The following is a 57,671-nucleotide window of genomic DNA, read 5'->3' as shown; positions in this document are numbered from 1 at the left end:
GACGCCATGCGCTCCTTCCTTCAGACGGTCCACTTCAACGGCGTTGTGGTCATCGGCGAAGGCGAAAAAGACGAAGCCCCCATGCTGTTCAACGGCGAACGCGTCGGCGACGGCACAGGCCCCGAATGTGATGTGGCCGTAGACCCCATCGACGGCACCCGCCTGACCGCCCTGGGCATCAACAACGCCCTCGCCGTCCTGGCCGTGGCCGAACGCGGCTCCATGTTCGACCCCTCCGCTGTGTTCTACATGGAAAAGCTCGTCACCGGCCCCGAGGCCGCTGACATGGTGGACCTCCGCCTGCCCGTCAAGCAGAACCTGCACCTGATCGCCAAGGCCAAGGGCGTCAAGGTCAACCAGCTCAACGTCATGATCCTTGACCGCGACCGCCACCGCCCGCTGGTGGAGGAAATCCGCGAGGCAGGCGCCCGCACCAAATTCATCATGGACGGCGACGTTGCCGGCGCCATCGCAGCCGCCCGCTCCGGTACCGGCGTGGACGCCCTGATGGGTATCGGTGGAACTCCCGAAGGCATCGTTGCGGCCTGTGCCATCAAGTCCCTCGGTGGTGTCATCCAGGGCCGCCTGTGGCCTACCAGCGACGAGGAAAAGCAGAAGGCCATCGACGCCGGACACGACCTTGAGCGCGTCCTGTCCACCAACGACCTCGTCTCCAGCGACAACTGCTACTTTGCCGCCACCGGCATCACCGACGGCGACCTGCTCAAGGGCGTCCGGTACTCCAAGGACAAGGTCCTCACCCAGTCCATCGTGATGCGGTCCAAGTCCGGCACCATCCGTTTTGTGGAGGGTGAGCACCAGGCCAGCAAGTGGGAAGGGTACGCCCGCAAGAGCTGATCCCCTTCCTGCCCGACACAGATCCCCGGAGCGCCGCAGCGTGCTCCGGGGATCTGCCGTTTCAGGCCTTGGTATAGGGTTGAAGCCATGATTCCTGCTGTTGTGCCCTGTACTGACCGCGCCCTCTGGGACGAATATGTTGACCGGTTCCAGGGACATCCGCAGCAGCTGTGGGGCTGGGGCGAGACCAAGGCAATGCACGGCTGGTCCGTGGACCGGGTGCTGGTCAATCACGGCGACAAGACCGTGGGCTGCGCCCAGTTGCTGGTCCGGAGGCTGCCGTTCCCCTTCCGCGCCCTGGCGTACGTCCCCCGCGGCCCGATGTGTTCGGTGGAGGACGCCCCGGCCGTACTGGCCAGCCTGGCTGACCATGCAGCCGCGGGCCACCAGGCAGTGGCGTTGAGCATCGAACCCGACTGGGATCAGGACTCCGCCTTCGCCGGCGCGGTAGCCTCCGCCGGCTTCCGGCCCACCACCAACACCGTGCTGATCCCGCGGACGCTGATCCTGGATCTCTCAAGGACAGACGACGAACTGATGGCGGAGATGTCCAAGTCCACCCGGGCCAACATCCGCAAGGCCATGCGCAGCGACGTCGAGTTCCGCAAGGTCAAGAACGAGGCCGAGCTTGAACAGGTCCTCGCGATCTACCACGAGACGGCCGAGCGCGCCGGCTTCGGCATCCATGAGGATCAGTACTACCGCGACATCTTCAAGAACATGGGGGATGGGTCCCCGGTCATCGCCGCGTTCGAAGGCGAGCAGATGCTGGCCTTTGTCTGGCTGGCCAGGAGCGGGTCCACGGCTTTCGAGCTGTACGGCGGGGTCTCTGCCGAGGGCCAGAAGCAGCGCGTGAACTACGGCGTGAAATGGGCCGCCCTGCAGGCCATGCGTGAAGACGGGTGCTCCCGCTACGACTTCAACGGCCTCCTCAACGACGGTATCTCCGACTTCAAGAAGCAGTTCGCCAAGCACGAAAACATGCTCCTGGGTACGTGGGAAAAGCCGCTCTCACCGCTCTACCCGGCCTACGCCCAGGCCATGCCGCTGGCCCGCCGAGGCGTGCAGCAGGGGAGACGGCTCCTGAAGACCGCGGCCGGCCGCATCCGGCCACTGATCCAGCGCCTGCGCCCGGGCAACTGACGAAGCAGGCCAGAAAAAGGGCGACGGCGGCACCCGCGTGGGGTGCCGCCGTCGCCCTTTGCTCTTTGCTGGCCTGGCAGCCGCCGGTTGCTGAGCAGGCTGCTAAAGGCCAGTGGTGACTGCGAACGCCAGGGCAGGTTCGGTGCTGCCGGCTACCGGGTGGACGTTAACGGGCGCCTCGGCGGCCGGCAGGAAGGCGCTGCCGCCGCGCGAGAGCTGCAGATCGCCCTTGGGGGAGTCCAGGTAGATGTCCCCGGCCACCACAATCACCACGGCGGCGCCGGACTGGGCCAGCGGAACGGGGCCCGCGTCCGGCGCGAGCTCGATACGCTGGAGCTGGAATTCCTCGAAGGGCGGCCGGAAAAGCTCCTGGTCCATGACGGTCCGCTCGGCCTGAAGCATTGGCACGGCGACTGGCTGGAAGTCGATGGTCCGCAGCAATTCCGGGACGTCGACGAACTTCGGTGTGAGCCCGCCGCGCAGCACGTTGTCGGAGGACGCCATGACTTCGACGCCAAGCCCGTGCAGGTACGCGTGCACGTTCCCCGCCGGCAGGTAGACGGCCTCGCCCGGCTCCAGCGATATCCGGTTGAGCAGCAGTGAGATCAGCACGCCGGGGTCACCCGGGTACTTTTCATTGAGGCTGATGACCGTGGCCAGTTCGGTTTCGTAGGGTGCCAGCGGAGCTCCGGCCAGCAGCGCGGCAACCACCTGGGCAGTGTCGTCAGCTACTGACTGGCCGCCGGTGATCAGCCGCTCGAAAGCGGCCCGCAGGCCGGCCCCTTCATCACCCGCCCGGAGATCCTCGAGCAGGGTACCGATCAGCGCGGGTGGCTCGCCTTCCACCTGATCAAAGGCTGCCGCAACATGCTGCAGGATTTCGCGGGTCCGGGCTGCCGGGCGGAAACCGCAAAGCGCCTCGAACGGCGTCAGGGCAAAAATCATCTCCGGTTTGTGGTTGTCATCCCGGTAATTCCGGTTGGGGGCGTCAGGGGCGAGGCCCTGCGCGTTTTCCCGCGCAAAACCGGCCCTCGCCTGGTCAAGGCTGGGATGGACCTGCAGGGACAGCGGCTGTGCGGCAGCCAGGACCTTGGCCAGGAAGGGGAGGCGTGGGCCGAAACGCGCCACCGAGTCGGAGCCGAGGAAATGCTCGGGGTCGCGCGAGATCAGCGCGTCCAGGGCAGTGGCGGAGCCGTCCTCCGGAACGCGGGCCACGGAGGGCGAGTCCGGGTGCGCGCCGATCCACAGCTCAGCTTCGGGACGGCCGGACTCGGGGCGCCCCAGCAGGGCCGCGATGGCCGTTGTTGATCCCCAGGCGTAATCCCGGAGGACGTTCTCAATCTCGTACAAGTTGGTGTCCGTTCCTAGGTCTGGAGGGAAAGTGGGCTTACAAGGGGGCGCACTGGCCGTTGGTCGCCACCAGTTCACGGATGGCTTGTTCGTCGCCCTGGCGCTTGAGCCCGTTGAGCAGGGACTCGGTGATGGGTTCACCGTCCGGAGTGGTGGTCACCGGCGTGAAGTCCGCCGAGGGAGGAGACTGCTGGGTCCGGATTCCGCCCCCTGCAGCCGGCGCTCCAGCGGCGGGCGCTGCGGGAGCGGGCGCCGCGGGAGCGGGCGCCGCCTGCAGGTGCCCGGAGGCGGCCGCCGGAACCACCAGCATGTCATCGGCGGTTCCTGCAGACTGGGCATCCGAGGCCGAGGCCAGCAGCTGGTCCACACGCTCGTGGATGATGTCGAAGTCCGGAACCGTGGAGAAGGAGGCGTCAAAGTCCGGCGGGCCGATGGTGAGCCGCTTGGCTTCCTTGCCCTTTGCCTTGATGGCCAGGTCCAGGAAGCTGCCCAGCTGCGAGGAGGAGATATTGGAGTCCACAACCTTGGTTCCGGCGTTGGCGATGTCCTCGAACTTGGCCAGCAGGGTGGCCGGGTCCAGCTGTTTGAGCATGGCCTGCTGGACGCACTGCTGGCGCGCGATCCTGGCGTAATCGTCCACGAATTCCCGCGAGCGGCCGTACCACAGGGCGTGGTAGCCGTCCAGGGTGTTGTCGCCGGCCGGGATCCAGCCCAGCGGCATGCCGTGAATGCCGTTGGCCTCGTCGATGGTTTCCCCGCTGATGGGCACCCAGCCGCCGGCCTTGATCCGGATGCCGCCCATGGCGTCAATGAGCTTGGAGAAGCCGTCCATGTCCACCAGCACGTAGGCCTGGATGTCCATGCCCAAGGTTCCGGAGACGGCTTCCAGGGTTGCCTGCGCACCGGGGTCCGCCACGCCGGGGTAGAGGTCCGCGTGTTCGTTGGTGACCTCAGTGTTGATGGCGTTGATCAGGCACGCGTCGCCGCAGTCGTACCCGTCGGGGTAGATGGCGCGCATGGGGGAGTCCGCGCTGAACTGGGCGTTCTGGAAGTTCCGGGGGATGGAGATGATTGCCGTCTGGCCGGTCTCGGCATCGACACTCAGCACGGACAGGCTGTCCGGGCGCCTGCCGGTCCGGTCATCCCCGGCGTCGCCGCCCATCATCAGGAAGTTGTACCGGCCGTCCACCGGTTCCATGGCGGGGCCGGCCGAGAAGATGCTGCCGATGGCGTTCCGGCCAACGTTTAGCAAGTAGGCGGCGTAGCCCAGCGAGCCGCTTCCCAGCACCATCGCCAGCACCAGGGCAATCACGACGGCGGGACGGGCGGGCGGCGCCAGCAGTACCGGGCGGATGAGCCTCAGGGTGTTGATAAAGAGGATGGCCCAGCCAACGGCCAGCGCCGCCATCACGATGATGATGGCCAGGGAGGCGAGGGGGTTGGTGATGATGCTGATCAGCAGGCTCCGGTTGACCAGCAGCAGGATGACGGCCAGTACCAGGGCTGCCCAGGCGCAGAGGGTTACGCGCAGCGCAGCCCGGCCGAGTTTGCGGTCGCCCGCTACGAGTTGGGCACTGCCGGGCACCAGGAGCGTCATCAGGACCAGCACAAAGCCGCGTTTAGTCCGGACCTGGGGTGAGGCGCTCACCGGGTAGCGGACGGGGTCGGTCATGGCAGTGTCCGAGGGGGACTGCTGGATCTTGCTGCTGGACATGGCCGCCTCCCTAACGGCTGCCCCGGAGCGTTCCGTTTCCCTCTGCGAAGACCTCACTGACCTTCTGCCGGAGGTTTGCCCCCTTGCGGGTGGCCACGGCATTGAGGTCGGCGGCGAATTCGATAAGGTCGGCGCGCAGCGAGGCGGCAAGCTCATCAGTGCCTGCTGCCAGCATCCGGACTGCGAGGAGTCCGGCATTGCGGGCTCCCGCGATGGAAACCGTGGCTACCGGAACACCGGCAGGCATCTGCACGATGGAGAGCAGGGAGTCCATACCGTCCAGGGTCTTCAAGGGAACGGGCACTCCGATCACGGGGAGCGGTGTGACACTGGCCAGCATGCCTGGAAGGTGGGCGGCGCCACCGGCGCCGGCAATGATGACCCTCAAACCGCGCTCGTGCGCTGTCTGGCCGTAACGGATCATTTCCATCGGCATCCGGTGTGCCGAGACAACGTCGGCTTCGAAGGGAATGCCGAACTCCGCCAGGGCGTCCGCTGCCGCTTCCATTACCGGCCAGTCGGAGTCCGAACCCATCACCAGGCCTACCAGAGGGCTGGCTGCGGTGCCTCGGGCCGGGGTAGCTTCGGCGCTCATGCGTTCTCCTCAAGAATTGCTGGCGGTTCTTCTGCCGGCACCCGCCCGTCCCGGATGATGCCTGCCACCACGGCGGCCCGGCGTCGAACGGAGTCAACGTCCGCCGTCGACGTGCCTGCCAGGTTGACGTGGCCGATCTTGCGGCCGGGGCGCACGGATTTGCCGTAGCAGTGCACCTTGGCGGCCGGTTCGCTGGCCAGGGCCAGCGGGTAAGCGGAAAACAGGTCCTGGTTGTCTCCGCCCAGGAAGTTCTTCATCACCACAACCGGTGCCAGGGCATCTGTGGCACCCAAGGGCAGATTCAGGACCGCCCGGAGGTGCTGCTCGAACTGGCTCGTCACCGCACCGTCCTGGGTCCAGTGCCCGGTGTTGTGCGGCCGCATCGCCAGTTCGTTGATCAGGAAGCCGGCACCTGTTCCGGGCGTTTCGAAGAGTTCCACCGCCAGGACGCCAGTCACTCCGAGTTCATTGGCAATCCTCAGCGCGGCGTCCTCGGCCGCGGCGGCAACTTCCACGGGGATGTCGAGGGCGGGGGCGATGACTTCGTCGCATACGCCATCCACCTGGACAGTGTGTACTACCGGCCACGCCCGGGCTTCCCCGTCCGGTGTGCGCGCAACCAGCGCAGACAGTTCCCGGGTGAATTCGACTTTTGCTTCGGCGAGGAGGGGGCTCATGGACTCGAACCAGTCACTGGTTTCGGCAGCCTCCGCGGCGGAGGAGATGATCCGTACACCCTTGCCGTCGTAGCCGCCGCGCGGCGTCTTCAGGACTACCGGCCAGCCGGTCTCCTCGCCGAATGCGACCAGTGCGGCAACATCGGCGACGGAAGCCCAGACCGGATTCGGCAGTTCGAGGCGGTCGATGGCAGCGCGCATGACGAGTTTGTCCTGGGCGTGGACCAGGGCGTCCGGGCCGGGCTGGACGTTGACGCCGGCTTCCTGCAGGGCCCTGAGATGGGCCGTGGGAACATGTTCGTGGTCGAACGTCATCACGTCCAGGCCCTTGGAGAATTCCAGCAGGGTCTGGAAGTCCTTGTAGTCGCCCACCGGCGAGGAGGACACTGCAGACACGGCTGAAACGTCGTCACTTTCGGCAAGGACGCGCAGTTCGAAGCCGAGTGCTGTTGCCGCTGGGGCCATCATTCGCGCAAGCTGGCCGCCGCCAACCACACCTATTACTGGAAAAGTCACATGGGCCAGCCTACCGAAAACCGCCGGGTATCCCGCCTTCGGGTCGGGGCGGCGGTTGAGTTTTTCGGCGCACGCGGCGCCGGATGGAGCAAGTTTGGGGGGCTTCCATCCAGCTTTGGGGGCTAAAATAGGCCTCTGGCCGTGTGGCCCATAGTTTCAACGGCCATGGAGGGTCATGTTTAGCGCACTTTCAGATCGCATCCGGGGGCTCGCCTCGCTTTTCTGGCGTGAGGTGGCCAAGTTTGGTGCCGTCGGCGGTGTGGCATTCGTCATCGACAACGGCCTCACGTATTTCCTGATGCACGGAGCGATGTCGGACAGCGAGGCCAAGGCCCGCTTTGTGGGCGCTTCGGTGGCCACGATCTTTTCCTGGATCGCGAACCGCCTCTGGACCTTCCGGCACCGCCGGCAGGCCAACGTGCTGCGCGAGTTCCTGATGTTCATCCTCATCAACGGCATCGGGATCGGGATTTCCACCGGATTTACCGCCCTGGCCAAGTACGGGCTGGGCGTCACGGACAAGAACCTGCTCTTCCTTGCCGGCGTTGTGGGCATCCTGGTAGCAACAGTGGTCCGGTTCTTCGCCTACCGGTTCCTGGTGTTCAACCAGGAACTGGACCAGGAGCCCGAGTTCTCGCACGACCACGAGCTCATCGAACTCCACCATGCCAAAGGTGCGCACGCCCATGCGGATGTGGCGGAGCCCGAGCCTTTTGCCGGGGACCCCGCCCAGCCCCAAAAGTAGGGGCGCCGCCCGGGCCAGCCTTCAGCTGCCGTGGATGCGTTCCGCGGCGAGCAGCTTCCCGGTATCCGCAACGTCAGGGTGCGTGAGCACCACTGAGCCTCCGCGGCGCCAGGCGCCGAGTGCATCGGCCAGCGCCGCTTCAAGCCCGCCGCCGCCCGCCACGTGAAGCCGGACGCCTTCTTCATGGGGCACCGCGAAGCCGTCCAGCAGGTCCTGGTGGAGGTGCCGGCGCCCGTCAGATGTCACGATGGCGCAGGCGGCTGGATCCGGATCGACATGCTGCATAAAAACATCCCCGTGGGAGCGCACCTCGGCCGCGTAGTCGAGGAAGCCGGCCGGAAGTCCGCCGTCCCACCGCATGGCAAGGGCCGGCAGCGCCACTGCCACCACGGCGTCGTACTTTCCGTTCACCGCATCCGGCGCGGCGGTTGCCAGGAAGTCGGCCTCCTCCCCGTTCAGCACGGTCTCAAGGCCGAGCTGCCAGGCGGCCAACGCCCACACCATGGACTTCCAATGCGCCGGAAGGTCCAGGGCCAGCCGCATGCCGGGCCCGGCGTCCAGTTCGTCCTGCAGCAGGTTGCTGGTTTTGGCCACCCAGTTGTCCAGCACCTTTCCGGACAATTCCACGCGCTCGGAGTCCGGGCCGTACCAGGTGAGCCGCGGGGCCGTGGAATTGCCGGAGCGAAGGCTGGTCATCAGATCGATTGCGGGGGTATTCATGGCTCAATCCTGCCACCCGCCGCTCGGCGGGTCATCCGGTCGTCCGAGCCTGGTTCCATCGCACCAGTGCCGCTGTGATCTTTATCACTTCCGATGCTAAGCGTGCTTGCTATTTTGATGAAAAGCGGCTATTTTCCGCACCAACTGGGACCTTTTGGCATTCCGGCGCCTACTTTTCGCCCCCTCGGCCCCGCTGTGGCGCCGGAGCCGCAGAAAATCCCGGGCGTGGCGTGCGAAACTTCGCAGGATTTACTGATTATTATCCGGGCAGCGGCTTGACTCACCCTAGTTACACGCGTGTAATTAGATAACTAAAGGCAACTGCGTAAATACCGGCACACAACCGAGTGTCCATGTATCCAGGCAGTCGCTGCAACATCAGGAGGGTCGCCGTGGGGCAAGCAGAGCGTATCCAGGAAGATGCCGTCGTCGCCGGTCAGGCAACGGCGAAATACCGTTCGCGGGGGGTGCCGAGCGATTGGTACGTTGACCCTGCCGACCCTGATGCGGCGGAGCGGTACAACACGAACAACAAGGACTTTCTCCAGGACCAGGCCACGGCATTCCTTGCCGCCCATGAGGCCCTCCTGGATGGCGGCGGGGACCCTGAGGACGAGCTGGACCCGCCCATGGAACTGGCGGCGGCCGGAACGGCGCAGCCGGTCTGGATCGGCCTGCCCTTCCAGCAGGACTTTGATGACGAAGGCGAGCTTGGCTGGCAGACGGACGCCTTGTGCGCCCAAACGGACCCGGAGGCATTCTTCCCCGAAAAGGGCGGTTCCACGCGCGACGCGAAAAAAGTATGCGGTGCCTGCAACGTGCGGTCGCAATGCCTTGAGTACGCGCTGGCGAACGACGAACGGTTCGGCATCTGGGGAGGCCTGTCCGAGCGTGAGCGCCGGCGGCTGAGGAAGCGAGCAATCTAATTCATCAGGATGTTCACGTCACTGCCGTTGTGGTTGCCCACAACGGCAGTGCCTATCTCCCCAGGACCCTGGCAGCACTGGCGGACCAGACCCGGCCCGCGGACTATGTCATCGGGGTCGATACCGGCTCCCGCGACGATTCCGAGGTCCTCCTCCAGCAGGCTCTGGGCGGGGCGCACGTCGTCAGCCACCGCGGGAAGAGCGGTATGGGCGCTGCCGTCTCCGCCGGCCTCGCCCGGCTCGCCCCCTGGCGCGGCGAGCCAGGCGCGGGCGGGCCGGAGTGGATTTGGCTGCTCCACGACGATGCCGCACCCGCCCCGGAAGCCCTCGCTGAGCTTCTCACCGCTGTTGAACGCGCACCGTCTGTCACTGTCGCCGGCTGCAAGCAGCTGGATTGGCACGCTGAACGCCATCTGATAGACGTCGGCCTGTCAACGAGCCGCTGGGCCGAACGGCTCACACTGATCGACGCCGACGAACTGGACCAGGGGCAATACGACGGCCGCACGGACACGTTCGCCGTTAACTCGGCGGGCATGCTGGTCCGCCGCGACGTCTGGGAGCAGTTGGGCGGCTTCGACCCCGCGTTGCCCGGCAGCGGCGATGACGTCGACTTCTGCTGGCGCAACCGGCTGGCCGGACACCGGGTGGTGGTAGTTCCCGCAGCCACGATGTTCCACGTTGCCCACCGGCCCCATGCGCTGGGGAATGCTGCTGCAGCCCGGAAAGCACAGGTCCATCTGCGCCTGAAGCATGCACCGCTGTGGATGGTTCCTGTCCACGCTGCAGCCGCCCTGCTGGGAAGCATCTTCAAATTTGTGCTGAGCATTGCCGTTAAGGATCCCGGGCACGGCATCACGCAGCTCGTTGCGACGTTCGCTGCGCTGGCCAGGCCGGGCGCTGTTCTGAAGGCCAGGCGGACCGCCCGGAGGACACGCCGGATCAGGCGCTCCGTCATCCGCAAGCTCCAGACACCGAGGCGGGAGGTCTGGAGCCACAGGCGTTCGCTGATGGAAGCCCTGGGGTCGGACGCCACTGCAGTCGACCACCTAGAACACGACCCCCTGGCGCATCAGCCCACCGGTGACGCTTCGGACGACTTCGCGGCGCTGGCCACGAGTAAACGCGGCTGGGTGGGCAACGGGGCGCTGGCCGCAATTATCATCGCCTCAGTCACGTCGCTGCTGGGCCTGACCGGACTGTTCGGAGCCCCTGCAGTATCAGGCGGTGCCCTGATCCCCGTGTCCGCCGGGCTGGGCGAGATCTGGCACCACGCGTCCAGCTGGTGGATCTCCCTGGGCGCCGGACTCCCGGGGCGCGGCGACCCCTTCGGCTATGTCCTCTGGGTCCTCGGCGTACTCGGTGGCGGCGACGCCAATGCGGCCATGGCCTGGCTGCTGCTGCTCAGCACGCCGCTGTCCGGCCTGACCGCCTGGTTTGCTGCCGGTGGACTGACGGTCCGCCGCCGGCTGCGCCTGGTGGCGGCACTTTTCTGGGCCGGTGCTCCCGCCCTGCAGGTGGCACTGAACCAGGGCCGGGCAGGGGCCCTCATTGCCCACATCATGGTTCCCCTCCTGGCGCTTGCCCTGCTGCGCGCTACCGGTTCAGCCGTGGGCCAAGGCCGCTTTGAGGCCCCGGCTCCCGGCGACCAGCGCTTCGCCGACAGGCCGCCAATTAAACCCGGGATCAACGGGATGCCGTCCTGGACCGCGGCGGCAGCTGCAGGCCTGGCCATGGCGGTGGTGACAGCTTCCGCGCCTTCCCTGCTCCTTCCCGCCACCGCGGCAGTAGTGCTCTGCGGGCTCCTCCTTGGACGCCGCGGGCGCACGGTCTGGTGGGCACTGCTGCCCACGGCCGCCCTGTTCATTCCCTTCGGACTTTCCACGCTCGACCGGCCCCGGGCCTTACTGGCAGACCCCGGCGTGCCGCTGGCCTTTGACGCCGCACCGTTGTGGCAGCAGCTCCTCGGACAGCCGCTCGAGTTCGGCCCCGGTGGCGGCCTCTCCGGGCTCCCGTTCTTCGCCGACGGCGCCCTGCCGTGGGCATCACTGCTGGCGTTCCTGGTGGCCGTGCCGGTCCTGCTCCTGGCTGTAGCCGGACTTTGCCTGCCGGGCCAGCGGACCGGAATTGCCCGGTTGTTGTGGGTTATTGCCATCATCGCCCTGGCCGGTGGATGGCTTGCAGGCAACGTGGCCGCCGGCATCAATGCCAACACCATGGTGACTGCCTTCCCCGGGCCGGCGGTTTCTGCCGCGGCCTTTGCCTTCCTGGGTGCCGCCCTGCTGGGGGCGGAACAGCTCCTTGGCCGTGCAGACAGGGCTGCAGTCACGGGCACGAAGCACAAGCTGACGCTGCGGTCCGCCACAGCGTTGGGCACGGTGCTCCTTGTTGCAGGACCGCTGGCCGGCATGACGGCCTGGTCGGCGCAAAACCTTCTTCGAACGTCCGCCGTGACGTCCCAGGCGCCCGCCGGCGCCGGTGCACCGCTGGGCACACCCCGCCTGGTGGAAGCCGCGGGCCGGCGTATCCTCCCGGCAACGGCCATCGACAGGGGGACCGGCCCCGAACAGACACGCACCCTGTTGATCAGCACCCGTGACGACGGCACCTATGACGCCTCGTTGATGCGTGGTGCGGGCACCACGCTGGACAGCCTCTCCGCCATCGCCTCCGCGCGGAACATCCTGGGCGCCCCGGGCTCCGAAGCAGTCCGGGACGACGACGAGGTCACCGCCGCAGTCCGCCGTGTGGTGGCCACCCTGGTTGCAGGCCAGGGCGTGGATCCCCGGACCGACCTCGAACAACTGGGCGCCGGCTTTGTGGTGCTGCGGGCCGCCGATACCGCCGCGCAACTGACCGCCAGCAGGATGGATGCGGTGCCGGGGCTTATTGCCGTAGGACAGACCGACGTCGGCTGGCTCTGGCGCATCGCTCCGCTGAACCAGCCGGCGCTGCAGCCGGCAGACATCACCCAGCGCGTAAGGATTGTTGATGGCAAGGGCGCCGCGATCGGCCTGGTACCTTCAGGCCACGACGACGTCGACGCCCCCATTCCCGAGGGTCCTGAGGGCCGCCTGGTGGTGCTCGCAGAGCGGGCAGATCCGGGGTGGACTGCGTGGCTGGATGGCCGGAAGCTCACAGCCACCACGTCCGGATGGTCACAGGCTTTCACACTGCCGCCCACGGCGGGACACCTGAGCGTGCGGTACGAAAACCCGGCCGCCCTGTGGGCCGGGATCGCCCAGGCCGCCGTCATCGGACTGACGGTGATGCTGGCCATCCCCATGCCGGCCCGGCGCCAGCGGACCGGCCTGTCCCGGGATGAAGGCTCGCTGCGTAAGGAACGCCAGAATGCATAACAACCCTGTTCACCCTGCAGCACCGCACGCGCTGCCTGCCGGCGGGGAAGCGGAAACCGAGGAAACCGAGGGGAGCCCGGACCCGGCGAAGCGCACCGGCAGCGGACGCAAAGCGCTCGTGACCGGGCTGCTGTCGGCTGCGGTCATCATGGCCGGTGCGGGAGCAGTGGTTGCGGCCGGATCCTTCCTTCCGCAGCCCGGCTCCAGCCGCAGCGTGCCCGCGGGGGTGTCCGCGGTTCCGGCCGGGACAAGCGTCGGGGTCTGCCCGGGACCCGCCCGCCTGCTGGAAGGCACGGAAGCGGGCACGGACCCGCAATTCAGTCCCGAGTCGGAGACTGCTGCCAGTACAGTCACCGGCGCCGTCCTCAGTGCCGGCGGCGTGCTGCCGGCAAGCCGCCTGTCGGAACTCAGCGGCCGGACCGCCGTCGAAATCGCCAAAGGGCCCGGCCCGTCCGCTGCCGCCGGCGCTCCGCAGGAGCTCCTGGCCGGGGTTGTTGCAGGGCGGCAGGTGAACCAGGTGAGTGTGCTCAGCGCCGATGCCACCACCAACCAGAAGGCCTCAGCTGCGGCCGGCATGAAGTTCACGGCAACCGACGGCGACCTGCAGGGGACGGCAGCCGCGAACTGCCAGCAGCCCTCGAACGACCAATGGCTCGCCGGTGCCAGTACTACGGTGGGCCGCACGTCCGTGCTGATGCTCACCAACGCTTCATCCACACCGGCCACCGTGAGCCTGGAGCTGTTTGGGTCCAACGGACAGATCCAGGCGCCGGGAAGCCGCGGCCTGCTCGTGGCGCCCGGTACTTCACGGGCTGTAGTTCTCGCCGGGCTCGCCCCGGGTGAAGCCCAGTTGAGCGTGCATATCCGCAGCGCCGGCGGGCCGGTCGCTGCCGTCATCCAGCAGAGCGTCCTGCGGGGACTGACCCCGGGAGGTGTGGACTTCATAGCCCCCGGTGCAGCACCGGCTGTGCGGCAGGTGATGACCGGCGTCGACATCCAGGAGGCGGGCCAGGTTGCTTCGCTCACGGCGAAGTCCGGATATGAGGACGCCGGACCGGCCCTGCAGCTCACCGTTCCCGGACCGTCGGACGCCGTAGTGGAGGTCAAGCTGTACGGGCGGGACGGCCAGAAGGCCCTGCCGTCCGGCGGCGTGATCACCGCGAAAGCGGGTGCAGTCACGGAAATTCCACTCGCCGGGGTCCCGGCCGGCCACTACACGGTGGCTGCATCGTCGGACGTCACTTTCGTGGCCAGTACGCGGATTACGCGCGGACTCCAGGACAGTAAAGCGGTAGATGTCGCCTGGGCGGCATCCGGAGTCAGGCTCGGCAGCCAGCACGTGGTCCCGGTTCCGCCGGGCGGCCAGCGCACCCTGGTTTTTGGTGCCCTGGAGAACCGGGCCACCATCACGTATTCGGCCATCACCGCAGACGGCAAAGTACGGGCGCCGGCCACGGCGGACATTGCCGGCGGAACAACGGCTTCCATCGCGGTGCCTGGGAAGGCTGACGATTCGGACGTCGTCGGCTACGTGGTCTCGGCGTCAGGAGACGCTGCCTATGGTTCCTTGCTGCTGCAGCAGGACGGCCGCGACGACATCTCGTCACTGGCATTCCTCCCGGCCGCTGCCGGGCAGGAAACGGTACCCGTGACCCTCAGCTACTAACGACGCCTCTTCAGCCGGCCCTTAGTACAGGCCCTCAGTACCGGCGCCGGTAAACGGGGTCCAGCGTTTCGGGGGCAACACCCAGCATTTCAGCCGTGTGTTCCACTACCACGTCATGGACCAGGTCCTGGAGATCGTCGACGCCCCCGCACGCCTGCTCCACCACGCGCCGGTACACCGTGATCATGGGGCCGTCCTGGTCCGTTGCAGGGATGTAGGCGCCCATGGGTGCCGGGGCCGAATTCGCTGCCAGCTGTTCGAGGTCCGGAGGGATCTCATCCACGCCGAACCGCACGCCGTCGAGGGTCTTGCCCCAGATATCGTGGAGCCGCTGGGCGGAGTCCAGGACCATGTCATCGAACCGGTCAGAGCGCGTGCGGTAGCCGGGATGCGTGGGGAGCATCACTTCGCCACGGAGACCGCGTCCATGCCGGTTCCGGCGGCGGGCCATAAAGCTTTTGCCGGGCATTCCGGTGCCCGGGTCCTTAACGGCACCCGGGTCAGCCAACCGGACCGTAAAACCTGATTCATGGTTCGATGACTGCATACATCGACTGTAAACCCGGGCGAACAATTACGCGATACATTGTCCCCGGCTTCACGGGCGCGTCGACCCGAAGCGGCAATGCGCCGATATGCGGTGGACAGCGAGTAGTCTGGGATGTCGTGGGAGCTATCCGTCAGTGTTCAAGATCTGCGTGCCGCCAGTCAGCGGTGGCTACCCTGACGTACGTCTATGCCGATTCCACTGCAGTCCTTGGTCCGCTGGCCACCTATGCTGAACCGCATTGTTACGATCTGTGCGAGCAGCATGCAGGCTCCCTGACCGTTCCCCGGGGCTGGGAAGTCCTGCGCCTGGCCATGCCCACCACTCCGCAGCAGCCGGGCCCGGATGACCTGCTGGCCTTGGCCAATGCGGTGCGGGACGCCGCGGCCTTGCCGGCCCAGCCGCCGTCGACCCCAGCCAAGCGCGGGCCGCACTCAGCCCTCGAAGCTCCGGCTGGAGCAGAAGGTACCCGGCGCGGCCACCTGCGCGTCCTCCGGGAACCGTCCTGAACGCATCTGGCGGTACGCTGGAAGCTGCAATTCCGTCCGCTACCGGCGCCAGCGCGCCCGTCAGGGAGCATGTATCAATGCCAAAGATCAGTCCTGAACTGCTGTCCGTCCTGCGTTGCCCCGTGACAGGTTCGCTGTTGGTGCAGGAGGGCGAGGAGCTTGTAGCAACAGCCGGGGACGAGTCCGGCGTCAGGCCCCGGTACGCCATCGAGGACGGGATTCCGCTCCTGCTTCCGCCCGAACTGCTGGCAGCCGCCGCCTCTGCCGGTTCAGACCAGCACGACGCAACCACTGCTGCGCCGCCGGCAGGGTAGCCCCACATCCCTTTCGAACCACAGGCCCACCAGGCCACCGGCACTCCGCTGCCGCAGTTCCCGGACCCAGCACCGGCGTTCGCCGGACCAAGTAAAGGATTCACCCATGGCTTTTGATTACAAGGTTGCCGACATTTCACTGGCTGAAGCCGGCCGGCACCAGATCCGCCTCGCCGAGCACGAGATGCCCGGCCTGATGTCCCTGCGCGAGGAGTTCGGCCCCAGCCAGCCGCTCAAGGGCGCCCGGATCGCCGGATCCCTGCACATGACCGTGCAGACCGCCGTGCTGATCGAAACCCTGACGGCCCTCGGCGCCGAGGTCCGCTGGGCTTCCTGCAACATCTTCTCCACCCAGGATGAAGCCGCTGCCGCCGTTGTGGTGGGCAAGGGCACCGTGGAGGATCCGCAGGGCGTGCCGGTGTTCGCCTGGAAGGGCGAAACCCTCGAGGAATACTGGTGGACCGCGGAGCAGATCCTCACCTGGCCCGGCGCCGGGTCTGATCCGGAGCTCGGCCCCAACATGATCCTGGATGACGGCGGCGACGCCACCATGCTGGTGCACAAGGGTGTGGAGTTTGAGGCGGTGGGCAACGTTCCCTCCGCCGATCCCACCGATTCCGAGGAATACGGAATCTTCCTGGAGGTCCTCCGCCGCTCCCTCGCGGCTGACCCCAAAAAGTGGACCCGTACGGCCAACACCATCAAGGGCGTCAGCGAGGAAACCACCACCGGCGTACACCGCCTCTACCAGCTGGCCGAACAGGGCAAGCTGCTGTTCCCGGCCATCAACGTCAACGACTCCGTCACGAAGAGCAAGTTCGACAACAAGTACGGGATCCGCCACTCCCTCCCGGACGGCATCAACCGGGCCACCGATGTGCTGATGGGCGGCAAGGTCGCCGTCGTCTGCGGCTACGGCGACGTCGGCAAGGGCGCTGCCGAGGCCCTCCGGGGCCAGGGCTCCCGGGTCATCGTCACCGAAATCGACCCCATCTGCGCCCTGCAGGCCGCGATGGACGGCTACCAGGTGGCCAAGCTCGAGTCCGTCCTGGCCCAGGGTGACATCTTCATCACCACCACGGGCAACAAGGACGTCATCATGGCCGAGCACATGGCGGGCATGAAAAACAAAGCAATCGTGGGCAACATCGGCCACTTCGACAACGAAATCGACATGGCCGGGCTCGCGAAGGTCCCGGGGATCAGGAAAGTGGAGATCAAGCCGCAGGTCCACGAGTGGGTGTTCGACGCCGGAACGGCAGCCGAGCGTTCCATCATCGTCCTGTCCGAAGGCCGGCTGCTGAACCTGGGCAATGCCACCGGGCACCCGTCCTTCGTCATGAGCAACTCGTTCGCCAACCAGACCATCGCCCAGATCGAGCTGTGGACCAAGAAGGACCAGCCGGAAGGCCAGCGCGAGTACGAAAACCAGGTCTACGTCCTGCCCAAGGTCCTGGACGAAAAAGTTGCACGCCTGCACCTGGACGCCCTGGGTGTGGAGCTCACCGAGCTGACCAAGGACCAGGCCGAGTACCTGGACCTCGACGTCGCCGGCCCCTACAAGCCCGAGCATTATCGTTACTAAGAAGTAAAGCGCCCGGGGGCCAACGGCACCCGGGCCGTTACTTTTTGCACCTAGGATCAAAATATGGAGCCTGAAGTCAAGCCCCGCCGCCCGGGCAGAACCAAGAAAATTCTTGTGGTGGTAGCGGTGTGCCTCCTCGCCGCTGTCGGCGGCGTGTTCTCCGCGGTGGCGCCGGGAATCGCCCGCGGTGCCATTGAATCCGAGGCAGGCTCCGCCGTCAGGACATCCCCCGGCGTCGCTCTGCCGGTCATCGCTCCCGTTAAACTGGACGCCGCGCCGGCCAACGGTGCCAAGCAGGTCAACCCTGCCGCCCCGGTGTCACTGAAGGTGGCCAACGGCACCATCGAGCGCGTCACACTCACCAGCACTTCAGGGGAGACCGTCGAAGGCAGCATCGACGCCGAGGGCACCGGCTGGACCGCAGCCGGAGCATTGAAGTTCAACACGGACTACAGCTACACCTTCGTGGTCAAGGACAGCGCCGGACGCGAGGCAAGCACCACCCAAACCTTCAGCACCGTCTCCAGCACCCATGAAGCCGATGCCGCCATCTACCCCCTGGACGGCATGAAAGTGGGTGTGGGGCAGCCCCTGCAGATCACCTTCAGTGAACCTGTCATTAACCGCGACGCCGTGGAGAAGGCCATCACCATCTCCAGCAGTGCCGGCCAGGTGGGCGCCTTCCACTGGTACAGCGACACCATGGTCCGGTACCGGGCCGAAAACTTCTGGGCCGCAAACTCCACCATCACCATGGACATGAAGCTCTTCGGCGTGGACCTGGGCAACGGCCAGATCGCCAACTTCAACAAGAAAGTGAACGTTGCCATTGGCGACAAAAAGGTGGCTGTGGCGGACGCCACCGCCCATACCTTCACGCTGAGCGTCAACGACCAGGTGGTCAAGACGCTGCCGGTCAGCATGGGCGACAAGCGCTTCCCGTCTGCCCGGGGTTACGGCGTGCTGATGGAGAAGAAACGCTATGACCACTTCCGGGCCTCAAGCATCGGATTGAAGCCGGACGACCCCGCCTACTACGGCGACGTGGACGTCGAATACACCATCAGGCTGACGCTCAGTGGGGCCTACATCCACCAGGCCCTGCCGTCCGCGTTCCCCTTCATCGGCAACACCAACGTCTCGCATGGCTGCATCGGGTTCGCTCCCGACGGCGCCGCCTGGGTCTTCGACAACATGGGCACCGGCGACGTGGTCCAGATCATCAACACCGAGGGGGACTACGCGGCCCACACGGACGGCTTCGGCGACTGGAACATCCCCTGGGGCGAATACAACAACTAGCGCCCGGCCGCAGCGGCTAACTGCTGAAGGGCAGCCGCTGCAGCCTCTCGCCCGTCTCAGCGCTCCGCCGTCGTGCCTTGCCCAGCCTCGCCAGGTCCCTGGTGCGCCGTTCGGCAACGACGGCGGCAAGGTAGTCTTCAGGGCTGGTTCCCGCGGGCGGGGGAGGGGCCACGTGGGCCGTGAGTTCGGTGGCAATTGACTCGGCCATTCCGGCCCTGGAGAACGGCGCCATGCGCCCTGCCTGCCGGATGAATTGGGATGCCCGCCGCGCCGTGGCATCCGGGAGCCTGCCGATATCCGCCGTGGCCGCCCAGGCTGCCAACCGGGGCGGAACGAACACCGGCGCGGACCGTTCCACCGGTACCCGGCTCCGGATGGCGTAGGTCCCGGCCATCAGGTCGCCCAGCCGGCGTGACCTCTCGTTAAAGAGGGCCACGGCAATGGCCAGGCCGCCGAAGGTCAAATAGATTTCGAGGAATCCGGTCAGGCCGCGGATGAGGGCGTGGCGGAAGCGGATGGCGCCGCCATCCTCCCGGACCACCCGCAGGCCCGCTGCAAGTTTGCCCAGCGAGAGCCCGCGGCTCAAGGTCTCGATGGCCACGGGAACGATCACCAGGCAAAAAACCACACCGGCAAGGACCAATGCCCGCTGGGCGGCCTCGTCCAGGTCTTCACCGGCGGCCGATATCCCCACCAGGATCAGCACGAGCAACACGATGCTCAACGCCATGTCCAGGAGCAGGCCCAGGGCACGGGCCGCGAAGGAGGCGGGACGCAATTCCAGGACGACTGCTTCGCCCGTGACGATCGAACTCATGCTGGTCCCCGTTCCCCGCATTTGATGTTGCAGACGCAAGTCTAGTGCCGGGCGCTAGGCTGATGCCGTGGATATGGACGCGTTCTCCGCCATCAATGCGGACAGGTGGTCCCGGCTGCACGAGCTCGCCTACAAGGCCAGGCTCACCGGGTCCGAGGCAGACGAACTGCTGGCCCTGTACCAGTCCACGTCCGCGCATCTGTCCCTTATCCGGTCCCTGGCTCCGGAAAGCGGCCTGTCCGCGTCCCTTTCGGCGACGCTGGCGCAGGCCCGCACCCGTTTCACCGGAGCACGCTCGAACGTGATGGCGGACCTGGCGCGGTTCTTTGGGGTGGCCCTTCCTGCCGCCTTGTACCGCCTCACCTGGCTTACCCTGGCGTGCGGTGCCGTGTTCGTCCTGGTCGGTGCCGTATATGCCTTGTGGATCAGCGGGAATCCCGAGGCGCTGCGGGCAGTGGCATCCGAAGCGGCGGCGCGGCAGTACATCGAGGAAGACTTCATCAACTATTACTCGGAGAACCCTGCCGCATCCTTCGCCGGAGCAGTCTGGACCAACAACGCCTGGATCAGCGCGCAGGCCGTAGCCCTGGGGATCACCGGCGTGTGGGTGCCCATGATCCTGTTCGCCAATGCCCAAGGGGTGGGCATTGCCGCCGGCATCTTCGCCGCGGCCGGCAAGTCCGACGTTTTCTTCAGCTACATCCTGCCGCACGGGCTGATGGAGCTCACTGCCGTGTTTATCGCCTCCGCCGCCGGCCTCCGGATTTTTTGGGCCATGGTGTCCCCGGGCCCGCGCCCCCGGGGAAGGGCCGTGGCCGAGGAAGGCCGGTCATTGGTCACCGTTGCCCTGGGACTGGTCCTGGTACTCTTCGTCTCCGGCCTGGTGGAAGGGTTCGTGACGCCCAGTGCGCTGCCGGTATGGGCAAAGATCGGCATCGGAGCCACGGTCCTGGGCGGGTACTGGCTTTACGTGGTGGTGTGTGGCCGGCCCGCGTACCTGGCGGGGGGGCGCGGTGACCTTCGCCGTGAGGATGCGGGCTATTCCGACATCACTGCCTGAATCGTTGTAATCCTGCCGGGGTGGTTCCTCGCCCAGCCCGAATTCCGGACGGTAGGCTCGTCAACAGAGAAAACGCGCCGGTGGACCCGGAACCAGGTGCGAAGACCAACGGAAGTGGACGCTGCTGTGAAAGACGAAACTCCTGCCCGCGCCCGGCGAGCCGAGCCGCAGCCGGACCCGATCCTGGACACGTCCGGGGATTCTGCCGAGCCGGCGTTTTCCTGGATGACCGGGGCCACAGACGCTGAACGCCCGGCCATCGATGACGCCCGTGAACCCGTCAGTACAGAATCCGCAAGCGCTCATTCCGAAAGCACCGTTGAACCTGCCGGTGTCGCTGATGCCCACCGCGGCACGCCGTCCCGGGGCGCGGTGGATGCCCACGGTTCCACAGCTGCGGCCGGCGCGGCTGCCCCAGGTACAGGCAAGGTGGAGCAGCCGGAAAGCCGGGCGGACCGCAAAGCCGCTGAGGCCGCCGGCGAAGACCCGGAGGCCTCGTCCAGCCAGGAAAGCTCACCCGAATTCCGTGAGCAGCTGCCCACCTCGGCCCTCCAGGTCCGCCCGCCCCAGGAAGAAGTGGAGCGCCGCAATGCCCAGCGGGAGAGCGCCGCAAACGTCAAACCGGTGGCTCCCCGCGTGATGCAGGTCCTGCTCGCCATCTTCTTCCCGCTGGTTTTGCTGATCCTCGCCGTCCGCGCCGTCACCAGCCCCCTGTTCCTGTGGGTGGAATACAACCGCCCCGGATTTCCCGGCGACGGCTACGGGTTCAGCACCGACGACAGGATGACCTACGGCTCCTACGCCGTGGACTACCTCAGCAACTGGGCCGGCCCGCGCTACCTGGGGGACCTGGTGCACCGCAGCGGGGACAAGTTGTTCAAGGACGGCGAAGTCAGCCACATGGCGGACGTCAAGCTGGTAATCCTGTCCACGTTCGGTGCCGGTGTGCTGCTGGTCCTGTTCTGCCTCATCGCCATCCTGTACCTGCGCAGGCGCAGTTCCGGCGGCGTCCGGAGGGGGCTGTTCGCCGGCTCCCTCATCACGCTGGTGCTGATCCTGGGCCTGGGAACGCTGGCAGTGCTGGGATGGCAGCAGTTCTTCACCGAGTTCCACAGGATCTTCTTCGCCGAGGGCTCCTGGACGTTCAGTATGGATGACACCCTGATCCGGTTGTTCCCCGGCCAGTTCTGGATTGACGCCGGAATGGTGATCGGGGGCCTGGTAGTGGTGACAGCGCTGGTGACCCTGATCCTTACCTGGCCCACCCGCCGGCGGCGCGGCCTGGTACCGGAGAAAACCGGGGCGGCCGGGCAGCCAGCGGATCAGTTGTAAAGCTTGCCGATTTCGGCTTCGAAATCGCGCACCACGGTGTTGCGCTTCACCTTCAGCGACGGCGTGAGGTGACCGGATTCGACCGTGAACTCCGCGTCCAGCACGGCGATTTTGCGGATGGATTCCGCTTTGGACACCAGCAGGTTCGCCTGGTCCACCGCTTCCTGCACGGCGGCCGCCACCTGTGGATCGCCGGCGGCCTCCCTGATGGACCGGGCCGGCAGGCCGCGCTCCGAGCACCAGTTCTCCAGGCCCTCGGGATCGAGGGTCACCAGGGCTGAGATAAACGGCTTCCCGTCACCCACCACCACGGCATGGCCCACCAGCTGATGTGCCCGGATTTTTTCCTCGAGGGGTCCGGGCGCCACGTTTTTTCCGCCGGCGGTGACCAGCAGGTCCTTCTTCCGCCCCGTAATGGTGAGGAATCCCTGCGGGTCCAGTTCCCCAAGATCGCCGGTACGGAAGAAACCGTCCACAAAAGCCTCAGCGTTCGCTGCCTGGTTTGCGTGGTATCCCCGGAAGACACCAATGCCCTTAACCAGGATCTCCCCGTCCTCGGCTACCCGGATGGTGGTGCCTGGAATGGGGATGCCCACTGATCCCACCCTGGTACGCGCCGGGGTGTTGGCTGTGCACGGAGCAGTGGTCTCGGTCAGCCCGTAGCCTTCCAGGACCGGGATCCCGGCGCCGCGGAAGAAATGGGCGTCCTCCGGGCTCAGCGGGCTGGCGCCGGAAACGGTGTACCCCACCTGGCCGCCCATGGCCTGGCGGAGCCGCGGGTAGAGCAGCCTGTCGAAAATTCCGTGGCGGATCCGGCACAGCAGGCCGGGCCCAATTCCCTCGCCCCGGCTCTTCAAATCCTCGGCACGGGAGTATTCAATGGCCGTGGCGGACGCCGCACCGAACAGCCGGGCTTTGCCCCCTACTGCCGCCTTGTGGGCCGCGGCAGCACGGACCTTTTCAAAGATCCGCGGAACCACCAGGAGGAAGGTGGGCCTGAAGGAGCCCAGGTCTTCCAGGAGCTCCTTTGCGCCCGGCGAGTGCGCCAACGTGGCACCTGCCGTCAGGCAGACCACCTGCACCGCCCGGGCCAGCACATGGGCCAGAGGCAGGAACATCAACGTCCGCGCCTGCTCCTGGAGCAGCAGCTCTGGAAGGAAGGCAACAATGTTCTTGGCTACGAGGGCGAAGTTGCCGTGCGTGATTTCGCAGCCCTTGGGCTTGCCCGTGGTCCCGGAGGTGTAGACCAGGGAGGCGACGTCGTCCAGCACAGCCTTGCTCCGGTGCCGTTCCAGCTCGGCGTCCGTGACGCCCGTTCCTGCAGCGGCGAGGCTTGCGAGGTTGGGGGCATCGCCGTCGAAATCCATCCGGACCACGTTGACCAGCCGGTCCCGTAGCAGGGACGAGCCGGCCAGGACACCCGCGACGAGCTCCACCTTGGCCCGGTTTTCCGCGAACACGCGCCGGACTCCGGCGTCGTGGAGGATCCATTCCACCTGGCTGGCGGAGGACGTCTCGTAAATGGGCACCGTTACTCCGCCGGCGAACCAGATGGCAAAATCCACCAGCGTCCATTCATAGGAGGTGGCCGACATCACCGCCACGGTGTCACCGGGCTCGAGTCCGCCGGCGATGAGCCCCTTGGCAAGGGCGCTGACATCCTGCAGGAACTTCTGCGCCGGAACGTCCACCCAGCCGTTAGGTCCCTTGCGCCGGTACAGGGCACGCGCAGGATTGGCGGCCTCCTGTTCCAGCAACAGGTCAGTGACGTTGCTGGCAGCGTCAAGCTCAACCAGCAGCTCCGTGCTCGCTTCTCTCACAGCAGGTCTCCGTTCCGCTGCCACGCCGCGGCAGCGGCTCCTTCGGGGTCTCCTGACATCCTGCCCTAGATCCAGGACGGCATCCACATCCGGAGCCTCCACTGCTGGTACGGAATGATCTCGGCAGCCCAGACCGGGTAGAAGAAGGCCGACAACAGGATGGCCGCCGCCACAAACACGACCACCAGGTACAGCCCGGACCGGCGGCGCCATGGCGGATCCGTGGTTTTCCCCAGGACCAGGCCCAGGCAGTAGACCAGGGCAAGCACCAGGAACGGTTCGAAGGAGACGGCGTAAAAGTAGAACATGGTCCGTTCGGGGTACATGAACCATGGCAGGTATCCGGCGGCCATGCCGGCAAGCACGGCCCCTGCCCGCCAGTCACGGCGTCCTGCCCACCAGAACAGGAGCACCACCAGAGAAATGGCGGCCGTCCACCAGATCAACGGGTTCCCTACGGACAGGATGGCGGAGGTGCACCGGTCAAAGTCGCAGCCCGGGGTGCCGCGCTCGGGGGACTCATAGAAGAACGACGTCGGCCGGCCCATCACCAGCCAGCTCCAGGCACTTGCCTCGTAGGGATGCTCCGAGCCCAGGCCCTGATGGAACTTGTACGCTTCCAGGTGGTAGTGCGCGAGGGACCGGACCGAGTCCGGCAGCCAGCCCCACTCCGCGGAAGGATTGCTTTGCGCCCAACGGCGGAAGTAGGCGTCCTCGGACCGGAACCAGCCCGTCCAGCTCAGGGCGTAGGCCACGGCAGCAACCGGAACCATGCCCAGGAATGCTGGTACACCGTCTTTGATGATGCCGCCGCTGATCCAGCCGCGGATACCCGCCACCCGGCGCGCATTGAGGTCCCAGAGCACCGTGAGGATACCGAACGCGGCCAGGAAGAACAGCCCGGACCACTTGGTCCCCACGGCGAGGCCCAGGCAGAGGCCTGCCGCAATCCGCCACCAGCGGACCCCCAGCCAGGGCCCGGCCAGGAGCTGGACTGGAGTGGGACGTCCGCCGCTGGCCTCCGCCTCCCGGGCAAGCCTGGCGGCCAGCCGCCGTCGTCCGTCATCCCGGTCCAGCAGCAGTGCGCCGAACGCCGCGAGGACCCAGAACATCAGGAAGATGTCCAGCAGCGAGGTGCGGGACATCACCAGGTGGTGGCCGTCCACGGCAAGCAGGAGGCCCGCGGCGCCGGCGAGCGGAAGCGACCCGAAGAGCTTCAGCGCGATGAATGACAGGAGCAGGATGGACAGGGTTCCGGTCAGGGCTGCGGAGAAGCGCCAGCCGAAGGAACTGTCCGGGCCGAAGAGCCACATGCCGGCGGCGATCATCCATTTTCCCACCGGGGGATGGACCACGTATTCGGGCGAGTTCAGGAGCACGCCGGGGTTTCCGGCGTTGAAGGAATCGTTGGCTTTGTCCGGCCAGGCCCGTTCGTAACCGCTCATCAGGAGCGAGTAGGCGTCCTTGACGTAGTAGGTCTCGTCGAAGACGAGCTTGTGCGGTGTTTCCAGCCGGACGAACCGCAGGACCCCGCCCGTCACGGCCGTCAGGACGGGAACCAGCAGGAACCACAGGCGCAGCGACGGCGGGTAGTCGCGCCACTGCTCCCGGTGGCCCAGCAGCCGGGTCCGGAGGGATTCGGCGGTAAATGCCTCGGCCGGGCGGCTGATCCATGGCCGGGCCGGGGCGTTTCCGGGCTGGCCGCCGGCAGCTGGAGAGCTTGTGCTGGACGCCGCGGGTGTGGCGTGTCCGGCCCCGGCTGGCCGCGTCGAGGTCTGCGTCACGAGCCCCATGCTACCTTTTGCGGCTGGCAGTGCCCGCAGCAGTAGGCTGGTGGCGTGGACCCTAACCCCAGCCCCTTCCCTGATTCCGGCATTGCACCCTCCAGCCTGGCCGGTGGAGAACCCGCAGGGGATGCAGCGGTGGCGGCACCGGGCCAGGGGGCCGGGCGCATCGTGCTCGCCGCCACGCCGATCGGGAACGCCGGTGACGCCTCCGCCCGGCTGGTGGAACTGCTGGCGACGGCGGACATCGTTGCCGCTGAGGATACCCGCCGGCTGCACCGGCTCGTACAGAACCTGGGGGTCACGGTGGCAGGGCGGGTGATCAGTTACCACGAGCACAACGAGGCCGCCAAGACTGCCGAACTCCTCGACCAGGTCAGGGCTGGAAAGACGCTTGTTATGGTCACCGACGCGGGAATGCCGTCGGTATCCGATCCTGGCTTCCGGCTCGTGGAAGGTGCTGTGGCGGCCGGACTCACCGTCACCGCTGTTCCCGGGCCATCGGCAGTCCTGACGGCCCTGGCGCTGTCCGGCCTGCCGACCGACCGCTTCTGCTTCGAAGGGTTCCTGCCGCGGAAGGCCGGTGAAAGGGCCTCACGCCTGGCCGACCTCGCCGGGGAGCGGCGGACCATGGTGTTCTTCGAAGCGCCGCACCGCCTCGAAGCCATGCTGCGGGCCCTGCGGGAACGGTTCGGCCCTGAGCGGCGGGTCGCCGTCTGCCGCGAACTGACCAAAACCTATGAGGAAGTCATCCGCGGCTCCCTGGCCGAACTCCTGCAGTGGGCCGAAAGCTCTGAGGTGCGTGGTGAGATTGCGGTGGTGCTGGCAGGGGCACCCGAGCAGGCCGCCGGAACACCGGAGGACCACGTGGCTGCGGTCAACGAGCTGGTGGCGCAAGGCATCCGGCTCAAGGAAGCCGTTGCCGCTGTCGCGGAGGATGTCCGGGTGAGCAAGCGGGAGCTCTATTCAGCGGTCCTGGCTGCCCGCTGAGGCACCCCCGCTTGCCCGCGCTGAGGGCTGTGCAGGTGCACAGCCTTTCCCTCTTGAGGTAGTGCGTAAAGGCGTAGACCGGCCCGCTGCCCGGCAGTAGTCTGGCACTAATCAGCCCGTATCACAGCGGCCGTTCCGGCCACCTGCCCGCGGGCTGCAATAACCCTACTGACGAGGGAGTCATCGTGACTGTCACTGCACAGCCGGCCGTTTCCGCAGAACGCGAAAGCGCCCTTTTGGCCTCTGTTCCCACCGGCCTGCTTATCAATGGTGAGTGGCGGGCCGCCGCTTCCGGCAAGACGTTCGACGTCGAAGATCCGGCCACGGGCAAGGTGCTGCTGACCATTGCCGACGCCGGTCCCGAAGATGGTGCCGCCGCCCTGGATGCCGCCGCTGCCGCACAGGAGTCCTGGGCGAAGGTCCCGCCCAGGGAGCGCGGCGAAATCCTGCGCCGTGCCTTTGACCTGGTCACCGAACGCGCCGAGGATTTTGCGCTGCTGATGACCATGGAAATGGGCAAGCCCCTGGCCGAGGCCAGGGGAGAAGTGAGCTACGGTGCCGAGTTCCTGCGCTGGTTCTCCGAAGAAGCCGTCCGTGCCTTCGGCCGCTACTCCGTCTCCCCGGACGGCAAGTCCCGGCTGCTGGTGACCAAGAAGCCGGTGGGCCCGTGCCTGCTGATCACGCCGTGGAACTTCCCGCTGGCCATGGCCACCCGTAAGATCGCCCCGGCCGTCGCCGCCGGCTGCACCATGGTGCTGAAGTCCGCGAACCTCACGCCGCTGACCTCCCAGCTGTTCGCCGCCGTGATGATGGAAGCCGGCCTGCCCGCCGGCGTCCTGAACGTCATCCCCACCTCCACAGCCGGCGCCACCACCGGGCCTCTGATCAAGGACTCCCGGCTGCGCAAGCTCTCCTTCACCGGCTCCACAGAAGTGGGCCGCCGCCTGCTCTCCGACGCCTCCGAAACCGTGCTGCGCACCTCCATGGAACTCGGCGGCAACGCCCCGTTCGTCGTCTTCGAGGACGCCGACCTGGACGCTGCCGTCGCCGGCGCCATGCTCGCCAAGCTGCGGAACATGGGCGAGGCCTGCACCGCGGCCAACCGCTTCATCGTCCACGAATCCGTCGCAGCCGAATTCGCGGAGAAGTTCGCCGCGAAAATGCGCGAAATGACCACCGCCCGCGGCACCGAACCGGAGTCCAAGGTGGGCCCGCTGATCGATGCCAAGAGCCGGGACAAGGTCCACGAACTGGTGTCCGACGCCGTTGCCTCCGGCGCCACAGCGGTTGTGGGCGGCGGACCGGTGGAGGGCCCGGGCTACTTCTACCAGCCCACCATCCTCTCCGGCGTCACCGAAGGCACCCGGATCCTGTCCGAGGAGATCTTCGGCCCCGTCGCCCCGATCACCACGTTCAGCTCTGAGGATGACGCGGTGCGGCTGGCCAACAACACCGAATACGGGCTGGTGGCGTACGTCTTCACGAAGGACCTGAACCGCGGCATCCGGATGGGTGAAAAACTCGAAACCGGCATGCTGGGCCTGAACGCCGGCGTCATCTCCAATGCCGCAGCGCCGTTCGGCGGCGTCAAGCAGTCCGGCCTGGGCCGCGAAGGCGGCCTCGAAGGCATCGAGGAATACCTCTACACCCAGTACATCGGCATCGCCGACCCCTACGCCGGATAGGCTACCCGGCGAGCGAAAGCCGCTGCCTGTCCTGGCGCGCGAACCGCTGGATCGGAGGGCCTGTATCAGGAATCTCCGGACCAGCGCGCAGACCAGGTGCGGGCGGCGGCTTTCGCCGCCTGGCCGACGGCAACCCCGGCAGCCCGGAATGGCACAGCCAGCAGGCGTCCAAACCGTCCAACAACCGACGCCGGCAGCCAGGCTGCGTGCAGCCGGCGCAGCGTGGGGGAGTTGGCCCGGAATGCCGATTCAAGAGCCGCGATGCGGGCAGCGGTGATTTCGCTGCTCCGGGAGGCCTTCCGCGCAGTTTCCGGCTGGTCTGCTTCAGGCTCCCCGCCCAACGGCGGGCCGTATTTCTGGCGTTCGAAATCGGCGGTCAACGCGGCCGCTGCCTGGTGGGCGGCCTCGTCCATCCCGCCTGGTTCGCCCAGCAGTTGGGAGCCGCGCAGCCTGGCGGAGTACGCCCGTGGAGTCTCGCTCGGCTGGGGCGGCAGGCCGTAGTCGGTCCCCAGGTCCACCATTTCGATCCACGCCAACGGCACGGCAGCGGCGGGATCGGCTGTCCTGAGCCGCCGTGCCCGGATGCCTGCCCGGATCAGCCGGGGGCTTGCGGCAAGCAGCGCAGCCCCCAAAAGCGCTCCGATACCTGTCAGCCAAGGAAGGAGTTGGCTTCCGGTGTCCGTGGTGACGCCCGCCTCCGGGCCGGGCAGCGGAGCGGCGCTCGGCGCTGGTGCCGGAGCAGGTGTGGCTCCCGGGACTAAATCGTCACCATTGTCCAACGCGTTGGGGGCCGAAGAGGCGGAGGTCTCGGTGGCGTAGTCCGGCACCACGCCGCGGGACGGTGTGGGCTCGAACGGGACCCAGCCCAGCCCCTGGAAGTAGAGCTCCGGCCACGCGTGGGCATCCCTGGCGTCCACCTCGTATTCAGGCAGTGCACCCTGACCGGCCACGGATACGGTGGCGCCCGTCAGCCTGCCCGGGGCGTAGCCCACGGCGATCCGGCTGGGGATTCCCTCGAGCCTGGCCATCACCGCCATGGCGGACGCGTAGTGGATGCAGTAGCCGCTCTTCTGGTTCAGGAAGTCCGCAAGGACCGAGAGCCCGTTTCCGTCATAGCCACCCTGCACGGGGGACTGCAGCGAGTAGGTGAACTCCGCGGACCGCAGGTACTTCTGGATGGCCATCGCTTTGTCATAAGGCGTGGAATCGGAACCCGCGACCGTGTCCGCCGTGCGACGGACGATGTCCGGAATGTTTCCCGGAATCCGGGTGAAGTCATCCGCTATGCCCTGCACAGGTGCCGAAGACCTGGCCAGCAGCCCCGCTGTCACCTTTGGCACGGTGGAGGTGACCAGGTACTCCTGCCGGCGTGAGGTGGTGTCGGTCCCCTTGATGCTCAAGGTGGCAGGATCCCAGGTCCACCGTCCTTCCAGGCCCCGCACGGATTCCGGTGCGTAGGGGACGGGCAGATAGGGGCTGGTGAATGTCCCGGCATCGATGGCCGTGACCAGTTGCTGCATGTCGGGCACCGCATACCCGGGGTCGATCTGGTTGCCCAGCGGGCGCCGGGAAGCGTTGCGGTCATCGGGGCCCCAGGAGTCGCCGTCGAAATTGTCCACGGTGACAGAACGAAGGTACAGCGGGGCAGGGGAGTTGGTGGCATAGGTGATGCGGCCGCTCCCGGCAGGTGTCCGCAGGCTGTTGCCCAGCGTGATCATAGGATTCAGGCCGGTGGACTGGCCCCATGGATTAATCCGCGAGCCTTGGGGGAAGGTGCCCTGGTCGAATCCCGGAATGGCCAGCGGCAGAACCAGGGTGGCGGCCACCGCCACCGCCCCGGTCAGGACTGCCCGCCGGACCTGGCCGGGACTGCGCGCGGAATCGGCCGGTGTCCGCGCGTCCGGGACGTACCACTGGCTGCAGGCCAGGATCATCAGGTACCCGGCCACAACGGCTGCAAATGCCCAGAAGCCAACGCTTTGGGGCTTGATCATTGCCGGCACCACCAGGATGGCCAGCAGCCCCACCCCGGTGGCGGCGGGCATGCCGAGTGGTACGGCCAGCGCGTCCACCAGGATGACGGCCAGGCCCAGGACCACGCAGATGACCATCACGATGCCCACGTTGGGTGCCACGGGGGCCGTTTCGGAGAGAACGGTTTCGCTGGCGCGGCGGATCAGCCGGTCAAGCTCGGACAGGCTGGCTCCGGTGGGAAGGATGCCCGCGAAACTGGAGCTGCGGAAGAACGTCAGCGTCAAGATGGCGGCCAGGGAAAGGAATCCGCCGGCGGTCACCAGCAGCGGTTGCGCCCTGACCGAACGCAAGACCGCGAGCGTGAGGCTGACCACCAGTACCGTGGTGAGAACCGGCCAGTACCAGGCCCAGCCCCGCAGCACTCCGTTCAGCGACACAGCCGCGCCTGCCACCGCGAACGCAATGGACCCTGCCATCACCCACGGATAGGCCCCTACCCGTGGGCGTCCCGGCGTTCCTGCCGGTGCCGGCTGTTGCCGGTCAGTCCCGGGCTTCCTTGCAGGTGCAATGGTCATCGGGCCACCCCGGCTCCGCGCCGGACCTCCGCCGCCGGTGGTTCCGGCACGGCAGGATCCTGGTCGAACTGGTTCCAGGCCGCCGCCACGGATACGCTGGGCGCCACGGCCGCAGCCCGCCAGCCTCCCTGCCGGAGCTTTTCAAGGGCATCCTCGAACTCCGCCGGCCGCTCCGCCACCAGGATGGCAAATGCGTTGGTGCCGTAGCCTGCGGCGGGCGCAAGGGACAGCGCCTCCAGTGCGGAGATCCTGCCCAGGACGGCAATCACCGGGCCCCGCATGCGGTGGGCGGAGAGCTTGTCCATGAGGTTGTCATCAAAAGGCGGGGGTCCTGCCTCCTGGCCATGGGATTCCCTGGCGCCAAAGAAGTCCCTGCGGCCCGCCCCGCCGTGCAGGTGGTGGGGTCCGGTGAGCTGGATTGCGGCGAGGCTCTCTGCGATGGACTGGAGCCCGGAGGCTCCGGTGTACTCTTCCAGCTCGGGTTCCGGAGCGGAGAGCGAACGCAGGAAGGCCGGTTCCCCGCGCGCATCCAGGAGCCGCAGTGCGTAATTGCGTTCGGAAAGGTGGGCGCTGATGGACATCGCGGCTACCACCGCCCACTCGAAGGTATCGCTGCTGATCATGGTGTGGCCGTCCTGGGCCGCGTTTCCTGCCGGGGCGGCGCCGGAGCTGCCGGAGAACGCCCCGAACCGGTGATCCAGGATGATGGTGGCCTCAGGCGTGGTGACGGATTCCTCCTGCCGCACCATCAGCTCGCCGTGGCGCGCGGTGGCAGCCCAGTGGACACGGCGCATCGGATCCCCGTGCCGGTATTCGCGGGTCATCACGTCGTCATCGCTGGGGTTGGCCCGGATCCTCGTAGCAGTAACGCCGTCGTTGCCCCGTGCCCCGGCCAACCCGGTCAACGGAAGGACGACGGCGGCAGGCGTCACGGTGAGGGTGTCGCCGTCGTCAATGGCCTGCCTGTGCAGCGACAGGCCAAACGGATCGGTGAACTCCGCTGTGACTGGCCCGATCAGGAACTGGCCGCGCTGGGCGGAGCGCAGGTGGTACTCATACCTGCTGGTGCCGCCGGTGGCGGAACGGGAAGGGAACCGGAAAGCCGGTGACTCGCCGAACCTGGCCGGCAGCCGTTCCTCCATGGTGGCGCGGCCGCTGGCCGACCCCGTCCGGGCCACCGCCAGCCTGACCGTGGTGGGTGAAGACGTCTCTACGGGCGAGGGGTTGAACTCGCGGTACACCTGGAACCGTGGTTTCACCAGCCGGATCCCGGCGAGGGAAACCAGCGGGAGGACAAAGAGGAGCACAGCAAGGCTCAACAGGTCCCTGCGGCCCATGACCTGGGCCGCGGCAAGCGCTGCTGCCCCCGCAGCCAGCATTCCCCAGCCGCGTTGCGTGAAGAGGTGTCGGGGCAGTCGGTCCAGCAGCGCCATGGAAATCCGCCTAGTGGTTCCTGCTTAAACCTGCCACCGGAGCGTTCCGGCCGGCGGGCGCGGAAGCCCTTGCCCCGGTATCCGCCGGCTTCTGCGCCACCGGCAGCCGGGACAGGATGCCGCGCAGGACGCTGTGTGCTGTTTCCCCGGCACCCGCCGCTTTCCGGTCCAGGATGATCCGGTGTGCCAGGACAGCCTCGGCGACGTCCACAACGTCATCCGGCAGGACAAAGTCGCGGCCGTCCAGAGCCGCAGTGGCCTTCGCCGCGCGCAGCAGCTGCAGCATGGACCGGGGGCTGGCCCCGAGGCGAAGCAGCGGGCTTTCCCGGGTGGCGCGGCCCACGGACACCGTATATTCCTTGACAGCCTGCGAGACGTAGACCTGCTGGACCGTGGCGATCATGGCGGCCACCTCGGCGGTGGTCACCACCGGGGACACCTTGGCCAGTGGTGACGCCGACTGGTGGGTCTCCAGCATCTCGATCTCGGATTCCTTGTCCGGGTATCCCATGGAGATCCGGGCCATGAAGCGGTCCCGCTGTGCCTCCGGCAAGGGATAGGTGCCCTCCATTTCGATGGGATTCTGCGTTGCCACCACCATGAACGGCTCATCCAGGCGGTAGGACTTGCCGTCCACCGTCACCTGGTGCTCCTCCATGCACTCCAGCAGGGCGGACTGGGTCTTCGCTGACGCCCGGTTGATCTCGTCGCCGATGACAATGTTGGCGAAGACCGCGCCGGGCCGGAATTCGAAGAGCCTGGAGGACTGGTTGTAGATGGACACACCCGTAACGTCGGAGGGAAGCAGGTCCGGGGTGAACTGGATCCGGTTCACCGTGCAGTCGATGGTCCGGGCGAGCGTTTTTGCCAGGAGCGTCTTGCCCACCCCCGGTACATCCTCCAGCAGCAGGTGGCCCTGGGCGAGCAGCACCGTCAATGCGAGCTTCGCGGCATCCGATTTCCCGTCGATGACCGTATTGACGGTGGTCAGGATCCGGTGGCTTGCCTCGTGGAAGGACGTGGCATCCATGGCAGCTGACCGGTGGCCGTTCAGGTGGCTTACGGGCTCTGCGATTCCTGCGAGATTGCGGTTCGCAGCGCTCACATCGTTGGCAGTGCGTCGGTGGGATTCCATCGGCAACCTTTCAGCCCGGGGTTCACCTGGACGGGACAGCTGGCCCTGCCTTCGCCCGTCGGTGGGCGTCCGCATGTGTTCGTACCAGACTACTAACACAACTGCCACCACAGACAGAGAGTTCCAACAAATATGGGGCTGCACTGTCGGTTTAGGCTTGATGGATGTGCAATCCGCTGATCCCCGCCGCGTACCGTGCTCCAGCTGCCGGTGATGCGCCGGAATCCGAACGCTCCAGGCAGCGGGAGTTTCCTCCGGCTCCTGAGCCCTTGCCGGTGCCCGTTATGGACAACCACACCCACCTCGACTTCCCGGACGGAGAGGCGCCGGTGGGGATCAAGGAAGCCCTTGACGCTGCTGCGGCGGTAGGCGTCCAGGGTGCCGTGCAGGTGGGCTGCGACCTGGAATCATCCCGGTTCACGGTGCAGGCGGTTGACCTGGATGAACGGCTGCTGGGGGCAGTGGCGCTCCACCCCAACGATGCGCCGCGTTATGCCGCGCGGGGCCAGCTGGAAGAGGCACTGGCAGAGATCGAGCAACTGGCTGCCCATCCCCGGATCCGCGCCATCGGCGAAACCGGCCTTGATTTCTTCCGGACCGAGGGAGAGGGCCTGGCCCACCAGCGCTACTCCTTCCGCCGCCACATCGACATCGCCAAGCGGCTGGACCTGACATTGCAGATCCATGACCGCGACGCCCACAGCGATGTGGTGCAGGTGCTCAAGGAAGAAGGCGCCCCCGAACGGGTGGTTTTCCATTGCTTCTCAGGCGACGAGGAACTGGCGGCGATCTGCAACCGTGAAGGCTGGTGGATGTCCTTCGCCGGGACGCTGACGTTCAAGAACGCGGCCAACCTGCGGGCCGCGCTCGCCGCAGCGGACCCGGCACTCCTGCTGGTGGAAACGGATGCTCCTTTCCTGACCCCGCATCCCCACCGGGGGAGGCCCAACGCCAGCTACATGGTCCCCTATACGGTGCGGGCCATGGCGGAATTGACAAGCCGGGACCTCGCCGGGCTATGTGCCGACATCAGCGAAAACACCGTGCGCGCCTACGGAAAATGGGATTAAGAACACATTTCCTGGCCTGCCGCAGGCATATACCTGGTATGCAAATTTCTTGGCGGCTTTATAACGCTACGGTTACAGTGGAAAACTATTAGCCGGGGTCGGGGAAGGCCACCGGATAAGTTCACTTCTTCCGCAGCGGATATGCCGGGCCTCGTCCCGGCTTGCCCGCAGGCAGGAGTGTGGCGGCGCGACGGTGCCCGGACTACCCCTCCTCGAGGTGGTGCCCGGGCATTTTATTGCGCTCTCCCCGTGCCCGGACGGAGCTAAAGTTACGGGCAATCGTGGTCAAGTTCTTCACAACGGACGGCAAGTTCAGCTTTTTCAAGGTTGGAACCCAGCTGCTGGTGCTGTGCGCACTGGTGGTGGGACTCGTAGCCTTCGTGGGCAATAACAAAACCATCACGCTCAACGTTGATGGCAAGGTAACTTCCGTTCAAACCTTCGGTGGAACAGTGGGGCAGGTCGTTAAGAGCGCCAACCTCGAACTGAAGCCGGCGGACCGGGTTTCCCCGTCCATCGACGCCACCGTCCAGAACGGCACTGTCATCAACGTGAACCAGGCCAAGGAAGTCAAAGTCAGCCTGGACGGCTCCGAAAAAACGGTGAACACCACCGCCCAGGACGTTGAAGGACTGGTCACCGAACTTGGAGTCGCAAGCGCGTCGTCCGTCTCGGTTCCCAAGGACGCACAGCTTTCAGTCGCTGGATCGTTCGTTTCCATCTCCACCCCCAAGTCCGTGAGCATCGTCGCCGACGGCAAGGTCCACGCGGCCACCACCACTGCCGCCACCGTGGGCAAGGTCCTGGAGGATGCCGGCCTGACCCTTGGGGCCAACGACCGCTCCTCCCAGCCCGCCAACGCCCACGTAGTCAACAACATGGTGGTCAAGGTCTCCCGCGTGGACGTTGGACAGACCGCAGTGACCACTGAGGATGTCCCCTTCAAGACCGAAACGGTGGAAAGCGCCGAGCTTTTGAAGGGTGAAAAGGAAGTCACCCAGGCCGGTGCCGCCGGCAAGCTGGAGAAGACCTTCAAGCTGGTGCTCGTTGATGGCCGCGAGGCATCCCGCACCCTGGTGACTGAGTCGGTCACCGCGCAGCCCGTCACCGAGAAGATCACCGTGGGTACAAAGGCCAAGCCTGTGGCCCAGGCCGCCCCGGCACCCGCAGCCAGCGCAAGTACCGGTGCCAACACCGGTGCGGCCGCTCCCGCCATGATGAACGAAGCCATGTGGGACAAGATCGCCCAGTGTGAATCAGGCGGCAACTGGTCCATCAACAGCGGCAACGGCTACTACGGCGGCCTTCAGTTCGACATCCGGACCTGGATCGGCTCGGGCGGCGGCGCGTACGCCCCCAACGCCAGCCTCGCCAGCAAGGCACAGCAGATCGACATCGCCAACCGGGTCTACGCGCAGCGCGGCCTCCAGCCCTGGGGCTGCGGCTGGGCGGCAAGCCGCTGACGCGCGGCACAACTGAAGCCACACCGCATCGCGGCCGGGGCCGGATCTTCCGGGCCCGGCCGCGGCACTTAACCGCGGCTTTCTCCGGCAGGGCGGTGCCGGCACGCGGGATAGGATACCTAGGTGACTGAACCCATCCCCGCCGCGCCCGCACCGCTGTTTGGTGCCTCCGATATACGCCGGCTGGCGGAAGAGATCGGCATCCGTCCCACCAAGACCCTGGGCCAGAACTTCGTCATTGACGGCAACACCATCCGCAGGATCGTAGCCGCCGCAGGTGTTGGGCCGGACGAAACAGTACTCGAAGTAGGGCCCGGCCTCGGGTCGCTGACCCTCGGCCTGCTGGACGCAGCAGCCGCCGTGGTGGCCGTGGAAATCGACCCTGTACTGGCTGCAAGGCTCCCCGAAACTGTCAAGGAATGGCGCCCTGCCGCCGTCGGAAACTTCCACCTCGTCCAGGCCGACGCCATGAAGGTCGCAGAACTCCCCGTCCAGCCCACCGCGCTGGTGGCCAACCTCCCCTACAACGTGGCCGTGCCCGTTGTGCTGCACCTCCTGCAGCATTTCCCCAGCCTCCAGCACGGCCTGGTGATGGTGCAGGACGAAGTGGCTGACCGGCTGGCTGCCGTGCCGGGCTCCAAAATCTACGGCGTGCCGTCCGTGAAGGCTGCCTGGTACAGCCACATGCGCAAGGCCGGCGTGATCGGGATGAACGTGTTCTGGCCGGCCCCCAAGATCCATTCAGGGCTGGTGTCCTTCACGCGGCACGAACCTCCGGCCACCACCGCCACCCGGGAACAGGTCTTCGCGGTGATTGACGCCGCCTTCGCCCAGCGCCGCAAGACCCTGCGCGCCGCCCTTGCCGGTTGGGCCGGCAGTGCCCCGGAGGCTGAGCGCTGCCTTGTCGCCGCCGGCGTCGATCCCACGGCCCGTGGTGAAGTCATCGACATTTCCGCCTTCGCAAGGATCGCCGAAGCCCGTGAGGCCCGCGCGTGAACGCCCTTCCGGGGCGCTTCGCGGCCAGGACCGTCAGGGCCAAGGCGCCGGGCAAGGTGAACGTGGCCCTGGACGTCGGCCCGCTGCGGCCGGACGGCTACCATTCGGTGGCCAGCGTTTACCTCGCCGTGTCCCTGTATGAGGAAGTCGCGGCCACCAGTACCGAAACACCGGGGATCACCGTCAGCCTGAGCCCGGACAGCACGCTGGACCTGGACGCCGTGGACATCCCCCTGGACGGGAACAACCTAGCCTTCAAGGCGGCGGCCATCATGGCGGACGTTTCCGAACGCCCAACGGGTGTCCACCTCGAGATCACCAAGCGCGTGCCCGTGGCAGGCGGCATGGGCGGCGGCTCAGCCGACGCCGCCGCAACCCTGCTGGCCTGCGACGCACTGTGGAACAGCGGCCTCTCGCGGGAGGAACTCGCCCATCTGGCTGCCGAGCTCGGTGCCGACGTCCCGTTCTCGCTGCTGGGCGGAACCGCCGTCGGCCTCGGGGTGGGCGACGAACTTTCCCCGGCGCTGGCCAAGGCGCAGACGGACTGGGTCCTGGTCACGGCGGATTACGGGCTCCCGACGCCAGAGGTCTACAGGACGCTGGACCGGCTGCGGGCGGCAGAGGGCATCGAAGGCGCCGAGCCCACCGGCGTGGACCCGCAGATCCTCACCGCCCTCCGCAGCGGGGACGCAGAAGCCCTCAGCCGCGTCCTGGTCAACGACCTCCAGCGGGCCGCGATCGAGTTGGCGCCCTCATTGCGCGATACGCTGGGAATCGGCGAATCACATGGTGCCGTTGCCGGGATTGTCTCCGGCTCGGGCCCCACCGTGGCGCTGTTGGCCGATGACCCCGTTGCCGCAGAGGGCCTGGCGGAGAACCTGCGGCGCTACGGCCTGACGGCTCTCGCCGTCCACGGCCCCGTTCCCGGCGCGCGCATCATCTCCGACACCGTCCTGTAAGACCTACAGTTTCCAGCAGCAGAAAGCAGTTCCCTTTGGCACACCTTCTTGGCGGCGAGAACCTCACCGTCTCCTACGCCACCCGCACCGTCCTGGACGGCATCACCCTCGGGCTTGAAGAGGGTGACCGCATTGGCATGGTGGGACGGAACGGCGACGGAAAGTCCACCCTGATGCGCCTGCTGGCGCTGCGGTCCACCCCTGATTCCGGCCGCGTTACCAAACGCGGGGACGTCAACGTGGGGTACCTGGACCAAAGCGACGTGCTCGACGGCGACCTGACAGTCGGTGCCGCGATCGTGGGGGACCAAGCGGATTACGAATGGGCGCGGAACCCGCAGATCCGCGAGATCATGGGCGGGCTGGTGTCCGACGTCGACTGGCACGCCAACGTCCACGCCCTGTCCGGCGGTCAGAAGCGCCGTGTTGCACTGGCCAAGCTCCTGATTGAGGACCACGACGTCATCATGCTGGACGAGCCCACCAACCACCTGGACGTGGAAGGCGTTGCCTGGCTGTCCCGGCACCTGAAGACGCGCTGGCGGGCGAACCAAGGCGCTTTCCTGGTGGTCACCCACGACCGCTGGTTCCTGGATGAGGTCTGCAACAAAACCTGGGAAGTACACGACGGCATCGTGGATCCCTTCGAGGGCGGCTACGCGGCGTACGTCCTGGCCCGCGCCGAGCGGGACCGCGCCGCTTCGGTGATGGAAAGCAAGCGCCAGCAGCTGGTCAAGAAGGAACTCGCGTGGCTGCGCCGGGGTGCCCCGGCACGGACCGCCAAGCCGAAGTTCCGGATTGAAGCGGCGAATGCCCTGATCGCCGATGTCCCGGAGCCCAGGGACTCCACCGCACTGAGCAAGATGGCCACCGCCCGCCTCGGCAAGGACGTGCTGGACCTGGAAAACGTCTCGCTGGACTTCCTCGGCGGCAGCGAAGGGCAAAAACTCTTTGACAACATCACCCTGCGCCTCGCGCCCGGCGAGCGGCTGGGGCTGGTGGGTGTCAATGGTGCCGGCAAGACCACACTGCTGAAACTGCTCAACGGCCAGATCGAGCCGACGTCCGGCAAACTCAAGCGCGGCAAGACCGTGGTCACGGCCGTGCTGACCCAGGAGGTCAAGGAGCTCGACGACGTCTCCGACCTGCGGGTGATCGAAGTGATCGAGCGGGAGAAGCGATCCTTCAACGTGGGCGGCAAGGAGTTTTCGGCAGGCCAGCTCGTGGAGCAGCTTGGCTTCACCAACGAGAAGCAGTGGACCCCGGTCAAGGACCTCTCCGGCGGCGAGCGGCGCCGCCTCCAGCTGCTGCGGCTGCTGGTGGGGGAGCCCAACGTGCTGATGCTCGACGAGCCCACCAACGACCTTGACACGGACACCCTCGCAGCAGTGGAGGACGTCCTTGACGGCTGGCCGGGAACACTTGTTGTGGTGAGCCACGACCGGTACCTCCTGGAGCGCGTCACCGACCACCAGATGGCCCTCCTGGGCGACGGCAAGATCCGCGCCCTGCCGCGCGGCGTGGACCAGTACCTGGAACTCCGGGAAGCCACCCTGGCTGGTTCCACCATTACCGGCGGCGGCAACCCCGTCACGGGCGGGACCTCCGGTGCGGCGGCTGCAGCCCCCGCCGGGCCTTCCGAAGCACAAAAACGCGACGCCCGGAAAGCGCTGAACAGGATCGAGCGCCAGCTCAAGAAGCTGGAACAGCAGGAAAAGAAGCTCCACGACCAGATGGTGAAGAGCACGGAGCAGTCCGATTTCGACGCCCTCGCCGAACAAAACAAGGAGCTCAAGGACCTCGCCGACGAAAAGGACGCGCTCGAGCTCGAATGGCTTGAAGCCTCCGAAGTCCTGGGCCAATAGGCTGCTCAGCCCGGCATCACGGTCCACTCCGGAAGCCGCCAGTCGCCGCCGCCTGGCGACCGTTGTGGCCCCTATGGTCCGTGCCGGGCGGCCCCGTGTCGCGCGGCGGCCCGAACCCGTGGCAAAATAGGGACTTGTGCCCGGGGCTTGCGCCTTCGGCACGGTCCGCTCTGGTGTAACGGCAGCACCCCGGCCTTTGGAGCCGTGGAGTATAGGTTCGAATCCTATGGGCGGAACTGCTGTGCCAGAAGCGTTCAGTCAGCACGACAAATCGGTTGCCCCGCCGGCTGGAAGCCGGGCGGGCGCCGCAAGCGCCAGCATAACCAAGCAAGGAGAGCCCGTACGTGATCCCCGAGAACACCGGCCCGGCCGCAGTCATCGTCCTGGCGGCAGGCGCCGGTACCCGGATGAAATCGCGTACCCCCAAGATCCTGCATGAAATCGGCGGCAGGTCCATGGTGGGGCATGCGCTCCTGGCAGCACGGAGCATCAACCCCCGCCAGCTGGCCGTGGTGGTCCGCCACGAGCGCGACCTCGTGGCACGCCACCTCTCCGACCTTGATCCGGCCGCGCTGATCGTGGACCAGGACGACGTCCCCGGAACCGGCCGCGCTGTGGAGGTCGCCCTGCAGGCCCTCGACGCCGAGCAGATCCTCACGGGAACGGTCGTGGTGACCTACGGCGATGTGCCGCTTCTTTCCGGGGACCTGCTGGCCGAACTGGTGGCCACGCACGAACGCGAGGCCAACGCGGTCACGGTCCTCACCGCTGTCCTGGACGACGCCACCGGATATGGCCGGATCCTGCGCGCCGAAGACGGCACCGTCACCGGCATCCGCGAACACAAGGATGCCTCCGATGCCGAGCGCCTCATCCGCGAAGTCAACTCCGGCATCTACGCCTTCGACGCCGCTGTCCTCCGCAACGCGCTGGCCCACGTCACCACCGACAACTCGCAGGGCGAAAAGTACCTCACCGACGTGCTCGCACTGGCCCGTCAGGCAGGTGGCCGCGTGGCCGCCGTCGTCACCGCAGACCGGTGGCAGGTGGAAGGCGCGAACGACCGCGTCCAGCTCGCTGCCCTCGGCGCTGAACTGAACCGCCGCGTCGTGGAAGCCTGGATGCGGGCGGGCGTCACCGTGGTGGACCCGTCCACCACCTGGATCGATTCCTCCGTGACCCTCGAAGAGGACGTCCGGCTCCTGCCCAACACCCAGCTGCACGGTGCTACCAGCGTGGCACGGGACGCCGTCGTTGGCCCTGACACCACCCTGACCGACGTCACCGTCGGCGAAGGCGCGAAAGTGGTCCGCACCCATGGTTCCGGCGCGGTCATCGGCCCGGACGCCGCCGTCGGCCCCTTTACCTACCTGCGTCCCGGCACTGTCCTGGGCGAAAGCGGCAAGATCGGCGCGTTCTATGAGACCAAGAACGTCACCATCGGCCGCGGCTCCAAGCTGTCTCACCTTGGCTACGCCGGCGACGCCGAGATCGGCGAGGACACCAACATCGGCTGCGGCAATATCACTGCCAATTACGACGGCGAGAAGAAGCACCGCACGGTCATCGGCTCAGGCGTCCGGACCGGCTCCAATACTGTCTTTGTTGCCCCGGTCACCGTGGGGGACGGTGCCTACAGCGGCGCCGGCGCGGTGATCCGCAAGGACGTTCCGGCGGGCGCGCTGGCCCTGACGGTTGCTGCTCAGCGCAACACCGAGGGCTGGGTGCAGGCCAACCGGCCCGGCACCCGCTCCGCCGAACTGGCCCAGGCAGCCACCTCACATTCCTCAAGTACCCCGGCATCTACAGAAGAGGGCAAGTAATAATGAGCGAAATCACGGCGCGCGGCGAAAAGAAGCTGGTGCTGGCCACCGGCCGTGCCCACCCCGAGCTGGCCCGGGAGATCGCCAAGGAACTGGGCACTGAACTGCTGCCGGTGGATGCCTACGACTTCGCCAACGGTGAGATCTACGTGCGAGCAGGCGAAAGCGTCCGCGGAACTGACGCCTTCGTCATCCAGGCGCACCCCGCCCCGCTGAACAACTGGCTGATGGAACAGCTGATCATGATCGACTCGCTGAAACGGGCCTCCGCGAAGCGCATCACTGTTGTTTCACCCTTTTACCCGTACGCGCGGCAGGACAAAAAGGGCCGCGGCCGCGAACCCATCTCGGCCCGCCTGGTGGCAGACCTATACAAGACCGCGGGTGCGGACCGCATCATGAGCGTAGACCTGCACACCTCGCAGATCCAGGGATTCTTCGACGGCCCGGTGGACCACCTGATGGCCATCCCGCTGCTTGCCGATTACATCCGGACCCGGGTGAACGCGGAAAACATCACCGTGGTTTCGCCGGACACCGGGCGTGTGCGCGTCGCGGAGCAGTGGGCTGAGCGCCTGGGCGGCGCCCCGCTGGCCTTCGTGCACAAGAGCCGGGACCTGACCGTTCCCAACCAGGCCGTTTCCAAGACCGTGGTGGGCCAGATCGAAGGCCGCACCTGCGTGCTGATCGACGACATGATCGACACCGGCGGAACCATCTCCGGCGCAGTCAATGTGCTGAAGAACGCCGGAGCCAAGGACGTCATCATCGCGGCCACGCACGCAGTCTTCTCCGAGCCGGCCGCGCAGCGCCTCTCGGAGTCCGGTGCCCGTGAGGTAGTGGTCACCAACACCCTGCCGCTTTCCGCATCTCAGCGCTTCCCGCAGCTGACGGTGCTCTCGATCGCGCCGCTGATCGCCCGCGCCGTCCGTGAAGTGTTCGACGACGGCTCCGTCACCAGCCTCTTCGACGGCAAAGCCTGACCACACTGCCGGTGGTTGAGCTTGGTCGAAACCCTGGTTTCACAAGCTCAACCACCGGCGCCGGCCCGGACCCGATTCGGCCATCCGGTCCGGCGCTGGTAGACTCTTCAGCGATACCTTGGCGAGGGAGAACGCCGGTTGCCGCAGCTGCGGGAACCGGACTGCAGTCTCCGTTATCGACTGGGTCTGAATCTCCCTTCGAAGTGGGCCGCCTCCGGGCCGCCTGGCGTTGAAGGTCGCAACAGACCTCCGCCCTTGCTGAACACCGTTTAGTTTTCAAGGAGATCTCCATGTCTGAGCAGAAGCTCGCAGCAGAAGTACGCACCGAATTCGGCAAGGGCTATGCCCGCCGCGCCCGGATGAACAACCAGATCCCCGCCGTCATCTACGGCCACGGCGCAGAGCCCATCCACATCACCCTCCCGGCCAAGGCCACCACCCTGGCTGTCCGCACGGCCAACGCCCTGCTGTCCCTGGACATCAACGGTGAAGGCCACCTGGCCCTCGTGAAGGATGTCCAGCGCGACCCGATCAAGCAGATCATCGAGCACATCGACCTGCTGACCGTCCGCCAGGGCGAAAAGGTCACCGTTGACATCCCCGTCCACGTTGTTGGCGAAGTTGCCCCCGGCAACGCCTACAACCAGGAACTGACCGTCATCTCGCTCGAGGCTGAGGCAACCCACCTGCCCACCGCCGTCGAGGTTAACATCGAAGGCCGCACCGCCGGACAGCACATCCACGCTTCCGACCTGGTCCTGCCCAAGGGCGCCGTCCTGCTGGCCGACGCCGATGCACTCGTTGTGAACATCTCCGAGGCCACCGAGTCCGCCGAGGAAGGCGCCGAGGAATCTGCTGAAGGCGCTTCCGCGGCAGCGGCCGAGTAATTCCGCTGATGTGCAGTGGCCGGACCCCAAGGGTCCGGCCACTGTCGTCTCTGCCCACTTGCCGCGCGTCCCAATACTCCACTTTAGGATTGACCCATGACTGACACCTGGCTGATCGTCGGCCTCGGAAACCCCGGAGCCCAGTATCAAGGCAACAGGCATAACGTGGGCCAGATGGTGCTGGACGAACTCGCAGGCCGGGTGGGGGCAGGTTTCAAGACCCACAAGGCGCGGGCACAGGTGGTGGAGGGGCGGCTTGGAATCGGCGGCCCCCGCGTGGTGCTGGCCAAACCCATGAGCTACATGAACGTTTCAGGCGGCCCTGTCTCGGCCCTGGCCAATTTCTACGGCATCGACCCGGATCATGTGGTGGCAGTGCACGATGAAATCGACATCCCCTTCAATACGGTCAAGCTCAAGATTGGCGGGGGAGAAGGCGGCCACAACGGGCTGCGCGACATCTCCAAAGCGCTCGGCACCAAGGACTACTACCGCGTCCGTGTAGGAGTGGGCCGGCCGCCCGGCCGGATGGACACCGCCGACTTCGTGCTGCGGGATTTCGGCACAGCCGAGCTCAAAGAGCTGCCCTTCCTGCTGGATGAGGCGGCCGATGCAGCGGAGTTGCTGGCGCGTGACGGACTGCTGGCGGCGCAGCAGAAGTTCCATTCTGCAAAGTCTGAGCGATAGCGACATAAAAACTTAAAGTCGCATGAACCTGTTTCCTTGTCTGCACGACGATGTACTCTAACTCCAAGGCGGGGGAGCAATGGGGCTACATCCCGCCACCAGGGGACGTAGGGGATAAGTTCATGTCAATCGAGCCACTCAGCTGGGGACGTGGGTCAACACCTCAGGGCGCTGGGCTGCAGACCGAAACCTCCGGAACACCAGGGGGGCAACAGTGGTCTGCCCCTGCCCGCAGCGCAAACCTTGAATCCATCCGGGCAGCGCTGACCACTGACGATTCCCTCGGCGTCGTTATCACCGGCGGCAGAGGCGTGGGAAAGTCATCACTTGCCCGGGCCGCAGTGGCCGACCTTGGCCCTGATACCTGGTCGCTTCAACTCCGCAGCGGCCCTTCCGGCGCCAACACCCCCTATGGCTGCCTTTCCTTCCTCCTCGCCCGCCTGCCCCAGGCGTACATGGGCTCGCCCACCGCCATCCTGCGCGGCATCACCTCCTTGATCCGGAGCGATGCCGCCGGGCGGCCCTGCGTCATCACCCTTGATACGTCCGGAAGCATTGACGACATGAGCGCCGGGGTGCTCCTGAACGTACTCCTGACCGGCACCGCAAAGATCATCGCCGTCGCACCGAAGATCAGCGACCTTCCCCCGGACTTCCACTGGCTGCTCACGGACCGGCGCCTGACCGAGGTCCGGCTCAGCAACCTGAATGAACTGCAAACGCGCCAGGTGCTGCTGTCCCTGCTGGGCCACCGGGTCTCCGCTTCTCTGGTTGCCACTTACCACCACACGGTGGGCGGCAACCCGCTGCTGCTGAAGGCCCTGGTCACCGAACAAAAACTTTCCGGGAACCTGGTCCTTTCCGACTCCGTCTGGACGCTTCGCGACAAAGTGGTGCTCGACGGCGCCGCCAGCCTTGATGACATCGTCCGCTCCCGCTGGTCCAGGGAGACGCCGGAAACCCGCGAAGTCATCGAAATGCTTTCCTGCGCCCGGCGTGTGGAACTCGGAAGGCTCACTGCCCTCTACAGTGCCGACGTCGTGGCAGACATGGAGGACGCGGGCCTGCTGGAGATCGACGACTCCGACCACCGCTGGGTCTCGTTGCGTGAGAAATACATCGGCGAAGTAGTGCGCTCCTGGTTGAGCATTGCCCGGCGGCGGGAGCTACGGAGCGGGCTCCTGGGCGGGACGGAACCCGAGCCGGCGGAGATGGCAGTCGATGAGCTGATGGCCTTCGCCGCCTGGACCCATGAATGCGAAGCCGAACTCAGCCCGGCACTGGCCCTCGCCGCCGCTGAAGCCGCCGTTCAACTCTTTGATCCCCATTTCGCCCTGTCCTACGCGGACATGCTCAAGAGGACGGACCGGGAGTGGGTGCCGGCCCAGCGGCACAAGGCCGCCGCCTACCTTCAGCTGAACCTGCCCGTTCAGGCCCTTTCAGCCTTGGATGACATCTCGCAGCCCGAACTGGACAGCGTGGGAGTGGAAGAGTACGCCCACGTTGTGGCGGCGAAGGCCCAGGTGATGCTGTGGCTTCCGGAGCAGGCAGGCAAGATTCCGGCTCTCCTTGCCGCGGCAAAGGAAAGGCTGGATGCCGCCACAGGCCACGCCACGTGGCCGCACCGGGCCGTTGCCGCCGCACACCGGGTGGCATTAAGCGGGTTCGAGTACCGCGCGTTCGCCGGTGATTACGCTGACATGATTCCGGAGCTTGAGGCAGCAGCGGATCCGGCCCTCAACCCGGACACGTCCTACCGGATGCAGGCTTCCGTCATCCTGATGAGCGCACTGTCCATGACGGGGCGGGAAATGGACGCGTTGAGCCTGATGCGGAGGATTGGCGGGCAAATCTCGGATGCGTCCCACGTGGTGGGCCTGCGCGAGCAGTTCACCAGGGAGGCCTTCGTGGTGCTGCTGACCGCCGGGCAATGGCGCCGCTGCATCGACCTTGTCGGACAGCGGCCCGACGGCGAACCGGACCGTATGCCTTACCGGAGCGCCGCGTCCGAACTTGCGGCCGGCCTGGCCTATGTTTTTTCGGGGCGTGGCGGCGCGGCCCTGGACCCGTTGATTTCGGCGATGGCCCAGCTGGAGCTCCAGCCGGCCCAAAGCGCCCTCCGCTCGGCCTACGCCGCAACGGCCCTCGCATATGCCCAGACCGGCAACGGCACCCAGGCGCGGAAGTATCTGGGCAAACTCCAAAGGACTCCCGGCAAAGCCAGTTTTTCCGCCGAGAAAATCATTGAGTTCTGCGCCCTGGTTGCCGGCCGCTGGCTGGGCGACGCCGAAGCCGTGGCCGGACTGAAGCAGTCGGCCGAGCGGCACATGAGGGCAGGGATCTACACCATGGCAGGAATCAGCCTGCTGGCTGCCACGGTCAACGGCAGCGACGCCGACTTCCGCCTCCTGGAGGACATCGCCGGGCACCGGCAGGGTCCTTTGGCAGAGGTCTCCCGGCTCATTGCGCTGGGCAGCCGGACCAAGGACGCCAAAACCCTCCTCGCAGCCGGTGAACTGGCGGCCACGCTGGAACTGGACGCGGTGGAAGCCCGCTGCATGGCGCTGGCCGTGGACTTCGCCCGGCAGGACGGGGACGCCGTCTCCGCCCGCACCGCCCAGGCCAGGCTGGACATCCTGGCGGCCACGGTGGCAAATCTTCCCATCATGCCCAGCAGCGGCAGCCCGCTGCTCACCGCGCGGGAGCGCCAGATCGCGCGGCTCGCCGGCCGGGGAGCCTCTAACCGTGACATCGCCCTGGAAATGGGTGTGTCAGTCCGAACCGTTGAAGGCCATTTGTACCAGGTCTTCACTAAGCTCGGCGTAACTTCCAGGGGTGATCTGACTGGACTCGTCTAACGGCCACAAACCGCAAACAGCCCACCGCGCCCTCACCGGGAGGCGGGAGCCGCTGGAACGGATCTGCAATATTGTCCGGAACGGCAGCAGCCATGCCGTTTTCCTCATGGCAGGACCAGGCATCGGCAAAACGTCCGTAACCGAGGCGATTGCCGAACGTCTCGCCGGGCAGCTGAACATCCTGCAGATCCACGGCAGCTCCGCCCTCGCGGCCGTGCCCTTCGGCGTCCTCACCCCCTATACGGGCGACCTGAGCGCTGAAGAGTCCGTCTCGCCGGTAGCGGTCCTGCGGTCAATGTGGACCTACTTCGAAAAACTCAAGGCAGGCCGCGGTGCCCCCGTCCTGCTGGTGGTGGATGATGCCCACCACCTGGACGACGCCTCCGCCGGCGTACTGGCAGACCTCATCTCTGCCGGCTGGGCTACGGTGGTGGCTGCTGCCAGGCCCCGGCCCGGCCTTCCGCAGCCGTTGGACCAGCTCTGGTACGACGGCCTTGCCGAGCGGGTGGACCTGCGGCCCCTGAACCGGGACCAGATCGAAGAGGTATTGGCCCATGTCCTCGACGGAACCGTTCCGCCGGCCACTGTTGATGCTGTCTGGCATGGCTCCGGCGGGAACCCGCGCATCCTGGACGCACTGCTGCACGATGCCGCGGAAACGGGCGTCCTGGCCAAACGGAACGGCATCTGGATACTGTTGGGAGCCCTGCCTTCTGACGGCCCCCAGCTCACGGCTGTAGTGACGAAGGACCACCTCCGGCGGGCGCCGGAGGAACAGGAAGCCCTGAAGCTCATAGCCCTCGCCGGACCGGTAGGCCGGAAAGTGATCGAGGACATCAGCGGGGCCGCCGTGGTCCGGTCCCTCATTGACCAGCAGATGGTTTCCGAGAGTTCCGGGATTCCCTCCGAACTCTCCATGTGGAACGCCCTGTTCGCCAAGGCCATCAGGAACACCTTGTCAGTGTCCCGGAGCCTGCAACTGCTGGAACGGATCCGGGCCCATCAGGACGGCACTGCCCTGCGCGGCGAGGGCATGCTCCGCTCCGTCGAGTGGGCATTCGAGGTTGGCCTGCGCATTCCTGATCCCGAGATGCTGCAGGCCGCCCGCGAAGCCTTGAGGCGCTTCCGCAACGACAGTGCCCGCACCATAGCCGCCAAAATCAGGGATCCTGCACTGGTGCCCCTGGCTAAGGCCATCCAGGCCCGGGCGCTCTATAACGAGGGCATGTACGGGCCGGCTGCCGACCTCCTGGACGCCTGCTGGCGGCAATTGTCCGGTACGGCGGAAGGTCCCGCCGTCGTACTGCTCCGGGCCGCCGCCCACCAGGCGAATGGCGCCCCGCTCAACGCCCTCGCAGAGGACATGCGCGGGCACGTCCAACAGCGGGAGGACGGCGACGACCCCGCGCCGGATCAGCTCCTGCGCGTCGTGCGGCTCCTGGAGCTGGGCGGGGACGTGGACGCCGAAGCGCTGGCCGCGGAGGTCAGGGACATCAGGAACAGCACCTCAACGGATGCCGGAGGCGAACCGCTCAGGGCGTTGGGGGAGGCACTCCTGGCGCACGCCCTGGCTGCCACCGGCCGCGCCTCCGAGGGCCTGGATTCGGCGCTGCTGGCCGCATCCGAGCTGCCTCCGCTGGAAGACAGCCTGTTCTTCTACACCGAGTTTGTGCTGGGCCGGCTGGTGACCGACTACCTTGCGATGGGGGAGTGGGAATCGGCCGAGCGGGAGCTCGACAATTACGCCGCAAGCCATGGGCCTGGGTCCGCCACCTTCAGCGGCAGCCTCCAGGTGCTGCGGGGCTACTCCCTGCTGCGGCAGGGCCGGATGGAGCGTGCATACCAGGTGCTGCTGCCGGCCGTGGAGGCACTCCGGCTGAACGATCCCCTGCAGCTGTTCCGCTTCGCTTCAGCCCTGGGCTTTTATGTTGCCGCGAGGCTGGGGGATTCGGCCCAGGCGCAGCGACTGGAACAGGACTACAGCGATGCGGGCGCAGGCGGACCTGCCCACGAACTCCTTGCCGCTGCCTACAGCGCCGCTGCCGCCGAGTACCTTTCCCGGGACGGCAAAGGACTTGCCGCGCTGCACACGCTGGCCACCACGCCGGATGCCACCGCGAGGGCGGGAACCCTGCTTGAGCTCCTTGCGGTCTGCTGGGATCTGGGCGACCCCTCGGTTATCCCGATGGTGCAGACGGTTGCCCAAGGCGTGGAGGGCCGCTGGGCCCAGGCAATGCTTGCCCTGGCCGCCCGGTGGGAAGAAGCGGACGGGGACGCGTTGATGGAGACGGCCTCCGCACTGGAGGAAGCGGGCTTCGTGAACCTGGCACGGGAGGCCTACGCCCGCGCCAGCACCCTGCTGGAACAGTCGGGGGAACGCCGGCGGTCCAGGCAGGCCGTGGCGCTGCGGGAGAAATGCGACCACGAACTCGGTGAAAGATTCCGGGAAGGCCGCTTTATCGCCGCGGCACCGGCCGTCCACCTTACCCGGCGTGAACAGGACATTGTGGGACTGGCGGTCCAAGGCCTCACGGACCGTGAAATCGCCCAGCGGCTGATGGTGTCGGTGCGCACCGTGGAGGGCCACCTGTACCGCACGTACGTCAAGCTTGGCGTGCGGAGCCGTGATGAGCTGGAGTCCGCACTGCCCAAGTAGGCTTTCCCGCCAGAGCCCCCGGTTGTGCTTCCCTGAGGCACCGGCCGGGCACTTCCATGCCCCTCCGTCCGCAAGCCGCCGGGGCACTCCCGGGCGCTTTCCGGTGCCTGCGGGTATCCGCCGACCCTAGGTAGTCCCAGGTGGCGGAATTCGAGTACACCCTACTCGTGTGCAGGGTGGCCCCGGAGTATTTACTTATGGAACCAAAGCAAGCGGCACGAAAGAAGCCGCAGCGGCGGGAACATAACCAGGCCTTGTATCCAACAAACTTCCGGTCCACTGGGACCGGGCTGGACGGGGCCGGCGACGTCAGAGTCTTCTGAGACCGAGACTCTCCCCCCAGCCGTCGCCGGCCCTCCATTCCGCGGGCTGAAGCCCGGAGCGACTGTGGCGGCTGCCCCCACCGGGCGGCCGCCACAGCCGTGTGTGGGACAATTGAGTGTCATCCGTTGGCATTTCAAGGAGTTTGTTTTGGCCGTAGTTTCAACGCCAGCCACACTGGAACGTGCCGTACCGGTGATGGACAACGCCGAAGTGCAGCGCATCCGCAACGATTTCCCGGTCCTGGACCAACTGGTCAACGGTCGCCCGCTGATCTACCTGGACTCCGGCGCCACGTCACAGAATCCGCTCAGCGTCATCGAGGCCGAGCAGGAGTTCTACGAGCAGCGCAACGCCGCCGTGCACCGCGGCGCCCACCACCTCGCCGTCGAGGCCACCGAGGCGTTCGAGGACGCCCGGCAGACGGTGGCCGACTTTGTGGGCGCCGACTACTCGGAGGTCATCTGGACGTCCAACGCCACCGAGGGCCTGAACCTCCTCAGCTACGCCCTGTCCAATGCGGGGTTGTGGGCTGCCCAGGGCCGGGGCGACGCGCGGCTCAAGGAGCTTGCCCTGAACCCGGGCGACGAAATCGTGGTCACCGAGATGGAGCACCACGCCAACCTCATTCCCTGGCAGGAACTCGCCTTCCGCACCGGGGCCACCCTGCGGTACATTCCCGTGGACGACGCCGGCAGCCTCCGTATGGACGCGGCCAGGGAGATCGTGAACGGCCGGACAAAGCTCCTGGCCTTCACCCACGCCTCCAACGTCCTAGGCACCATCAACCCCGTCACTGAACTCGCAGCCCTGGGCCGGCAGGCCGGAGCCTTGGTGGTGCTGGACGCCTGCCAGTCCGCCCCGCACATGCCGCTGGACGTCAAAGAGCTGGATGTGGACTTTGCGGTGTTCTCCGGGCACAAGATGCTTGCACCCACGGGAATCGGCGTGTTCTACGGGAAGCAGGACATCCTGGACGTGCTGCCGCCGTTCCTGACCGGCGGCTCCATGATCACCACGGTCACCATGGAGCGGGCCGAGTACCTGCCTGCGCCCCAGCGCTTCGAAGCCGGCACCCAGCGCATCTCCCAGGCGGTGGCGCTGGCCGCGGCCGTGAACTACCTGACCGAAACAGGGCTGGACCGGATCCACCGGTGGGAGGCCGAGCTCGGCCAGCGGATGGTCACCGGCCTCGAATCCATCCCGGGCGTCCGCGTCCTCGGGCCTGCAGCCGGGCAGGACCGCATCGGGCTCGCCGCCTTCGACGTCGACGGTGTCCACGCCCATGACGTGGGCCAGTTCCTGGACTCGCGGGGCATCGCGGTGCGGGTGGGCCACCACTGTGCCCAGCCGCTGCACCGACGGCTGGGTCTGACCGCCACCACCAGGGCGAGCGCCTACCTTTACAACACCACGGACGACGTCGACCAGTTCCTGGATGCCGTCGCGGGCGTGCGTGCCTACTTCCGCGCCTAAGACCCCACACACCCCAAAGGTAAAACCATGAGCCTCGACCAGCTGTACCAGCAGATCATCCTGGACCATTCCAAAGCCCGCCATGGCAGCGGACTGGCCGGCACCGACGCGCCCAACGGCGCCACCACCGGCCAGTCCCATCAGCTCAATCCGGTCTGCGGCGACGAAGTAACACTGCGCCTGGCCGTCAGCGAAGGGAAAGTGGCACAGGTTGCCTGGGACGGCGCGGGTTGCTCCATCTCCATGGCCTCGGCCTCTGTCCTGACCGACCTTGCAGAGGGCATGACCGTGGCGGAACTTCACGAGGTGATCGACAGCTTCCGCGAGGTCCTGCGATCCCGGGGAAAGATCCATGCGGATCCGGACTTGCTGGGAGACGCAGCAGCGTTTGAGGGCGTGGCCCGGTACGCGGCACGGGTCAAGTGCGCCATGATTTCCTGGGTTGCCGCCGAAGACGCGCTCAACCAGGCCGCCTGAGACGCAAAAGCCAAGACAGCAAAACGTCCGGCCCTCCTCCCCAACGGGATGAGGGCCGGACGTTTTTAATGCCTGGCGGCCTGGTTTGATGCCTGGCGGGGCTGGCCCTAGCTGAACAGCCCCAGAATTCCAATCAGGGCCGTGGCCGCACCCAGCACCATCGAGATGGCTACCAGCACCACGTGGACGGTGAGGAACTTGGTGGCCTTGCCGGCAGCGTCGCGGGCGCGCGGATCCTTCATGACCCGGCGCAGGAACTGCGGCCAGACCACCAGCGACCAGATGCCGGCAACGATCAGGACGAGCGCGGCAAAGACGGGCAGTTCCACGCGCCTAGTGGCTTTCCAGCCAGGCCTGTGCCTGCTGGGCCTGCAGGTTCAGTGCCTTGGCAACCATCGGTTCGGCAGCGTCGGCGATCTTGCCGCCCAGGAACGGCACGGAGGACTTAACGGCACCTTCGAGCTCCACGCGGGTGCCGCCGTCGGCCGCTACCAGCCGCTGAACGGCGGTGACGTCCACCGGGGCGCCGGCGATCTTCAGGGAAATGTTGCTCTGCCGGGAACCGTCCGCGGCGGGAGCGTCCCAGTTCTCCACCTGGGTCACCTTAAGGTGCTCACCCACGAACTTACGGGCGATCTCCGGCAGCCGCGTGGTGGGCAGGGTCCGGACGGACGTGGCGCTGAATGCGCCGGCAAGATCGCCGTCAACAGTGAAGGATTCCAGGGTGCCGCCCACCAGCTGGCTGACGTGGCGCTGGAAATCCTCGTTCACCAGGACAGCTGCAACGCTGGGGACGGAGTGCGGAAGGGTGGTGGTTGCGCTCAAGGCCATGGGTCCTCCTGGGACGTGGGGGGTCGGATTAGGCTCCAAACATCCTACGGGGTCCGGACGCCTGCCTCCGCATCCACCAGTTTCCGCGCCGCGCCGGTGATATTCCTTGCCATGGCGGGGAAGATCAGGCTGTGGAACGGCAGGACAGCGAGCCAGTACAGCCTCCCGCTCAGCCCCTTGGGGAAGAAAATGGCCCGCTGCCGGTACCGGCTGCCGTTCCCGTCCGGTTCCACGGACAGCTCCAGCCAGGCACGCCCCGGCGCCCGCATTTCGGCCCGGAGCCGGAGCAGTTTCCCGCGCTCGATCCGTTCCACCCGCCACCAGTCCACCACTTCACCTGTGGCCAGGGTGTGCGGGTGCCGGCGTCCGCGCAGCAGCCCGGCGCCGCCGGTCAGTTTGTCCAGCCAGCCGCGCACCTGCCAGGCCAGCGGCAGGGAATACCAGCCGTTCCTACCCCCGATGCCCTCGATGACCGTCCACACGTGGGCGGGATCGACGTCGCCATGGAAGGTCCGTTCGTCGGTGTACACCTTGTGCCCGGCCCAGTCGGGGTCACTCGGCAGGGGATCCGCATCGACGCCGGCGTTGGCCCACGTGGTCTCCACCTGTCCGTCGCGTTCCTTGCCCAAGGCCAGGGCCACGGCGGTACGGTAGGCGGTCAGGCCGCCGTCGGGCTGCGGAATGTACTGGTCGATGTCGTGCTCATTGGCGACAGCATCGTGCTGCAGCGATTGGACCAGGGGCACGGCCATGGACAGCGGGATGGGGGTGGTCAGGGCCACCCAAATGCCGGCCAGCTTGGGCGCCGGAACCGGCAGGGCCAGCACCGGCCGGTAGGGCAGGCCGGCTTCCGCAGCGTACTCCTGCATCATGCCGGCGTACGTGAGCACCTGGCGGCAGCCGACGTCGAACGTGCGGTTGAGCGGGCCCTCCAGCGACGCCGCGGAGACGAGGTAGTAGAGGACATCGCGCACCGCGATCGCCTCGATCCGGTTCCGGACCCAGCTGGGCGCCGGCATCAGCGGCAGCGTTTCGGCGAGGTGCCGGATCATCTCGAACGACGCCGACCCCGAGCCGATCACCACCCCGGCCTGGAAAACAATGGCGTCCACCGGGCTGTCCAGGAAGACCTGGCCCACAGCCTCCCGGGAGCGCATGTGGGTGGACAGCTCAACTCCACTGGGGTGGAGACCGCCCAGGTAGACGATCCTGTCCACGCCGGCCTCGGCTGCGGCACCCGCAGCTGTCCGTGCCATCGCTTGTTCCTTCGCTTCAAAGCCGGCACCGGCCGCCATGGAGTGCACAAGGTAGTAGAAGACGTCAACGCCGGCCAGCGCCGCCCGCAACGCCCCGCCGTCGTCCAGGCTGCTTTCCACCACCTCCACCTGGTCCCGCCACGGGACGCCGGCGATCTTGCCGGGGGAGCGCACCAGGACTTTGACCGTGTGCCCCTCGTCCAGGAGCCTGGGCACCAGGCGGCCGCCGATGTAGCCGGTGGCGCCGGTAACCAGGACAGTTTTGGCTGGATGCTTGCTGGTTCCGCTCATGCTGTGCCCTCTCGTCCTGTTTCCTTGCCTGTCCCTGTTCAGGGGTTCGGAGCCGCGGCGGCTGTGGACGGCTGCCATGTCACCGGCTGGGGGTAGGCTGGAACTACCCGGGATTCGCAGCGAATTTCGGGTTTTCGCGCTGCCTGCTTTTTCGCAACACCACAGGAGCTTCTGCCATGAGCCTTCCCGGCCCGTCCACTGCCGGCACATCCATCGCTGGAAAGTCCGGCACCGGTAAATCCAGCACCGGCAAGTCCAGCGTAGGCCCTTCGCTGGAGGGGCTGCGCCGCGCCCTCGCCGCGGACCAGACCTTCGCCCGGGTCCGTGCGGAGGCTGCCCGCGGCTTCGCCGTCCGCGGCCAGGATTACCAGATCAGCGCCCCGGCCGGGCTGCGGCCTGTGCTGCTCGCCGAGATGGCCGACGGCGTGGCTGCCGCTGCCGGGGGAGCGGACGGTGCGGGGCCGGGCGTGGTCCTGGCGGTCACCGCCACGGGGCGGGAGGCGGAGGACCTTACCGCCGCCCTGCGCGCATACCTGCCTGCCGATGCCGTAGCCGAATTCCCCAGCTGGGAGACCCTCCCGCACGAGCGGCTCTCACCGCGCTCGGACACCGTGGGGCGGCGGCTGTCCGTGCTGCGCCGCCTCGCGCACCCGGAAACGTCGACGGCGGGGCCGCTCCGGGTGGTGGTGGCGCCCGTCCGCGCCGTGGTCCAGCCCGTTGTGGCCGGCCTCGGCGAGCTGGTCCCCGTCACCCTGAAGGTGGGCCAGGAGAAGCCGTTCACCGACGTGGTGCGGAGCCTGGCCGACGCCGCGTATGCCCGGGTGGACATGGTGACCCACCGCGGCGAGTTTGCCGTCCGCGGCGGCATCATCGACGTGTTTCCGCCCACCGAGGACCATCCCATCCGGGTGGAATTCTTCGGCGACGAAGTGGACCAGATGCGCTGGTTTGCTGTGGCCGACCAGCGCTCGCTGTCCTCACCCGGACTGCACCACCCCACCGAACTGCATGCACCGCCGTGCCGTGAAATCCTCATCACCCCGTCCGTGATGTCCCGGGCCGCCACGCTCAAGGCGCAGCTTCCGGCGGCAGCAGACATGCTCGAGAAAATCGCCGGCGGCATCGCGGTGGAAGGCATGGAATCCCTGGCTCCGGTGCTGGTGGACGCCATGGTCCCGTTTGTGGAGCAGCTGCCCGCCGGTTCCATCTCCGTTGTCATCGAACCGGAGAAGGTCCGCACCCGCGCCCACGACCTCGCCGCCACCAATGAGGAATTCCTGGAAGCGGCCTGGTCCACGGCGTCCGACGGCGGGACCGCGCCGCTGGACCTCAGCTCGCAGGCAAGTGCTGCCCTCCATTCCGCCAGCTTCCGGTCACTGACGGACACCCGCACCTCCTCCCTGGAGCACGGGGTTTCGTGGTGGTCCATTACGTCGCTGGCCCAGGACGAGGAACTGCTGCCCGAGATCGACGTCCTGAACCTGCACGCCCGCGAACCGCGCGGCTACCAGGGTGATGTGGCGGAAATGATGGAGTTTATCGGGTCCCACGTGCGCGACCAGTGGCGGATCGTGGTGGCCACCGAGGGCCCCGGCCCCGCCCAGCGCCTTGCCGAACTGTTCCACGACGCGGACATCCCCTGCGCCCGGGTGGACAGCCTGGACCACGAACCCCAGGCGGGCATCATCGAGGTGACCACTGCCGCCGTCGGACGCGGTTTCGTCCTGGACGGGCTGAAGCTCGGCCTGCTCACCGAAGCCGACCTGCTGGGCCGCACCTCCGCCGGATCCACCAAGGACATGCGCCGCATGCCCTCGAAGCGCCGCAACGCAGTGGACCCGCTGCAGCTTGTTGCGGGCGACCACGTGGTGCACGAGCAGCACGGCATCGGCAGGTTCGTGGAGCTGATCCAGCGCAAGGTTGCCGGCGGCGGTGACGGCGTGCGCGAGTACCTGGCCCTGGAGTACGCGCCTTCCAAGCGCGGCGCCCCGGGGGACCGGCTGTTTGTCCCCACGGACCAGCTGGACCAGGTGACGCGCTACGTCGGCGGCGACACCCCGGTCCTGAGCAAGATGGGCGGCGCGGACTGGGCCAGCACCAAGTCCAAGGCCCGGAAGGCGGTCAAGGAGATCGCGGGCGAGCTGATCCGGCTGTATTCGGCCCGGATGGCCTCCCGTGGGCACGCCTTCGCCCCGGACACGCCGTGGCAGCGCGAGCTCGAGGAAGCCTTCCCCTACGTGGAGACCCCCGATCAGCTGACCACCATCAACGAGGTCAAGGCGGACATGGAACGCGAGATCCCCATGGACCGGCTGGTCTCCGGCGATGTGGGCTACGGCAAGACGGAAATCGCCGTGCGTGCCGCGTTCAAGGCCGTGCAGGACGGCAAGCAGGTGGCCGTGCTGGTGCCCACCACCCTGCTGGCCCAGCAGCACTACGAAACGTTCACCGAGCGGTTCTCCGGGTTCCCGCTGCGGGTCAAGGCACTGTCCCGCTTCCAGGGGACCAAGGAAACCAAGGAGACGGTGGAAGGCGTCAAGAGCGGATCTGTTGACGTGGTGATCGGCACGCACCGGCTGCTGTCCAAGGACTTCGAGTTCAAGGACCTGGGCCTGGTCATCGTGGACGAGGAACAGCGCTTCGGCGTCGAGCACAAAGAAGCGCTGAAGAAAATGCGCACTAACGTCGATGTGCTGGCCATGAGCGCCACCCCGATTCCCCGCACCCTGGAAATGTCCCTCACCGGCATCCGGGAAACCTCCACCCTGGCTACCCCGCCGGAGGAGCGGCACCCTGTCCTGACCTATGTGGGGCCCTACACGGACAAGCAGACCTCGGCCGCCATTCGGCGTGAGCTGATGCGCGAGGGCCAGGTGTTCCTGGTCCACAACCGGGTGTCCACCATTGAGCGCACCGCGGCGAAGATCCGCGAGCTCGTGCCGGAAGCACGGGTGGAGGTGGCCCACGGGCAGATGTCCGAGAGCCGCCTGGAGCAGATCATCGTGGACTTCTGGGAAAAGCGGTTCGACGTGCTGGTGTGCACCACCATCATCGAAACCGGCCTGGACATCTCCAACGCCAACACCCTGATTGTGGACGGCGCGGACAAGTACGGCCTGTCCCAGCTTCACCAGCTCCGCGGGCGCGTGGGCCGCGGCCGCGAGCGTGCGTACGCCTACTTCCTCTACCCGTCGGAGAAGCCGCTGGGCGAGGTGGCACTCGAACGGCTCAAAGCGGTGGCCACGCACAACGAACTGGGCGCCGGCATGCAGCTGGCCATGAAGGACCTCGAAATACGCGGCGCCGGCAACCTGCTGGGCGGCGAACAGTCCGGCCACATCCAGGGCGTGGGCTTCGACCTCTACATCCGCCTGGTGGGGGAGGCCGTGGCCGACTTCCGCGGCGAGGCCGAGGAGAAGGCCGCCGAGATGAAGATCGAACTGCCGGTCAACGCCCACCTCCCGCACGACTACGTGCCGGGGGAGCGGCTCCGGCTGGAGGCCTACCGCAAGCTCGCGGCAGCCCTCACCAACGAGGCCATCGACGAAGTCCTGGCTGAGCTGGTGGACCGGTACGGCGAGCCGCCGCTGCCCGCCCAGAACCTGGTGGCCGTGGCCCGCTTCCGGGTGGGAGCCCGGGAA

The 57,671-nt window shown here is 66.8% G+C and carries 43 protein-coding genes and 1 tRNA gene (2 of these 44 cut by a window edge); 29 read left to right on the top strand and 15 right to left on the bottom strand.

What is annotated here, in order from left to right; translation table 11 throughout:
• Together glpX and BMX78_RS08065 are read left to right on the top strand one after the other, a co-directional pair.
• Positions 1–858: the 3' portion of a class II fructose-bisphosphatase gene (gene glpX, locus BMX78_RS08070; protein WP_170850736.1), read on the top strand. 165 nt of this gene lie to the left of the window's left edge; 858 of the gene's 1,023 nt are visible here — the last part of the coding sequence; its start codon lies beyond the left edge, outside the window; its stop codon occupies positions 856–858.
• 87 nt (positions 859–945) lie between these two features.
• The gene (locus tag BMX78_RS08065) at positions 946–2,001 is read left to right on the top strand and encodes a lipid II:glycine glycyltransferase FemX (RefSeq protein ID WP_091418452.1); all 1,056 of its coding nucleotides are present in this window, start codon (positions 946–948) and stop codon (positions 1,999–2,001) included.
• Positions 2,002–2,103: 102 nt separating this feature from the next.
• Here the strand turns inward: BMX78_RS08065 and manA are convergent, their stop codons facing one another.
• Genes manA through BMX78_RS08045 form a run of 4 tightly spaced genes read right to left on the bottom strand, consistent with a single transcriptional unit; the run spans position 2,104 to position 6,853 of the window.
• Positions 2,104–3,351 carry a mannose-6-phosphate isomerase, class I gene (gene manA / locus BMX78_RS08060; protein WP_091418450.1) on the bottom strand — a complete coding sequence of 416 codons (1,248 nt, stop codon included), beginning with the start codon at positions 3,349–3,351 and terminating at the stop codon, positions 2,104–2,106.
• Positions 3,352–3,388: 37 nt separating this feature from the next.
• Positions 3,389–5,065: an LCP family protein gene (locus tag BMX78_RS08055; protein WP_091418449.1), complete on the bottom strand. Its 1,677-nt coding sequence runs from the start codon at positions 5,063–5,065 to the stop codon at positions 3,389–3,391.
• Between the two features lie 10 nt (positions 5,066–5,075).
• Positions 5,076–5,660 carry a 5-(carboxyamino)imidazole ribonucleotide mutase gene (gene purE, locus BMX78_RS08050; protein WP_091418447.1) on the bottom strand — a complete coding sequence of 195 codons (585 nt, stop codon included), beginning with the start codon at positions 5,658–5,660 and terminating at the stop codon, positions 5,076–5,078.
• The gene (locus BMX78_RS08045; RefSeq protein ID WP_091418446.1) at positions 5,657–6,853 is read right to left on the bottom strand and encodes a 5-(carboxyamino)imidazole ribonucleotide synthase; all 1,197 of its coding nucleotides are present in this window, start codon (positions 6,851–6,853) and stop codon (positions 5,657–5,659) included. Before BMX78_RS08045 ends, purE begins: the two co-directional genes overlap by 4 nt.
• Positions 6,854–7,028: 175 nt before the next feature.
• Between BMX78_RS08045 and BMX78_RS08040 the strand changes: the two genes are divergently transcribed.
• Complete coding sequence (locus BMX78_RS08040) at positions 7,029–7,598, top strand: GtrA family protein (protein WP_091418444.1); 570 nt, start codon at positions 7,029–7,031, stop codon at positions 7,596–7,598.
• A gap of 21 nt (positions 7,599–7,619) precedes the next feature.
• Here the strand turns inward: BMX78_RS08040 and BMX78_RS08035 are convergent, their stop codons facing one another.
• On the bottom strand, positions 7,620–8,318 hold the full coding sequence (locus tag BMX78_RS08035; protein WP_091418443.1) for a TIGR03089 family protein: 699 nt from the start codon (positions 8,316–8,318) through the stop codon (positions 7,620–7,622).
• A 392-nt stretch (positions 8,319–8,710) separates the two neighbouring features.
• Here BMX78_RS08035 and BMX78_RS08030 point away from each other — a divergent pair, with 392 nt between their 5' ends.
• The 3 genes from BMX78_RS08030 to BMX78_RS08020 are packed head-to-tail and all read left to right on the top strand — an operon-like array spanning position 8,711 to position 14,269.
• Positions 8,711–9,244 (top strand): WhiB family transcriptional regulator, encoded by a 534-nt coding sequence (locus BMX78_RS08030; RefSeq protein WP_091418441.1) that lies wholly within the window; start codon positions 8,711–8,713, stop codon positions 9,242–9,244.
• A gap of 29 nt (positions 9,245–9,273) precedes the next feature.
• Positions 9,274–12,603 (top strand): glycosyltransferase family 2 protein, encoded by a 3,330-nt coding sequence (locus BMX78_RS08025; protein WP_091418439.1) that lies wholly within the window; start codon positions 9,274–9,276, stop codon positions 12,601–12,603.
• Positions 12,596–14,269 carry a DUF5719 family protein gene (locus BMX78_RS08020; RefSeq protein WP_286138849.1) on the top strand — a complete coding sequence of 558 codons (1,674 nt, stop codon included), beginning with the start codon at positions 12,596–12,598 and terminating at the stop codon, positions 14,267–14,269. Before BMX78_RS08025 ends, BMX78_RS08020 begins: the two co-directional genes overlap by 8 nt.
• Positions 14,270–14,303: 34 nt before the next feature.
• Here the strand turns inward: BMX78_RS08020 and BMX78_RS08015 are convergent, their stop codons facing one another.
• Positions 14,304–14,816 (bottom strand): metallopeptidase family protein, encoded by a 513-nt coding sequence (locus tag BMX78_RS08015; protein ID WP_091418438.1) that lies wholly within the window; start codon positions 14,814–14,816, stop codon positions 14,304–14,306.
• 119 nt (positions 14,817–14,935) lie between these two features.
• Here BMX78_RS08015 and BMX78_RS08010 point away from each other — a divergent pair, with 119 nt between their 5' ends.
• The 4 genes from BMX78_RS08010 to BMX78_RS07995 all read left to right on the top strand — a co-directional run bounded on the left by BMX78_RS08010 (position 14,936) and on the right by BMX78_RS07995 (position 18,526).
• Positions 14,936–15,325, top strand: a complete 390-nt coding sequence (locus tag BMX78_RS08010) for a DUF3499 domain-containing protein (protein WP_091418436.1) — start codon at positions 14,936–14,938, stop codon at positions 15,323–15,325.
• A gap of 77 nt (positions 15,326–15,402) precedes the next feature.
• Positions 15,403–15,639, top strand: coding sequence for a hypothetical protein (locus BMX78_RS08005; RefSeq protein ID WP_091418435.1), 237 nt, complete (start codon positions 15,403–15,405; stop codon positions 15,637–15,639).
• Between the two features lie 106 nt (positions 15,640–15,745).
• The gene (gene ahcY, locus BMX78_RS08000; RefSeq protein ID WP_091418433.1) at positions 15,746–17,224 is read left to right on the top strand and encodes an adenosylhomocysteinase; all 1,479 of its coding nucleotides are present in this window, start codon (positions 15,746–15,748) and stop codon (positions 17,222–17,224) included.
• Between the two features lie 63 nt (positions 17,225–17,287).
• A complete protein-coding gene (locus BMX78_RS07995; RefSeq protein WP_091418431.1) occupies positions 17,288–18,526 on the top strand; it encodes a L,D-transpeptidase in 1,239 nt (412 codons plus the stop codon).
• A gap of 16 nt (positions 18,527–18,542) precedes the next feature.
• Here BMX78_RS07995 and BMX78_RS07990 read toward each other — a convergent pair whose 3' ends face one another.
• Positions 18,543–19,343 (bottom strand): RDD family protein, encoded by an 801-nt coding sequence (locus BMX78_RS07990; RefSeq protein ID WP_091418535.1) that lies wholly within the window; start codon positions 19,341–19,343, stop codon positions 18,543–18,545.
• Between the two features lie 67 nt (positions 19,344–19,410).
• On the opposite strand from BMX78_RS07990, the gene BMX78_RS07985 reads away from it, so the two are divergent.
• Together BMX78_RS07985 and BMX78_RS07980 are read left to right on the top strand one after the other, a co-directional pair.
• On the top strand, positions 19,411–20,403 hold the full coding sequence (locus BMX78_RS07985; protein WP_211482557.1) for a stage II sporulation protein M: 993 nt from the start codon (positions 19,411–19,413) through the stop codon (positions 20,401–20,403).
• Positions 20,404–20,529: 126 nt separating this feature from the next.
• Positions 20,530–21,735 carry a TIGR01906 family membrane protein gene (locus tag BMX78_RS07980; RefSeq protein ID WP_091418533.1) on the top strand — a complete coding sequence of 402 codons (1,206 nt, stop codon included), beginning with the start codon at positions 20,530–20,532 and terminating at the stop codon, positions 21,733–21,735.
• On the opposite strand, the gene BMX78_RS07975 is transcribed toward BMX78_RS07980, so the two are convergent.
• Both BMX78_RS07975 and BMX78_RS07970 read right to left on the bottom strand, forming a co-directional pair.
• Positions 21,726–23,555, bottom strand: coding sequence for an AMP-dependent synthetase/ligase (locus BMX78_RS07975; protein ID WP_091418428.1), 1,830 nt, complete (start codon positions 23,553–23,555; stop codon positions 21,726–21,728). The two genes, BMX78_RS07980 and BMX78_RS07975, sit on opposite strands and share 10 nt — an antisense overlap.
• A gap of 65 nt (positions 23,556–23,620) precedes the next feature.
• Entirely contained in the window at positions 23,621–25,348 is a 1,728-nt protein-coding gene (locus tag BMX78_RS07970) for a dolichyl-phosphate-mannose--protein mannosyltransferase (protein WP_091418427.1), read from the bottom strand.
• Between the two features lie 45 nt (positions 25,349–25,393).
• On the opposite strand from BMX78_RS07970, the gene rsmI reads away from it, so the two are divergent.
• Entirely contained in the window at positions 25,394–26,329 is a 936-nt protein-coding gene (rsmI, locus tag BMX78_RS07965) for a 16S rRNA (cytidine(1402)-2'-O)-methyltransferase (RefSeq protein WP_091418425.1), read from the top strand.
• 185 nt (positions 26,330–26,514) lie between these two features.
• Complete coding sequence (locus BMX78_RS07960; protein ID WP_091418423.1) at positions 26,515–28,014, top strand: NAD-dependent succinate-semialdehyde dehydrogenase; 1,500 nt, start codon at positions 26,515–26,517, stop codon at positions 28,012–28,014.
• 65 nt (positions 28,015–28,079) lie between these two features.
• On the opposite strand, the gene BMX78_RS07955 is transcribed toward BMX78_RS07960, so the two are convergent.
• Genes BMX78_RS07955 through BMX78_RS07945 form a run of 3 tightly spaced genes read right to left on the bottom strand, consistent with a single transcriptional unit; the run spans position 28,080 to position 33,131 of the window.
• Positions 28,080–30,563, bottom strand: a complete 2,484-nt coding sequence (locus BMX78_RS07955; protein ID WP_091418422.1) for a transglutaminase TgpA family protein — start codon at positions 30,561–30,563, stop codon at positions 28,080–28,082.
• Complete coding sequence (locus tag BMX78_RS07950; RefSeq protein ID WP_091418420.1) at positions 30,560–31,996, bottom strand: DUF58 domain-containing protein; 1,437 nt, start codon at positions 31,994–31,996, stop codon at positions 30,560–30,562. The genes BMX78_RS07955 and BMX78_RS07950 overlap by 4 nt, the downstream gene beginning before the upstream one ends.
• A 10-nt stretch (positions 31,997–32,006) precedes the next feature.
• On the bottom strand, positions 32,007–33,131 hold the full coding sequence (locus BMX78_RS07945) for an AAA family ATPase (RefSeq protein WP_091418418.1): 1,125 nt from the start codon (positions 33,129–33,131) through the stop codon (positions 32,007–32,009).
• 164 nt (positions 33,132–33,295) lie between these two features.
• Here BMX78_RS07945 and BMX78_RS07940 point away from each other — a divergent pair, with 164 nt between their 5' ends.
• The 14 genes from BMX78_RS07940 to sufU all read left to right on the top strand — a co-directional run bounded on the left by BMX78_RS07940 (position 33,296) and on the right by sufU (position 51,652).
• On the top strand, positions 33,296–34,201 hold the full coding sequence (locus BMX78_RS07940) for a TatD family hydrolase (RefSeq protein ID WP_091418417.1): 906 nt from the start codon (positions 33,296–33,298) through the stop codon (positions 34,199–34,201).
• A 281-nt stretch (positions 34,202–34,482) separates the two neighbouring features.
• On the top strand, positions 34,483–35,664 hold the full coding sequence (locus BMX78_RS07935) for a resuscitation-promoting factor (protein ID WP_091418415.1): 1,182 nt from the start codon (positions 34,483–34,485) through the stop codon (positions 35,662–35,664).
• A 123-nt stretch (positions 35,665–35,787) separates the two neighbouring features.
• On the top strand, positions 35,788–36,660 hold the full coding sequence (gene rsmA / locus BMX78_RS07930; RefSeq protein ID WP_091418414.1) for a 16S rRNA (adenine(1518)-N(6)/adenine(1519)-N(6))-dimethyltransferase RsmA: 873 nt from the start codon (positions 35,788–35,790) through the stop codon (positions 36,658–36,660).
• Entirely contained in the window at positions 36,657–37,619 is a 963-nt protein-coding gene (locus BMX78_RS07925) for a 4-(cytidine 5'-diphospho)-2-C-methyl-D-erythritol kinase (RefSeq protein WP_091418412.1), read from the top strand. Before rsmA ends, BMX78_RS07925 begins: the two co-directional genes overlap by 4 nt.
• 35 nt (positions 37,620–37,654) lie before the next feature.
• The gene (locus tag BMX78_RS07920) at positions 37,655–39,484 is read left to right on the top strand and encodes an ABC-F family ATP-binding cassette domain-containing protein (RefSeq protein WP_091418410.1); all 1,830 of its coding nucleotides are present in this window, start codon (positions 37,655–37,657) and stop codon (positions 39,482–39,484) included.
• A 164-nt stretch (positions 39,485–39,648) separates the two neighbouring features.
• Positions 39,649–39,720 (top strand) — tRNA-Gln (locus BMX78_RS07915).
• 108 nt (positions 39,721–39,828) lie between these two features.
• A complete protein-coding gene (glmU, locus tag BMX78_RS07910) occupies positions 39,829–41,307 on the top strand; it encodes a bifunctional UDP-N-acetylglucosamine diphosphorylase/glucosamine-1-phosphate N-acetyltransferase GlmU (protein WP_091418408.1) in 1,479 nt (492 codons plus the stop codon).
• Positions 41,308–41,309: 2 nt separating this feature from the next.
• Positions 41,310–42,290 carry a ribose-phosphate diphosphokinase gene (locus tag BMX78_RS07905; RefSeq protein ID WP_091418407.1) on the top strand — a complete coding sequence of 327 codons (981 nt, stop codon included), beginning with the start codon at positions 41,310–41,312 and terminating at the stop codon, positions 42,288–42,290.
• 290 nt (positions 42,291–42,580) lie between these two features.
• Complete coding sequence (locus BMX78_RS07900) at positions 42,581–43,177, top strand: 50S ribosomal protein L25/general stress protein Ctc (RefSeq protein ID WP_091418405.1); 597 nt, start codon at positions 42,581–42,583, stop codon at positions 43,175–43,177.
• A 96-nt stretch (positions 43,178–43,273) separates the two neighbouring features.
• A complete protein-coding gene (gene pth, locus BMX78_RS07895; RefSeq protein WP_091418404.1) occupies positions 43,274–43,864 on the top strand; it encodes an aminoacyl-tRNA hydrolase in 591 nt (196 codons plus the stop codon).
• A 122-nt stretch (positions 43,865–43,986) separates the two neighbouring features.
• Complete coding sequence (locus tag BMX78_RS07890) at positions 43,987–46,722, top strand: helix-turn-helix transcriptional regulator (RefSeq protein WP_091418402.1); 2,736 nt, start codon at positions 43,987–43,989, stop codon at positions 46,720–46,722.
• 52 nt (positions 46,723–46,774) lie between these two features.
• Positions 46,775–49,378 carry a helix-turn-helix transcriptional regulator gene (locus BMX78_RS07885; RefSeq protein WP_502686280.1) on the top strand — a complete coding sequence of 868 codons (2,604 nt, stop codon included), beginning with the start codon at positions 46,775–46,777 and terminating at the stop codon, positions 49,376–49,378.
• A gap of 471 nt (positions 49,379–49,849) precedes the next feature.
• On the top strand, positions 49,850–51,175 hold the full coding sequence (locus BMX78_RS07880) for a cysteine desulfurase (RefSeq protein WP_091418398.1): 1,326 nt from the start codon (positions 49,850–49,852) through the stop codon (positions 51,173–51,175).
• 27 nt (positions 51,176–51,202) lie between these two features.
• A complete protein-coding gene (sufU, locus tag BMX78_RS07875; RefSeq protein ID WP_091418397.1) occupies positions 51,203–51,652 on the top strand; it encodes a Fe-S cluster assembly sulfur transfer protein SufU in 450 nt (149 codons plus the stop codon).
• Positions 51,653–51,759: 107 nt separating this feature from the next.
• Here the strand turns inward: sufU and BMX78_RS07870 are convergent, their stop codons facing one another.
• Genes BMX78_RS07870 through BMX78_RS07860 form a run of 3 tightly spaced genes read right to left on the bottom strand, consistent with a single transcriptional unit; the run spans position 51,760 to position 54,030 of the window.
• A complete protein-coding gene (locus tag BMX78_RS07870; RefSeq protein WP_091418395.1) occupies positions 51,760–51,981 on the bottom strand; it encodes an SCO4848 family membrane protein in 222 nt (73 codons plus the stop codon).
• A gap of 4 nt (positions 51,982–51,985) precedes the next feature.
• Positions 51,986–52,483: a DUF2505 domain-containing protein gene (locus BMX78_RS07865; protein WP_091418393.1), complete on the bottom strand. Its 498-nt coding sequence runs from the start codon at positions 52,481–52,483 to the stop codon at positions 51,986–51,988.
• Between the two features lie 44 nt (positions 52,484–52,527).
• Positions 52,528–54,030: an SDR family oxidoreductase gene (locus tag BMX78_RS07860; RefSeq protein WP_091418392.1), complete on the bottom strand. Its 1,503-nt coding sequence runs from the start codon at positions 54,028–54,030 to the stop codon at positions 52,528–52,530.
• A gap of 176 nt (positions 54,031–54,206) precedes the next feature.
• On the opposite strand from BMX78_RS07860, the gene mfd reads away from it, so the two are divergent.
• Positions 54,207–57,671 carry the 5' portion of a transcription-repair coupling factor gene (gene mfd, locus BMX78_RS07855; RefSeq protein WP_286138846.1) on the top strand. 255 nt of this gene lie beyond the right edge of the window, so only the first 3,465 of its 3,720 coding nucleotides appear in the window; its start codon is at positions 54,207–54,209; its stop codon lies beyond the right edge, outside the window.

It is taken from the genome of Arthrobacter sp. OV608 (genome assembly GCA_900110595.1).
Lineage (GTDB): Bacteria > Actinomycetota > Actinomycetes > Actinomycetales > Micrococcaceae > Arthrobacter.
Note: the sequence above shows the minus strand (reverse complement) of the source record. Positions and strands in the feature narration are given on the sequence as shown.

What these genes read in the sequence shown, in the direction of transcription:
- pth (WP_091418404.1), top strand. Translation starts at nt 43,274, where the DNA reads ATGACTGACACCTGGCTGATCGTCGGCCTCGGAAACCCCGGAGCCCAG.
- BMX78_RS08040 (WP_091418444.1), top strand. Translation starts at nt 7,029, where the DNA reads ATGTTTAGCGCACTTTCAGATCGCATCCGGGGGCTCGCCTCGCTTTTC.
- BMX78_RS07865 (WP_091418393.1), bottom strand. Translation starts at nt 52,483, where the DNA reads ATGGCCTTGAGCGCAACCACCACCCTTCCGCACTCCGTCCCCAGCGTT.
- BMX78_RS08065 (WP_091418452.1), top strand. Translation starts at nt 946, where the DNA reads ATGATTCCTGCTGTTGTGCCCTGTACTGACCGCGCCCTCTGGGACGAA.
- BMX78_RS08020 (WP_286138849.1), top strand. Translation starts at nt 12,596, where the DNA reads ATGCATAACAACCCTGTTCACCCTGCAGCACCGCACGCGCTGCCTGCC.
- BMX78_RS07945 (WP_091418418.1), bottom strand. Translation starts at nt 33,131, where the DNA reads ATGGAATCCCACCGACGCACTGCCAACGATGTGAGCGCTGCGAACCGC.
- sufU (WP_091418397.1), top strand. Translation starts at nt 51,203, where the DNA reads ATGAGCCTCGACCAGCTGTACCAGCAGATCATCCTGGACCATTCCAAA.
- BMX78_RS07905 (WP_091418407.1), top strand. Translation starts at nt 41,310, where the DNA reads ATGAGCGAAATCACGGCGCGCGGCGAAAAGAAGCTGGTGCTGGCCACC.
- BMX78_RS08035 (WP_091418443.1), bottom strand. Translation starts at nt 8,318, where the DNA reads ATGAATACCCCCGCAATCGATCTGATGACCAGCCTTCGCTCCGGCAAT.
- BMX78_RS08005 (WP_091418435.1), top strand. Translation starts at nt 15,403, where the DNA reads ATGCCAAAGATCAGTCCTGAACTGCTGTCCGTCCTGCGTTGCCCCGTG.
- BMX78_RS07995 (WP_091418431.1), top strand. Translation starts at nt 17,288, where the DNA reads ATGGAGCCTGAAGTCAAGCCCCGCCGCCCGGGCAGAACCAAGAAAATT.
- BMX78_RS07890 (WP_091418402.1), top strand. Translation starts at nt 43,987, where the DNA reads ATGTCAATCGAGCCACTCAGCTGGGGACGTGGGTCAACACCTCAGGGC.
- purE (WP_091418447.1), bottom strand. Translation starts at nt 5,660, where the DNA reads ATGAGCGCCGAAGCTACCCCGGCCCGAGGCACCGCAGCCAGCCCTCTG.
- BMX78_RS07900 (WP_091418405.1), top strand. Translation starts at nt 42,581, where the DNA reads ATGTCTGAGCAGAAGCTCGCAGCAGAAGTACGCACCGAATTCGGCAAG.
- BMX78_RS07860 (WP_091418392.1), bottom strand. Translation starts at nt 54,030, where the DNA reads ATGAGCGGAACCAGCAAGCATCCAGCCAAAACTGTCCTGGTTACCGGC.
- ahcY (WP_091418433.1), top strand. Translation starts at nt 15,746, where the DNA reads ATGGCTTTTGATTACAAGGTTGCCGACATTTCACTGGCTGAAGCCGGC.
- BMX78_RS07950 (WP_091418420.1), bottom strand. Translation starts at nt 31,996, where the DNA reads ATGGCGCTGCTGGACCGACTGCCCCGACACCTCTTCACGCAACGCGGC.
- BMX78_RS08015 (WP_091418438.1), bottom strand. Translation starts at nt 14,816, where the DNA reads ATGCAGTCATCGAACCATGAATCAGGTTTTACGGTCCGGTTGGCTGAC.
- BMX78_RS08055 (WP_091418449.1), bottom strand. Translation starts at nt 5,065, where the DNA reads ATGTCCAGCAGCAAGATCCAGCAGTCCCCCTCGGACACTGCCATGACC.
- BMX78_RS07970 (WP_091418427.1), bottom strand. Translation starts at nt 25,348, where the DNA reads ATGGGGCTCGTGACGCAGACCTCGACGCGGCCAGCCGGGGCCGGACAC.
- BMX78_RS07955 (WP_091418422.1), bottom strand. Translation starts at nt 30,563, where the DNA reads ATGACCATTGCACCTGCAAGGAAGCCCGGGACTGACCGGCAACAGCCG.
- BMX78_RS07990 (WP_091418535.1), bottom strand. Translation starts at nt 19,343, where the DNA reads ATGAGTTCGATCGTCACGGGCGAAGCAGTCGTCCTGGAATTGCGTCCC.
- BMX78_RS07940 (WP_091418417.1), top strand. Translation starts at nt 33,296, where the DNA reads ATGTGCAATCCGCTGATCCCCGCCGCGTACCGTGCTCCAGCTGCCGGT.